Origin of the sequence: Streptomyces sp. 840.1, assembly GCF_003751445.1 — a bacterium.
In the GTDB taxonomy this organism is placed as follows: Bacteria; Actinomycetota; Actinomycetes; order Streptomycetales; family Streptomycetaceae; genus Streptomyces.
The window spans coordinates 3,752,956-3,810,626 of sequence record NZ_RJUU01000001.1; the positions used below are offsets into that span (position 1 = coordinate 3,752,956).

A 57,671-nucleotide genomic window follows, 5' to 3' on the forward strand; every position below is an offset into this window, starting at 1 on the left:
AGCGCCACCCGCATATGGCTCAGCCAGGCGTCGTGCGCGGCCCGGTCCACCCGGAACGGCACGTGCCGCATCCGCAGCCGGGGATGTCCGCGCTGGTCACTGTAGGTGCGCGGGCCACCCCAGTACTGGATCAGGAACAGCGTGAACCGCTCCTCGGCCGGGCCGAGATCCTCCTCCGGGTACATCGGCCGCAGCAGCGGGTCCCCGGCCACACCCTCGTAGAAGCGGTGGACCAGACGCCGGAAGGTCTCCTCGCCGCCGACCAGCTCGTAGAAGGTCAGCTCCTGCACCGTGTCGCGCGGGTTCTCAGTCACCTGTCCATCGTCGCAGACGCTCCGGCGGGAAACAGGGCCCCCGGGTGGGTCCGGGTGATCAAGCCGGCCGGGAACAGCGGTGCGAGGCCGGCGAGGGATGTCCCCCGCCGGCCGCGCACCGCGCCGGAGCCGTCAGCCCCGGCGGATCGTGATCGTCGTCCACGCCCCGACGTGCACCTGGTCGCCGTCCTGGAGCGGAACGGGGACATAGGGCTGGATCGGGTCCTCGGCGCCGTTGAGCGTGGTGCCGTTGGTGGAGTTCTGGTCGACCACGGCCCAGCTGCTGTCCGGCTGCTGCACCAGCACCGCGTGCTGGTGCGAGACGCCCGGGTCCTCCGGGGGCACGGACAGATCGATGTCGGGTGACTCGCCCGTGCTGTGCCGGCGGCGGCCGATGGTGATCTGGGTGCCGGTCAGCGGAAGGTGCTGCTCCGGGGAGTACGCGGGCAGGTTGAGCCCGGTGGCCTCGGGGCCGCTGCGCTGCATCATCGCCAGGAAGTAGTCACGGTCCGGAGCGACGACCGCCGCCCAGCTCGTGGACGCCGGTGCCTGGCCCGGTGCCTGGCCCGGTCCCTGGCCCGGTCCCTGGGCCTGGCCCGTGCCGGGGCCCTGGTTCTGCCCGGGGTAGGGCTGCTGCTGCATGGGCGGCTGCGGAGCCTGGGGCTGCGCGGGCGGCGACAGCAGCCAGTCGTCGTTGCCGGGCTGCGCGGTCTGCGGCTGCGGCGGGGCCGGCGGACCGGACTGCTCGAAGACCGGGGGAGCCGTCTGCTGGAACGGGGGCGCGGCACTCTGCTGCTGGAACGACGGCGGCGGGGGCGAGCCCTGCGACGAGCCCTGCTGCTGGGCGTGCTGCTGACCCTGCGGGAACCCCTGCTGACCCTGCGGAAAGCCCTGCTGACCTTGCGGGAAGCCCGGCCGGCTCTGCGGATCGGGCTGGCCCTGGGGGAACCCCGGCCGGCCCTGCGGATCCTGCTGGCCCTGCTGGAACGGCGGGGGCGGTGGCGGGCCCTGCTGGCCGTGCTGTCCTGGGAACGGCGGCAGACCGGGCCCCGGCCCGCCGGGCTGGCCGTGCTGTCCCGGGCCCGAGGAGAGCGGCTCGGCCGGCCGGTTCACCTGCGAGGGGCGCGAGCCCTGGTACTCGAACGGATCGCGGGGCTGCGGCGCTCCGGGCGGCGGCTGCTGGGCCGGGAAGCCCGGCTGCGGGCCGGGGCCGCCGGGACCCGCCGGTCCGCTCGGGCCGCCGTGCTGCGGGGCGAGCGGGGTGTACGAGGTCGCGGTGTTCGTGAGGAAGTTCCAGCGGCATTCCTCGCAGAACGGCGCCATGGCCTCCCGAGGGGTGCGGCACTGGGGGCAGATCTCGGCCTGGGCGGTCGCGTCCGGGCCGGGGCTCGGCGGGTAGCCGTAACCGGGCGCGGGCGGCGGGGGAGGCGGCGGGGGAACAGCGGCCCCGGCCACGCGATGGCCGCAGACCTCGCACCAGTCCTCGGAACCCGACTGGTGTCCGTTCGGGCAGGTCGGCATGTCGGCGCTTCCCCCTCTCCTCGTCCGGCCCAGGGGGCCGTCATTTTTCTTGCTTCGCCGCCCGGCGGACAGGTCCGGCCGGGCGGCTCATCAGTGCGGATACGTGGTCACTTCTTGACGCGGACGGTCTTCGTGGAGCGCGTTTCGAGTGTCATCTCGTCCGCTTCCGCGACCTTCGCCTTCAGTCGCACAGTACCTGTCGCCGCGTCGACGACGTCTACCACCTTCGAAAGCAGTTTCGCAGTGTCCGCGTTCCCGGACGCCGACGCCAGCTGCACCGCGCGGCCCAGTTTGGCCGTCGCGCCGTCGAAGTCTCCCGACTTGCGGGCATCGAGCCCCTGCTGGATGACTTGTGCCAGTTCCGCCTGACCCGTGTAGTGCGCGACCTGCGGATTGATCGAGGTCGAGGCCACCATGTCGTCCGTCCACACCGCCCGCACCAGACCCTGCGAAAGGGTCTGGGGCGCGCCGCCCGAGGGGTCGGGGAGGATCAGCGAGACCCGGGCCGCCAGCATCTCCTGGCCGATACCGGCCTGCGGTACCTGCACGCACACGTGGTAGTCGCGGGACTCGTCGCCCCAGGAGCCGGTGGGGTAGTCACCGGCGCGCGGACCCGCCTCGGTACGGCGGTCGGTCAGGTCCGCGACCGTCGGCGCGACCTGCTTCACGAACTTGATCTCCACGCCGACCGGGGTCCAGAGCCGCAGCGCGACGTCCGCGACCTCCTTGCCCATCGCGTTCTCCATCATCTGTGTGAAGTCCGCGGCCAGCCCCGTGGGATCGGCGACGATGTCGGCGGTGCCGAGCAGCGCGGAGGCGATCGCTGTGACTTCTTTCACTTCCCAGTCGGTGCCGACACCGCGGACGTCGCAGGTGAAACGCCCCGCACAGGCGTCGAGCGCGGCCCGCAGGTCCTCCGGTGCCTCGTGCTCGTTGCGCCCGTCGGTCAGCAGGATGCCGTGCCGGATGCTCACCTCCGCGGAGCCCAGCAGCCGGTCGGCCAGCCGGAGCCACGTCCCGATCGCCGTACCGCCGCCCGCGCTCAGCCGGCGCAGGGCCTCCTTCGCCTGGGCCCTGGTCTGCGGACCTGCCGTGGCGAGCCGCCCGTTGCCCGGGTAGACCTCCCTGGCGATGTGGGTGCCGTCGATCACGGCGAAGGAGGTGCCGTCGCGCAGGGTGTCGATGGCCGCCGCCGTCGCATCGCGGGCGTTGCGCATCTTGGTGGGCGGGTAGTCCATCGAACCCGAGCAGTCCACCATGATCACCACAGCGGCGGTCGGCGCCTGCCCCGGCAGGTGCGAGGACGAGTGGGCGGCGCCCGTCAGCGGGACCCCGCCCGTCGTGCCGCCGCCGGTCGAGGTGACGGTGATGATGCCGTTGACCTCGCGGCCGCCCTCGGGCAGATATTCGTTCTGGTACACCTCGACGGAGAACTGCGGCACGTTCGACTTGGAGAAGTTGGCCATCTGATCGGCTCCTTGAGGCTCCATGTGTCAGATGAAGACAGATTTACGGACAGAGTCATCGGAGATGCGAGGCGCGTGGGGCCGGGGCGGCGGTTCTCAAGCGCCGCTCGGGGCGGATCCTGCCCCTTGCGCCGGTACGGCGAACGGCAGCAGTGCCACTGTTACGTTGTCGTGGCCCCCGCCGTCCAGCGCGTGGCCCACCAGTACCTGGGCGCCGTGCAGCGGCCGTTCGTGCGCGTCCGCCGGCACCGCGGCGGACATCTCGGCAGCGGACTCGGCGTAGTTCCACAGGCCGTCCGTGCAGATCACCGCGACACCCGGCCGGTCCGGCTTGAACGAGGCGGTGTGCGGCTCCAGTTCGTAGGAGTCGGCGCCCAGCCAGCCCGTGATGGCGTGGGCCCGCTCGTCGGCGTACGCCTCCGCCTCGTTCATCAGGCCCGCCGCGACCATCTGCGCGGCCCAGGAATCGTCCTCTGTGAGCCGGGCCGGCGGGCTGCTCCGGTCCTCGGGCACCCAGTACACCCTGCTGTCACCGACCCAGCCGACGATCAGCAGCCCGTTGGCCATGATCGCGCCGACCAGGGTGCACGCCGGGGCGTTCTGGTGGCGGTGCGGATCGCGCTCCGCACTCTTGCCGGGCTCCTGGGCAAGCCGGTTGACCGACTCGGAGGCCGCCACGATCGCCTCGTGCATCGCCTGCTGCGGATGCGTTCCGCGTGGCAGCGACTCCAGCAGCGCCTCGTTGGCCGCGGTCGTCGCGGCGGCGGACGCCTCGTCCGGCCGGCTGGCCGACGAAACCCCGTCGCAGACGATCGCCACCACGGCCGGGGTGCCGTCGGGCAGCGCGGTCGTGGAGATCGCGAACGAGTCCTCGTTGCGGTGGTGGCGCAGCCCGCGGTCGGTGACCGCGGCCACCGAACCGAGCTCCTGCTCCATGTGATCGCGCTCGCGGGGCTGGGCGTGGCCGCAGTTCTCGCAGTAGCCGTCGAGGTCGACACGGCCGGCCCGGCAGGCCACGCACACCTTGCCGCCGGCCGCCGGGGCCGGGGCGGGCTCCGCGACGGCCCGGGGGTCGGGCGCCACGCCCTCAGGGGCAGCCGTCGGCGCCGCCAGCTCGAAGTCGCCGGAGGCGGCTGACGAGGGTGTGGCGACGGGCCCGGCGGCGGGGGCCGCGGGGGCGAGCGCCGCGGTGCCCATGGCGATCGTCGGGTGGTCCCGCGGCGGCTCGGGCACGGCCGACAGGTCGTACCCGCACGCACCGCAGAACAGATCCCCCGGCTCCAGCGGCTCCTGGCAGCCGGGGCACCTCGACAAGGCAGTCTCCTGGTCGTTCTGCGACATCTTCACACCCACGTTCGGGGGCGGAAACGGTTGGCCCGCTCCACCAGTTCGATCCTCTCGGCACCGGGCTCCGCAAGCCTGGCGAGCATCCGGTACGAACGCTCGAGCCCGAACCGCAGGCCCCGCTCGTTCAACTCACTGCCGAGCAGCGTCCCCGTCCCCGTCCCCTGTGCCCCGCCGCTCGCGGGAGGCTGCGGGGCCGCCGAACGGGGAGCGGGACTCCCGGAGAGTACCCAGTCGAGCGCCGTCCCCAGCACCTCGGTCGACAACTGCTCCCGGCGCACCGCGTCCAGCCCCAGCCCGGCCAGGCCCGAGACCTGGACCGAGGCCGCCAGCAGATCGGTGATCAGCGGCTCGTCCGGGGCCCGTCCGCGCAGCCGGGCCCGTACCGCCGCGACCCGGGCCGCCGTGAAGTGGATCGACGCCTCGGGCACCGACTCCAGCGACCTGACGGCCCCGGCCCGGTCCCCGGCGGCGATCTGCACCCGGGCCAGGCCGAACGCGGCGCTCACGAAACTGGGGTCGGTCGCCCACACCAGCCGGTAGTACTCGGCGGCGTTGTCCAGCTGGCCCAGCACCTCCGCACAGACACCCAGCGCCAGCTTCGGCGCGGGCTCCCCGGGAAACGCGTCGTAGACCGCGTCGAAGGACAGCGCCGCGTTCTCGTTGTCGCCGGTCACCAGGGAGGTGACGCCGCGGTACCAGACCACCCGCCAGTCGTCCGGGTGCTTCACCTCGAGGGTGGTCAGGGTCTCCTGCGCGCCATCCAGGTCGTTCATCTCCAGGGAGGCACGCAGCTCGCGCAGCCTGGTCTCCAGCGAGGCGGCCGGTACGGCCTGCAGAGCGGCGATCAGCTCGGCGGGCGCGGAAGCCATCAACCCGGCGAGGAAACCCGCGTTGGGGTCGTTCGCGTCGACCCGGGGGACCGGCAGCGCCAGCGACGTACCTCGCGCGTCGAGCTCGGCCGGCCGTAGCCCGCCCGTGCTGTGCGCCGCCGGACCCGCGCCGGCGATCGCGGCCGGGGACCGGGGAGCCGGGACGGCGGGCCGAGGCTGCGGGTGGCCGGGCCCGGCCCCGCTGACGTGGGTGGCCGGCGAGGACACCGGGCCGGCGCCCGCCGCGAACCCGGGAGGCGGTCCGGCGGGCAGCGCGCCCGGGACACCGCCCGGCGGGGCGACCGCGGCCGGCGTCAGGGCCGGCGCCACCGGGAGCGCCGGAGCGCCCTTGCGCCGGCCGAAGCGCCCGGACCCGCGCGTGGCCGCACTCCGCACCCCGAGGCGGGACACCTCGCCGGTCATGAGCGTGAACAACTCCGTGTCGGTGACCCGCATCTCCGCACCGAACAGCGTCGACAGCGCCGGACGCGGGCGCCCCGTCTGGAGCGACACCACCTCCCGCAACACGCCCATCAGCTGCTCCGCCATCTCGGACGCGGAGGCGAACCGCCGGGCCGGATCCGGGTCGGTGGCCCGTACCAGCAGCCGGTAGAACGACTCGTAGGAGCGGAACACCTCGATGTTGTCCGGGTCCGGCAGCGAGTCCACGAAGACGTTCGTGTAGCCCTGGAAGTCGAAGGTGAGCACCGCGAGCGTCCGCGCGACCGTGTACAGGTCGGAGGCGACCGACGGGCCGACCTCCGCGACCTCCGGCGCCTGGTAGCCCACCGTGCCGTAGATGGCCGACTCGTCGTCGTCCATCCGGCGGACCGCGCCCATGTCGATCAGCTTCAGCTGGTCCTCGGTCTGGATCGCGTTGTCGACCTTGAAGTCGCAGTACAGGAGGTTGCGGCTGTGCAGATGTCCCAGCGCCTCCAGCGCCTCGATGCCGAACGCGCACGCCTGCTCGACCGGCAGCGGGTCGCGCTTCCCGGCCGGGGTGCGCCGCTCGTTGGCGATCTCCTTGAGGGCCTTGCCGCCCACGTACTCCATCACTATGTAGCCGTCCAGCGAACCGGTGCGCTGGTCGAGGTGCTCGACGAAGTTGTAGATGCGGACGATGTTGGAGTGCTCGATCTCGGCGAGGAAGCGGCGCTCGGAGATGGCGGCCGCCATGGCGTCCTGGTCACCGGTGTCGAGCAGGCCCTTGAGCACCACCCAGCGGTCGGAGACCGCGCGGTCCACCGCCAGGTAGACCCAGCCGAGCCCGCCGTGCGCCAGACAGCCCGCGACCTCGTACTGACCGTGCACGACGTCGCCGCCCTGGAGCTTGGGCGTGAAGGAGTACGGGTGCCCGCACTTGGTGCAGAAACCCTCCGTACGCCCCGGCTGCGCACCCCTGGCCCGGCCCACCGGCGCCCCGCAGTCCGAACGCGAGCAGAACCGCTTGCGCTCGGGCACCTCCGGGTTCTCCATCACGGCGGTACGCGGATCGGGACGCGGCACGTCCGGCACGAGCACCAGCCCGGCGCCCAGCCGGTTCCGGCCGGAGACCCCGGTCGAGGAACCCGAGGAGCGCACCGAGACCGAACGGGCGGACCCGCTCGCGGACACCGCGCGCGAGAGCCGCCCCGACACCGACCGCCGCGACGTCGACGAACGCGAGGAGGAGCGCGAGGAAGCCCGCGAACTGCCGCGCGCCGAGGAGCTGCTGCTGCTGCGGCCGCCGCCGGTGATCCCGGTCGGAGGCGAGCTCAGCATTCCCGTCGGCGAGACGACCGGAGCCAGACCGCAGGTGTCGCAGTACAGCTCACCGCCGCCCATGTCCTCGTAACTGCCCTCGCACGCGGGGCGCTGGCACTGCGTACTCATGGTCATTCCCCCTGTTCGCCCCGCCGCCGCAGCGGCCATGTCCTGCTGATACTGCCTGTCCGACACATGTCCGTCCGGCTGCCGTCCGTCCCGCCCGGCGGATGCCCATCGGGCTCCGGTCGCCCCGTCAGCTGCCTTGTCACTGTCCCCGCCGGTCTTCTGGTCCCGACGCGCGCCGCTGCCCCAGCAGTTCCAGCGCCGCGTCCTGATAACGCTGCACCGCCTGCGCGGCGACCCTCAGATCGCAGGGCGCGCTCCACAGCATCCGGCGCGCCGCGTCGTAGCGCTCGATCAGGACCGGGTCCTCGGAGAGACCGTGCCGGGCCACCTTCGCCTTGTACGCGTCGAGGCGGCCGCGCAGCTCCGCCCGCACGGCCAGCGGAGCGGTGACCGCCGTCAGCTGCTCCCTGGCCCTCAGCAACTCCTCCTCGGCCTGCCGCTCCAGGGTCTCCAGGAGCGGCGAGAGCCGGTGCCACTGGGCGTGCCTGCGGTACTCCGAGGCGGCGGCGAGGCGCTCCTGGAGCGCGGTGGGCGGGCCGTTGACCGCGGGGACCTCGGACGCGGCGATCTTCGCCAGCACCTCGCCGCGCGCCGACCTGGCCTCGGCCAGGGTGCGGTCCGCCCGGGAGAGCACGTCGCGCAGCTGGACCAGCCGCTGCTCGGCGTCCTGCCGGACCGCGAGCACCGCCTCGATCTCCCGCCGCACCTCGTCCAGCGCTCGGGCCGCCCGGTCGTAGCGCGTGGTGTCGGGCCGGCCGCCGCCCGGCGCCGAACTGCCCGGCCCCGGCAGCCAGAACGCCAGCGGGTCGGAGATCACCTGGACCCGCAGCGTCGTCAGCTCCTGCGTGATCGACTCCAGATCGTCCCCCGAGGGGTGTTCGCCGGGGCGCACCCCGACCGAGTGCGCCAGCGAGCTGGTGCGGCGCAGTTCGGCGGCGAGCAGATCTATCCGGGCGGGCATCGCCGACCACACGGAGTCGGAGGCGACGACCATGTCCAGCGAGCGCGCGTACAGCTCGTTCATCCGGTTGACCAGCTCCGCCAGCGTGAACCGCTCGGAGAGCCGGGCCGGGCCGGTGATCGACGGATCGGGCCGGGCCGCGGCATGCGCCACCGTGACGCCCTCGCCGCGCAGCAGTTCGGTCAGGGCCGTCAGGTCGTCCCGGTTCGGGTGACGCCGCCGGGCCCGCACCTCGCGGGCCTGGTGCAGCACCCCGGCGTAGGCGTCGAAATACCCCCACAGCAGCGTGATCGACTGCTCGGTGACGCTCCAGCGCTCCCTGGTGACACCGGTGAGCTCGGCGCCCTCCAGGAGCCGGCGCCCGGCGTGGTCCTGAAGGGCGAGCAGCGAGGTCTCGATCGCCTCGTGCTCCGCGCCGAGCCGGGCCAGCGCACGGTCCGCCTCGTCCCGGTCCATGACCGGGCCGGGGGGCCGGGCCGCGTAGCTGGGGAAGGGGCCCGCGACGCCCATCGATCACCTCTCCGCTCTCCCTGCCGGGCGGGGCCCGGCAGGATCCGCCTGATCCGAAGGACAGGCCTTAGTTACTGCGGTACTTGGGCACCGGCGGCGCCGTGATTCCGGGCAGGCCGTCCTGCAGCCAGGTGCGGTAGGACCGCATCCAGGCGCTGTCCTTGCCGCCGGCCCGGTAGTCGACCAGCACCTGGTTGACCCGGGCCACCAGGTCGTCCGCGCCCTTCTTCGTGGCCACGCCGTAGTACTCGGTGGTGAAGGGCTTGTCGCCCTTGAGCTCCACGGCCGGGTCCTGGGCGGCCTGGCCGGCCGCGAGGGCGTTGTCCGTGACGATCGCGTCGACCTCGCCCATCTGGAGCCGCACCAGGCAGTCCAGCTGGTTGGGGACGGTGAGCAGGTCCTCGTCGGCTTCGGTGCCGTCGTGCTTGTCCTTGAAGACCGAGCCGAACGACTGCTTCTCCAGCGCCTCGTACGCCGTGGATCCCTCCGCGGTGCAGACCCGCTTGCCGGCCAGCGAGGAGTTGTAACCCGTGATCGTGGAGTCCTTGGGCGCGAGGACCTGCTGCCCGGCCTGGAAGTAGGCGGTGGAGAACGAGACCTGGTCGAGCCGGGCGCAGTTGATCGTCATCGTCCGCACGACGACATCGACCTTGTCGTTCTCCAGGGCGGCGATGCGCTGGTTGGTGGGGATCGCCCGGAAGATCACGGCGTTCGGGTCACCCAGGATGTCCTTGGCGATGGCCCGCACCAGATCGATGTCGAAGCCTTCCAGGTCTTGGGACTCCGGGTTGCGGTACCCCCACTGGAAGCTGTTCTGGTCGACGCCCGCGATCAGCTTGCCGCGCGCCTTGATGCGGTCGATGGTCCGGCCGCCGGAGACGGACGGCGCCAGGCTGGCATCCGGGTCGGTGCAGTCGTCGGCCCGCGTCTGCACGGCCCGTGCCGTGCCCGCCCCCGAGACCTCGTCGCCGAATGCGGCGCCGCCCCGGTGGGAGAGCGGCAGCAGGGTCAGTGCCGCCGTCACCGCGCACGCCGCGGCCATGGCGGTCACACCGCCCCAGCCGCGCAGCCTGCGCAGCGGGCCCGCGGGCCCCGTCCTGGGCTCGTCCTTCCCTGTCATCGCTCCCCCTGTCACCGGAACTCCGAGAGCCTGCGGTTGACCCCGACGATCGCGGCGACCGCGCCCAGTACGGCGAGGGCCGCCGCGCCTATCGGCAGCCCGCCCAGCGCACCGCGCCCGTCCTCCGCAGCCCGGGTGAACTCGTCCTGCTCATGGGCGAGCGCCTGCCTCAGCGCCTTGTCCACCCGGTTGAACGACTCACCGGTCGACCCCTTGGTCGAGTCGGCCGTCCCGATGATCTGGGTCAGCGCGGTGTCGTAGTCGCCGCTGTCGTCGGTCTTGCGGGCGGTCCGGTGGCGGCTCTGCCACTCGGTGACCCCCTTGATGGCGTCGGCCACCGGCTCGCCCCCCACGGTGTCGTGGGTGTCGTCGGCGAGCTTCGCCGCCTTGTCCAGCTCCTCGACGAGGGCCTTCATGCCCGTGCCGTAGTCCGTCTCGTACTTGTCGTTCCTGCCGTCCGCCGTGAGCACCGCACCACGGGCGACCACGGTGAGGGTCTCGTTGGCGCGCGCCTTCAGCGAGTCGATGCGCGCGTGGTTGAGCACGTCCAGGGACTGCTGCCCCCGGGTGTCGGCGTCCGACAGGTCGGAGCGGGCCACCGAATGCCCCACCGCCAGCCACAGCAGGACCACGACCGAGGCCGCGGTCGCGGCCAGCAGACCGTGGTTGAGCACCCGGTTGGTCCGGTGGAAGTTGCGCCGCTGGGCCCACAGCAGCACGATCAGCGCGATCACACCGATACCGAGCGAGAAGAACGGCCAGGTGCGCGCGGAGTCGTAGTCCTCGCCGAGCCGGCCGGTCTCCGCCGTGTACAGCCGCTCGGCGGCCGGCAGCATGTCCTTGGCCATCTTCTGGTTCGCGTACCGGAGATAGGCGCCGCCCAGCGGCAGCCCCTGCCGGTTGCTCGCGCGGGCGCGCTCGATCAGCCCGGTGTAGCGCGGGAGTTCCTCGTTGAGCGTGGTGATCTCGTGGCCGGACTCCGTCGAGGCGTCCGTGTTGGCCGCGGCCTTCACCAGCAGCCGGGAGGCCTCCTCGATGTCCGCCACGTACTGCTCGTGGACCTGGCGCGGCTCCTGCGGACCGGCCAGGAAGCCGCTCGCCGCCGCGGCGTCGGCATCGGCCAGCGAGCGGTAGATGTCCGCCGCGTCCGCGCTGAGCGGCTGGCTGCGCCGCACCACGTCGTCGGCGGAGGCCGCGCGGCCGGACACCTCGAACGCCGTCACGGCCCCGAACGCGACGACGAGCAGGGCCAGTACGGCCCCGATGATCTGGAGCCGGCCCGGTTCGGTCGTTGCGGCGGCACGCAGCCGGTCGGTGACCACCGCACGCCCACTGCGCTGCGGCGGCACGGCAGCGGGCGGCTGCTCCGGCGCGCGTCTCGGCGGCGCAGGGCGCACACTCGGCGGGTATGTCACTTGACCTCCCCCTCGGTCACTGACGGTGGCCCGCCCCCCGGCCGATCGGGGGACTGGTACCCGGCCAGAAGTATGGCCGCAGGGAGCGGCGTCCACACAATGAACGCCCTTATCCCGCACCGGTCCTGAAAGCAGACAACTGCAGTCAACAGCATTCGATCAAGACGGACGCCGCCGATCAAGACGATCGACGGCGCAATCCCCCGAAGTCGTACCGATCTCCCCGACAAGGAACACGTTCGGGACGGCCGATCGGTTCCCCGGCCGAAGAGGCGCCCCGCAGCACGAATGCTACGGGACGCCCCGGTACCCCCTGAGGTCACACCGGGTCAGGCGTACTGCGCCCGCAGCCTCGCGTGCACCCCGGGCGCCGCGCCCGTGTGGTCCAGGCCCAGCAGCCCGGCGCCCAGCACCGGGGACTCCGCCACCACCCGGACCACCGCCTTCGGGGCCCGCACCGCGAGGAGTTCGGCGATCCGGTCGTCCAGCTGCGGATGGCGGGCCGCCAGCACGCTGCCGCCCAGCACCACCGGGGCCGGCTCGTCCAGCAGGCCGAGCCGGGTGAGCGCGACCGAGGCCATCGCCACGACCTCCTCCGCCAGCCGGTCCACGAGGGAGCGCGCCACCGGGTCACCGGCGGCGGAGACCGCGAAGAGCACCGGCGTCAGCTCGTGCCGCCGCTCGAACTCGATCCGGCCCAGATGCAGCGCCTCGATCAGCGCGTACATCGAGCCGAGCCCGAAGTGAGCGGGCAGCGCACGGGCCAGCTCGGTGGGCCCGCCCCGGCCGTCCTCGGCCCGCGAGGCGCACCAGAGCGCCTCCTCGGCCAGCCCCGAACCCCCGCCCCAGTCACCGGATATCCGGCCGATCGCGGGAAACCGAGCGGTGCGCCCGTCGGGCACCATGCCGACGCAGTTGATTCCCGCGCCGCACACCACCGCCACCCCGCGCGGCTCGTCGACCCCGGCCCGCAGGATCGCGAAGGTGTCGTTGCGCACCTCCACCGTCCGGCCCCAGCCCCGGTCGCCCAGGGCCTCGGTCAACTGTTCCTCCTCGACGGGCAGATCGGCGTTGGCGAGGCAGGCCGACACATGTGCGACGTCCTCCACCCCCGTGCCGGCCGAGGCCAGCGCCTGCTCCACCGCGGAACCGAGCGCGTCCACGGCCGTGCCGATGCCGACCACGGGGGGCTGGAAGCCGCCGCCGCGGGCCGTGGACAGCACCGTGCCGTCCGCACCTATGAGTGCCACATCGGTCTTGCTGTTCCCCGCGTCGATCGCGAGGACCGAACCGTTCACGCCCACGGGAGGTGCTCCCGGTTGTGCGCGATCAGCTTGTCGGTGAGTGCTTCCGCGTACTCGAACTGGCCGATCAGGGGGTGCGCGAGCAGGGCCTTGAACACCCGGTCGCGGCCCCCGCGCAGCGCGGCCTCCAGCGCGAGGTCCTCGTACGCCGTCACATGGGCGATCAGCCCGGCGTAGAGCGGGTCGAGCGGCGCGACGGCGAGCGGTGCCGCACCCGTGCGGTCCACCGAGGCCTGCACCTCGATCACCGCGTCGTCCGGCAGGAAGGGCAGCGTGCCGTTGTTGTAGGTGTTGACCACCTGGTGGGCGGAGCCGCCGCCGCCCAGCAGCGAGGCGGCCAGGTCGACGGCAGCCTCCGAGTAGAAGGCGCCGCCGCGCTTGGCGAGCAGCGCGGGCTTCTCGTCCAGCGCCGGATCGCCGTACATGGCGAGCAGTTCCTTCTCCATCGCGGCGACCTCGACGGCCCGCGAGGGCTTGGTGCCCAGCTCGCGCACGACCTCGTCGTGCGCGTAGAAGTAGCGCAGGTAGTACGAGGGGACGACGCCGAGGCGGTCCACGATCGCCCGGGGCATGTGCAGGTCGTCCGCGATCGCGTCGCCGTGCTCGGCGAGCAGCCTCGGCAGTACGTTCTCGCCCTCGGGGCCGCCGAGGCGCACCCCGGTCTCCCAGGTCAGGTGGTTCAGCCCGACGTGGTCGAGGTGCACCTCACCGGGGGTCACGTCCAGCAGGCGGGCGAACTTGCGCTGGAAGCCGATCGCCACGTTGCACAGGCCGACGGTCTTGTGACCGGCCTGGAGCAGCGCCCGGGTCACGATGCCGACGGGGTTGGTGAAGTCGATGATCCACGCGTTCGGGTTGGTGCGCCGGACGCGCTCCGCGATGTCCAGGACGACCGGGACGGTGCGCATCGCCTTGGCGAGGCCGCCGGCGCCGGTGGTCTCCTGGCCGACGCAGCCGCACTCCAGCGGCCATGCCTCGTCCTTGGCGCGGGCGGCCTGGCCGCCCACCCGGAGCTGGAGCAGCACCGCGTCCGCGTCGGCGACGCCCGCGTCGATGTCGGTGGTGGTGACGATCCGGCCGGGGTGGCCCTGCTTGGCGAAGATCCGCCGCGCGAGGCCCCCGACGAGTTCGAGCCGGTCGGCCGCCGGGTCGACGAGCACCAGCTCCTCGACCGGCAGGGTGTCCCGCAGCCGTGCGAATCCGTCGATCAGTTCAGGTGTGTAGGTGGACCCGCCACCCACTACTGCGAGCTTCATGAATCAGCCCTTTACTCCGGTCAGTGTGACGCCCTCGACAAAGGCCTTCTGTGCGAAGAAGAAGACGACGATCACAGGGGCCATGACCAGAACGGTCGCGGCCATGGTCAGGTTCCAGTCGGTGTGGTGTGCGCCCTTGAAGGACTCCAGTCCATAACTCAGCGTCCAGGCCCCCGGGTTCTCGGAGGCGTAGATCTGCGGTCCGAAGTAGTCGTTCCAGGCGTAGAAGAACTGGAAGAGGGCGACGGCGGCGATGCCGGGCTTGGCCATCGGGATCACGACGCGCAGCAGGGTGCGGAACTCGCCGCAGCCGTCGACCTTCGCCGCGTCGAGGTACTCGTTCGGAATGGTCAGCAGGAACTGCCGCAGCAGGAAGATGGAGAACGCGTCGCCGAACGCCATCGGGATGATCAGCGGCCAGAGCGTGCCGGACATGTCCAGCTGCTTGGCCCAGAACAGGTACATCGGGATGACGACGACCTGCGGCGGCAGCATCATCATCGAGATGACGAGCATCAGCGACAGATGCCGTCCGCGGAAGCGGAACTTGGCGAGCGCGTACGCCACGGGCAGTGAGGACACCACCGTGAGGACGGTGCCCAGGCCCGCGTACAGCAGGGTGTTCCTCCACCAGGTCAGGAAGCCCGGGGTGTTGAACACGTCCTTGTAGTTGCTCCACTCGAAGGGGTGCGGCCACAGGTCACGGGTCAGTGCCTGCTGGTCGCTCATCAGCGAGGTGAGGAGGAGGAAGACGAAGGGCAGCACGAAGAAGAGCGCGGCCGCGACGCCGAGCGAGTGCACACCGATCCAGTGCAGCAGCGCCTTGCGGCGCGCCACCCGCTCGGCCGGGGTGACGGAGTCACTCACCGGGCCGCCGGCCTTCGGGGTGTCGAGAACCTGCGCCATGTCACTCACCTGCCTGGATCAGTCCGCTGCGGCGCCGCATCAGCAGTGCGGTGAACGCCATGGCGAGGACGAAGAGAACGAGCGCGACCACACAGGCGGAGCCGTAGTCGAAGCGCTGGAAGCCGAGGTTGTAGACGAGCTGCGGAAGCGTCAGTGTCGACTTGTCGGGATAGCCCGGCTCGAACTGCTGCCCGGAGCCGCCCATCACACCCGATGCGACCTTCCCGGCCACGAGTGGCTGGGTGTAGTACTGCATCGTCTGGATGATGCCGGTGACCACGGCGAACATGATGATCGGCGAGATGTTCGGCAGGGTGACGAAGCGGAACCGCTGGTAGGCGGACGCCCCGTCCAGCTCCGCGGCCTCGTACTGCTCCTTGGGGACGTCCAGGAGTGCGGCCATGAAGATCACCATCAGGTCGCCCACCCCCCAGACCGCCAGCGCGGTCAGCGCGGGCTTGGACCAGGTGGCGTCGGTGAACCAGCCGGGCGTCGGCAGCCCCAGCTCGCCCAGGATCGAGTTGACCGGTCCGGTCCCCGGGTTGAGCAGGAACACGAAGCCCAGCGTCGCGGCGACCGGCGGCGCGAGGTAGGGCAGGTAGAAGAGTGTCCGGAAGACCCCGGTGCCCGTCTTGATCCTGGTGATCAGCATGCCGATGCCGAGACCGAACACCACCCGGCAGGTCACCATGACCAGGACCAGCCAGAGCGTGTTGCGCAGCGCCGGCCAGAACAGCGGGTAGTCGTTGAAGACGAACGACCAGTTCTTCAGCCCGCTGAACTCGGGGGCCGAGAAACCGTCGTAGCTGGTGAAGGAGAAATAGAGCGTGGAGATCAGCGGGTAGGCGAAGAAGACGCAGAACCCGATCAGCCACGGCGACATGAAGGCCGCCGTCCGGAGCGCCGACCGGCGGCGCTTCGAGCGGAGTGTGTACGTGCTCATCGCGTCGGCTCTACTTCGCCTGGTCGATCGCGGCGTCGATTTCCTTGGCGGTCTTCTCCAGGCCCGCCTTGATGTCCGTCTGCTCGCCCTTCTCGACGTCGAAGCCGAGGTTCTGCAGGGACGTCAGGAACGCGCCGCCGTTCACCGAGGGCGGGGTGGTGGTGGACTTCGGGTTGGCGGCGATGTCCAGGAAGGTCTTGAAACGCGGGTCGTACTTCAGCTTCGGCGACTTCAGCGCGGCCAGCGTGGACGGCACGTTGTGGATGGCGTTGGCGAAGTTCACCACCGCGTCGGTGTCGGTGGTCATGAACTTCACCAGCTCCCAGGCGGCGTTCTGCTTGGAGGAGGTGGCGGCGATACCGGCGATCGTCCCGGTCAGGTAGCCCTTGCCGTACGTGTCGGCCTGGTCGTCCGCGACGGGCATCGGGGCCACACCGATCTCGAACTTCGGCTTCGTGTCCTCGGCCATGCCCAGACGCCATTCGCCGTCCAGCTGCATGGCCACCTGGCCGGTGTGGAACGGGTGCTTGGCGCCCCACTCGTCACCGAAGCGGGTACGGAACTTCTCCAGCTTCTGGTACCCGCCCAGCGAGTCGACCAGCTTCTTCTGACCGGTGAGCATCGCGGCGAAGGACGGGTCCTTGGCGATGTTCGACTTGCCGTCGGCGTCGAAGTACGTCGGGTCCCAGCTCCCGAGGTAGTGCTCGGTGGTCGTCTCGTAGCCGTGGTAGTTCGGCATGAAGCCGAGCTGCTCGTACGAGTCGCCCTTCGGCTTCGTCAGCTTCTTCGCGTCGGCGGCCAGCTCGGACCAGGTCTTCGGCGGGCTGGTGATCCCGGCCGCCTTGAACGCGTCCTTGTTGTAGTAGAGGCCGTAGGCGTCACCGAGCAGCGGCACCGTGCAGCGCACGCCGTCGTACTGGGTGTACTCGTTCATCGCCTTCGGGAACGTCGCGTCCGCGTCGATCCCGTCCTTCCTCAGGAACGGGTTGAGGTCGACGAAGGCCTTCGACTTGCAGAACTTGCCGACGTTGTTCGTGGTGAACGACGAGACGACGTCCGGGGCCTTCGAACCGCCCGCGCGCAGCGCCTGGTTGATCTTGTCGTCGGTCATGTTGCCGACGATCTTCACGTGGATGTTGGGGTGCGCCTTCTCGAAGGCGTCGACCGTGTCCTGAATTCCCTTGACCTCGTTCGGGGCACTCCAGCCGTGCCAGAAGTTGATGGTCGTCTCCTTGGACGCATCATCCTTGGCACCGGAGCTGCTCTGCCCGGTACAGGCGGAGGCGAACAGGGCGATCGCGGCGGTCGCGGCGAGTGCGACGGCCGGCTTCCGGCGGTTTCCGGACATGGTGGTGTCTCCCGATGAAGGGTTGGGACAGGGAAGGGGAAGGCGGGGTACTTCAGGAGGTGGCAGCAGAGAGGTGGCAGAGGGGGTGGTGAAGGGGGGTGCCGGGGGAGGAGCGGGGGTTCAGCGCGAGGTGTCGAACACTTCGTCGCGCGTGGTGGCCAGTGCGCTCTCCAGCGCGCCGCGCAGCACGGGCCGGTGCGTCACCTCGCCGGCGATCAGCCGGGGCCGGGACGCCGCGAGCTCGGCCAGTTCGGCGGCCACCCGGCCGCGCAGCGGTTCCCCGCCGCGCGAGATCAGCTCACCCGAGAGCACGACGACCTCGGGGTCGAGCACGGCGAGCATGGAGGCGAGACCGGTGGCCAGGCCGGTGGCGAACAGATCGAGCAGCCGGCCCTGCGGCCCGCCCTCGCCCCGCTCCGCGGACTCCGCCGCCCGGCCCACCAGTGCGGCCGCGATCTCGTGGTGGGTGCCCGGACCGCGCACCGCCTCGTCGTCGATGCCCAGCTCACGGGCTAGCCGGGCGAGCACCTGGGCACCGGCCAGCTCCTGGAAGCCGCCCGAGTTGGCCTTGGTGACCTGCCGGACCAGCGGCGCGCCCGGCACCGGCAGGAAGCCGACCTCGCCGGCGCCGCCGGTGAAGCCCCGGTGCAGCCGGCCGTTGATGACGAGGGCGGCGCCGAGGCCCTCCTCGTTCCACAGCAGGACGAAGTCCTCGTGGCCCCGGGCCGCGCCGAGCCGTTGTTCGGCCACCGCGACGAGGTTCACGTCGTTCTCGTACTCCACGGGCATCGGCAGGAAGGCGGCCAGCTCGTCCAGCAGGGTCGGGGAGTGCCAGCCCGGCAGGTGCGAGGCGTACCGCAGCCTGCCCGTGCCCGGGTCGAAGGCGCCCGGCGTGCCGATGACGAGCCGGTGCACGTCGGAGCGGGTCAGCCCGGCGTCCTTCACCGCCCCGTCCAGCGCGTCCGCCACCTGGCGCACCACGCTGTCGGCGCGCCGCCCCGGGGTCCGCAGCTCGAACTCCCCGACCGTCTCACCCGTCACGTCGGCGACGGCGGCGAGGATGCGCTGGGCGTTCACGTCGAGCCCGGCCACATGCGCGGCCGAGGCGTTGACGGTGTACAGCTGTGCGTTGGGGCCGGGGCGCCCGGCCGCGGTCCCGGTGGCGACGACCAGGCCGGCCGCCTCCAGCCGGGCGAGCAGCTGGGAGGCGGTGGGCTTGGACAGGCCCGTCAGCTTCCCGATCCTGGTCCGCGAGAGGGGTCCGTGCTCCAGCAGCAGGTCGAGGGCGGCCCGGTCGTTCATGGCCCGCAGAACGCGGGGGGTACCCGGCGTGGTTCCGGCCATGATCACTGCACCTGCCCTCTGTTAGGAAAGTTTCCTATTCGGTGAGAGGACCGTAGGGCGCACGTCACCTGGGCGTCAATGGTCTGCACCGCTGTGGCAACCAAAGCGTTACCTGGGCGGTGGCGGGCGACGCCCCCGGCGGTCCGGTGCCCCACCGGCACCCCGCCGGGGTGCATTCCCAACAGGGCAGCCGGTGAACCGATTTGGCCCGTATCCATCGCACGCGGGCCACCCGGCCGGGGAACGGCGGGGGGCGCCCCGCAGAACTCGCGGGGCGCCCCTGACCGTGCGGCGTGCGGCCGCCCGCTACTTGGAGATGTTCGGGGGCTGCACGATCGGGGTAGCCGCCAGCGACTGCGGCGAGGTGGCCGAGGCGTACGCCGAGGGGGCGGCCATCCCGGCCGTCGGGTCGGCGGCCGAGGCCTCGGCCGCCTGCGCCGGGATCTCGCCGATCATCCGGATGCCCGCCTCGTCGAAGGCGCGCTTGATCCGCCAGCGCAGCTCGCGCTCCACGCCCAGGGCCTGGCCCGGCATCGTCTTGGCGGTGACCCGGACCGTCATCGAGTCCAGCAGCACCGTGTCCAGGCCCAGGATCTCCACCGGACCCCACAGACGCTCGGTCCACGGGTCCTCCTTGGCCATCTGCTGGGCGGCCTCGGTGATGACCGTACCGACCTGTTCCAGGTCCTCGGTGGGGCGCACCATCACATCGACGCCCGCGGTGGACCAGCCCTGGCTGAGGTTGCCGATCCGCTTCACCTCGCCGTTGCGGACGTACCAGATCGCACCGTTGTCGCCGCGCAGCTTGGTCACCCGCAGGCCGACCTCGATGACCTCGCCGGAGGCGACGCCCGCGTCGATGGTGTCGCCGACGCCGTACTGGTCCTCCAGGATCATGAAGACGCCGGAGAGGAAGTCGGTGACCAGGTTGCGGGCACCGAAGCCGAGCGCCACCCCGGCGACCCCGGCGGAGGCCAGCAGCGGGGCCAGGTTGATCTGGAAGGCGCCCAGGATCATCAGGGCGGCGGTGCCGAGGATCAGGAACGAGGCCACCGAACGGAGTACCGAGCCGATCGCCTCCGAGCGCTGGCGGCGGCGCTCCGCGTTGACCAGCAGACCGCCCAGCGCCGTGCCCTCCACCGCCTGGGCGCTGCGGTTCATACGTTCGATGAGCTTGGTCAGAGCACGGCGGATCGCTATGCGCAACACGATCGCGATGGCGGCGATGAGCACGATCCGCAGACCGGTGTTCAGCCAGGTGGACCAGTTCTGCTCCACCCAGCCCGCGGCGTTGCCTGCCTGCTTGGCGGCTTCGTCCAGCGAGCCCCCGGGCTCGGGAGACTGTGCTGCGGCCAACAGGGCGGACAGGGGCACGGCGAAACCTCCAGGTGGGCGAGCGCTGACCAACCACACTAACGGGGCATCGGGCGTGCTCCGTTGCCGTGATCCGGGGGAGAGACGCGTCTCACCCGGGGATATGGAGCAGGTAAGGGACCCGGCCGGCAGTACCGCGTGTGGCCGATCGCACATCGGGCGCGGCGGTGGGCGGCAGGGCCCCGAAGCGCCTGTTCCGGTGCGTTCGTGTCGTACGGACGGTGCGGGCGGAGGAAAAACCCTTCCGGCCCGTTACCCGGCCGTGGTGGCGCTTTGACCAGGCAGGAGGGGAGACTGAGATCGGATCGTCCCGGCGCGAGCCACGCGCCGCCGGCGTACAAGGAGGCATCAACCGTGCCGCATGTCCTGGTTCTCAACGCGTCGTACGAGCCGCTCGGCGTCGTACCGCTCCGCCGCGCGCTCGTCCTCGTCCTGGAGAACAAGGCCATCTGCCTCGAGGAATCCGGCGCCTTCATGCACAGTGCCACCCGTGCCGTCCCGGCCCCCAGCGTCGTCCGCCTGAAGCGGTTCGTGCGCGTCCCCTACCGGGGGCCCGTCCCGCTGACCCGCCGGGCACTCTTCGCCAGGGACGGCGGGCGCTGCATGTACTGCGGCGCCGCCGCGACCAGCGTCGACCACGTCATCCCGCGCAGCCGGGGCGGACAGCACGCCTGGGAGAACGTGGTGGCGGCCTGCCGCCGCTGCAACCACGTCAAGGCCGACCGGCATCTGCCCGAGCTCGGCTGGCGGCTCCACCAGCCGCCCGCCCCGCCGACCGGGCTCGCCTGGCGGATCATCGGCACGGGCCACCGCGATCCGCGCTGGCTGCCCTATCTGCAGCCGTTCGGGGCGGACGACGCGATGGCCCGGATCGATGGCATCTCCGCCTGAGCGCCCTGCCCGACCTGTCGGCAACCCACCCCATGGCAGCCCTGCGACACCACCTAACGAAGCCCCACTAGGTGAACCGCAGCTCCGCGGGGTGCGCCATGCGCCGCAGCAGCGGCAGTGACGTCGCGGCGGCCAGCAGGCAGGCGGCGTACACCCCCACGGGCACCAGGAGCGGGAGCATCGACGGGAAGCTGTCCGGGGTGACGACGACGGCGTACGCGAGGTGCACCGTCATGCCGCCGACGCCCGCCAGCAGTGTCGCAGGGGCCAGCGGGAGCGCGGTCTCCAGCAAGAGGGCCCTGGTCAGCACCGCTCGCGGCACCCCGGCCGCGGCCTGGGCGGCCAGCCCCCTGCGGCGGGTGGCGAGGGACTCCGCGGCGCCCACGGCCAGCCCGCAGAGGCCGACGAACAGGGCGACCAGGACGGCGGCCCCGGTCAGGTCGAGACCGGTGGTGTAGAAGTCGAGGTCAGCGCTTGAGTAGCCGCCCCGCTCGCGCAGCGCGGCGAGTATGACCTCCCGGACTCCCACGAAGCCCGTGCCGACGACGGTCACCAGGAGCAGTGCGGCGTGGGCACGCGCTGCGGCCCACGGGTCCTCCCGCAGCCGGCTCGCGGCGATCAGCACCGCGGGGCTCCTCGCACCGGCCGTCAGGCGGCGGCCCATGAAGGCGGCCGAGGCCCCGGCTGCCCAGAGCGCGCCCGCCGAGAAGAGGAGCACCAGGAGGAGCACCAGCGGCGCGAACGTGTCGCCGCCGGAGCTGCCGTCCGAGCGCCGGAGGACGGCGGCCGCCGCGGCCACCCCGATGGCCGGGAGCGCGAACGCGAGGGACGTCCGCCGGTCCGGCCGGTGCCCCGTCCGGCGCAGCCGGCCGAGCGGTTCCGCGATCACCTTGCGCAGCGCGAACCCGCTCACCAGCGCGGCGACCGCCGGCACGGCAACCACGACCACCACGAAGCCCGCCCAGGCCCCGGGCGGCGGCGTACGGCCGGAGCCGGCGAGAACCGCGGCGAACACGGCGAAGCCGGCGACCGCGCCCACCAGGCACGCGGGAGCGGTCTCCAGGGCGGCGATGCGCCGCACCTGCCGGGGCGACGCCCCGGCGAGCCGCAGCGCCGCCATCCGCCGGTCCCGGTGGACGGCGCCGAGCCGGGCGCACTGGCCCAGGAAGCCGAAGACGGGGATGAGCAGGAGCAGGAGCGTGGCCACCACGCCGGTTCGCTGGCCGGGCTGGTTCAGCAGGCCGTGTCCGAACGCGATGGACGCCTGCCCCGAGACCGCGGACACCGTGACCGCCGCGAGTGCCAGGCCCGTGGCGAGCAGCGCGCCGGCCGCGGTGAGCGCGATCCGCCACCACTCGCGGCGGTCCGAACCGCGGGTCAGGGTCCAGGCGATGCGTGCGTCAGTCCTCATGGCGGGCCGCCTCCTGGATGGTGAACCGCGTCGCGGACGAGTGGACGGCCCCGTCGCGCAGCCACACCTCCCGGTCCGCGTACGCGGCGATCTGCGCGTCGTGCGTGATGAGCAGGACCGCGGTGCCGGACTCGCGGGAGGCGTGCACCAGAGCGGTCATCACCTGTTCGCCGGAGAGGGAGTCGAGGGCGCCGGTCGGCTCGTCCGCGAAGACGGCCTTCGGCCCGGTGATCAACGCCCGTGCCAGGGCGATCCGCTGGCTCTGCCCGCCGCTCAGCTCGCCGGGCCGCAGCTCGGCCTGGCCGCGTACGCCGAAGCGTTCCAGCCAGGAGTCCGCCTGCCGCCGCGCCTCGGCGCGGCCGGCTCCCGCGAGCAGGAGCGGCAGGGCCACGTTGTCGAGCGCGGTGAGTTCGGGGATCAGCTGCCCGAACTGGAACACCACGCCGAAGTCGGTACGCCGCAGCTCGCTGAGGCGCGCCTCGGACAGCTCGCCGAGGTGCTCCCCGGCGTAGGTGACCGTGCCTGCGTCGGGGCGGACGATGCCCGCGAGGCAGTGCAGCAGCGTGGACTTGCCGCTGCCGCTGGTACCGGTGACGGCGAGGATCTCACCGGCGTGGAGTTCGACCGAGGCGCCGCGCAGCGCCTCCGTGCGTCCGTACCGTTTCGTCAGGCCGGTGGCGGTGATCAGTGGGGCCGACGACGTGGGCCGGTCGGCTCGGGTACTCATGTCGGCTGGACCTCCGCGGTCAGAGTGGCGAGACGGGTCGCCGTGGTGGCCATCCACCGGACATCGGCGTCCAGGTGGTTCAGGGCGTAGTCGGCCGAGAGCACCGTGCTGAGGCCGGCCCCGGGGGTGGTCTTGAGCTTGGTCAGTTCGTGCATCCGCGCCATGTGGGCGGCGCGCTGGGCCTGGAGGTAGCCGGCCGCGTCAGCGGTGCGGTCACCACCGGCGGCCGCCGCGACGAGGATCGAGGTGACGACCTTGGCGAAGATCTCGTTCGTCACGAAGGGCGCGGGCGGCGCGGTCTCGCCCGCCCACCGGGCGAGTTCGCGTGCGCCTTCGTCCGTGGAGCGGTAGAGGGTGCGCTCGGGACCGCCGTCGGAATCGGTGCCCTCGACCGCCGCCAGTTCGTCCCGCACCAGGCGTTGCAGGGTCGTGTAGACCTGGCCGTACGCCAGGGGGCGGGCCTGCGGGAAGAGTTCGTCGTACCGCCGTTTCAGTTCGTAACCGTGGTTGGAACCCCCGGCAAGCAGCCCGAGGAGTACGTGACGGATGCTCATGGCGGCGACTATATACTCAATATATGTACTGAGTGAATAGTGGGACACGAGGCACCTCGGGAGGTGCTGCGGAGGGGGGTGTGCGGCGTGGACTCCCGGCCGCTCAGGGGGAGTTGCCCAGGGCGCGGCGCCCTGCGGGCGGAGCTACTCGGCCACGGCGTACGCCTGGACCGACCAGAGCGAGTAGCCGTACTCGGTGGCCCGTCCGTCGCCCTGGACCCGGATGAACCGGGTGTCCTTCTCGTCCATCCGGACCGCCTCGTGCCCGCCGCGGCCGTTGCGGACGGTGGCCGCGGTGCGCCAGGTGCGGCCGTCCGCCGAGACCTGTACGCGGTAGCCGGAGGCGTACGCGTCCTGCCAGTCCAGGACCACCTGTCCGACCCGGGCCGGGGCGGACAGCTCGGCCTGCCACCAGGCGTCGTCCTCGGCCGGGGACGACCAGCGGGTCTCCGGGGCGCCGTCCGACGCGGCGGCGGCGGGGAAGTCCGGGGTCTCGTCGCCCGAGGAGGAGGCGGTGGCCGTGCGCAGCAGATCGGGGCCCGCGGTGCGCGGGAAGGCCCGGACGGTCAGGGTGGTCTCCTCGGCGCCGAAGGAGAACGGCACCTCGTACTCGCCCGCCGGGGTGTCCGCGGGCACGGTGATCTCCACGGGCACGTCCGTGCGGGAGCCGCGCTGGACGGTCGTCTGCTTGGGAAGCCGCACCTTGATGCCCTTGGGGGCCTTCGCCTTGAGCGCGCCCTTCACCTCGGCCGGACGGCCGGGCGAGAGCCGCGCCTCGACCCGCTGCGGCCTGCCGCCGATCTCCGCGTCCGTCTCGCCGTGCGCGAGGTCGAGGCGGGCGGCGGGCTCGTCGCCGAACCACGGCACCAGCGAGCGCACCCGGGGTGCCGTCCCGGCGGACGGGGCCGCGCCCGCGAGCGGAGGGATGATCAGGGGCGGTGCGCCGGTGACCGACGGGGTGGCGGTCGGCCAGCTGATCCGGACCGCGTCGGCCCGCAGGCCCCGGCCCCCGGTCTGGGTCCAGCCGCTCGACGAGAGCGGGCCAAGGCTGTGCCAGCCCTCGCCGGGTACGTGCGCCTGGACCGTCGCGTCCGCCGGGGTGGCGCCGCCGCCCGGCACGGCCGTCGCGGTGACGGCCTCCAGCGGACGGACCCGGTCCAGACGGACCGTGTAACTGCCCTGCGCCTCGGTCACCGTGCCGTTGTCGCGGTCCGTCCCGGTCCAGGCGTCGGCCTCCTTGCGCGCCCGGTCCAGGAACGGGCCGAGTACCCCCTTGCCGACCGTCGCGCCGCTCGCCTTCACGGACCTGCTCACCGGCTCCAGGGCCAGCGACGCCCGCCAGGCGGCCGGCCCGTCCTCGCGGGCCTGGGCCTGGAGCAGATCGACGGCCAGCTCACCGGCCCTGCCGTACCGGGACAGCTGCTCGGTCCACGGCCGCACCTCGTCGTCGAGCCGCCCGTCGGCCAGTCCGGCCAGCCGCTGCGGGGTCTCGCGCATCACGGTGAACGCGGCACGCAGCCGGGTCGCCGCCTTGTCGCGCGCCCCGGCGTCCGTACCGCCGCGAGCCTTCCAGAACGCGGCGAGCAGCGGCTTCAGGTACGCCGACTCGTCGCCGCCCAGCACGGAGGCCGCGCTGTTCCCGGCCAGCGCGCGCAGCGCGTCCCGGCTGCCGGGGTCCGCGCCCGCGAGGTCGTCGATGGCCGCCTGCCAGGACTCCTGCGGCTGGTACCCCTTCGGGTTCCAGGCGAAGTCGGCGGCGGTGAACAGCGGGATCCGGGAGGCGGACGGCTGCTCCATGGCGTTGGCCAGCAGCGCCGCCGAGCCGATGGCGACCGCCGGGTCGCGGCCGGTGTACGGACCGAGGAAGATCCGGTCCTGCGCGTAGTCGTTGACCGGGTAGTTGTCCATCGTGACCAGCGGATGGCGGAACGTGGCGCGCGCACCGGCCAGTTCGCCGCCGGTGATGGTCCTGGGCACCACGCCGACGCCGGTCCAGGCGACCTGCACCCGGTCGTCGAGCTCCCTGGCGAGCGCCGTGCGGTAGTCGGTCGCCCCGTCCTGGTAGAACTCCGTCGGCATCATCGACAGCGGCTGCGAGCCCGGATGGCGGTCCGCGAGGTGCTGGGCGACCGCGCTCACGACGCGGGCCTGCGCCCTGGCCGCCGCCTCGGGACCGTCACCGAAGGCGTCGGCGTCGGCCGAGCAGTGCCATTCGCTGTAGCTGACGTCCTGGAACTGCACCTGGAAGGCCCGCACCCCCAGGGCCCACATCGCGTCGACCTTCCTGGTCAGCGCCTTCACATCGCGGTCCGACGAGAGGCACATCGACTGGCCGGGCGCCACGGCCCAGCCGAGCGTCACGTGTTCGGCCCCGGCCCGCTCGGCCAGCGCGCGGAAGTCGGCGCGCCGGTCGGCGGGGTACGGGTCGCGCCAGCGGGCCTGCCGGTAGGGGTCGTCGCCCGCCGCGTAGAGGTACCGGTTCTGCTTCGTGCGCCCCATGAAGCCGAGCTGGGACAGGCGTTCGGCCTGGGTCCAGGGCTGCCCGTAGAAGCCCTCGGTCATCCCGCGCACGGCACTGGAGGGCCAGTCGCGGACGGTGGCCCCGGCGACGGTGCCGCCCCGGATCAGCTGACGCAGGGTCTGCACCGCGTGGAACAGCCCGTCTTCGCCCAGGCCGTCCACGGCGACGGTGTCGCGGCCGGCGGCGTGGCCGGCCGCGATCCGGTAGCCGCCGGCGGGCAGATCGCCCCGGTCGGGGGCGCGCAGTGTGCGCAGTGCGTCCAGGGCCCCGTTGCCGCCGAACCTGATGACGGGGCCCCGCCCCGGCAGACTCTCGTGGACGGTCCGCACACCCGCGTCGCGCAGGACCTGGCGGAGCGCGGCGACGGCGTACGGGTCGGCCTGCGCATCGGCCACGAGCGTGACCTCGCCGGACAGGGGCACCGAGGAGCCGGAGGCCTTGATGCTCTGCGGCCGGGGCCACACGGCGGGCAGCGCGCCCTCGTCCGCGCGGTCGGGGGTGTCGGCGACGGATGTTCCGGGCGTTCCGGGCGGTACGGGAGCGGCGAAGGCGGCCGGGGCTCCGGTGGAGAGGAGTCCGCCGAGCACGGCCACCGCGACCGCCGCGGCCTGCTTCCTGCCCCTGAGCCGCATGCCCGTTCTCCCCTCGCTCCCACTGGTGGGCTCCGAGCCCACCACCCGCGCGCGAGGGTGTCAATGTGCGTGGTCGTTGTGGTGCAAATGCCCGGTGTGAAGGATGGGGCGGGGCGCGTGTGGCTGACGTCGCGTCACGCGAAAGACGGCGCCGAATGGCCGAAAACGACGGACGTCTTGCGGAGAACCGGCCTCCGGGGAACGGATTGTGACCCAGAGCACGTTGAACTCGTTGTCGTAACGCCTACGTCTGCGGACGCGTCCGCTGGGTAGGTCTGCTGTGTCCTGCTCTCCACGGCCAGGAGGCCACCATGCCCGCTGCCGCGCAGCTCCTGCTCTCCGCCCTGACCAAACAGGTGCCGGGACCCGCTCCGATGATCAGTGCGTGCCCCGCCACCGCCCCCGGCCCGCTCACCAGCGAGGCGCCGCTCGCCGACGCCATACCCCTGACCAGCGAGCCCCCGCTCGCCGACGCCACGCCCCTGACCAGTGAGCCCCCGCTCGCCGTCCTCGCCCCGCTGACCAGCGAACCGGCTTCGTCCGGCAGCGCTTGGGGCATGGAGTCCCCAGGAGTCTGAATGGGCCTGTCCCGGCTCGCCGCACTGCACGGCGTCGCCACCTCGTACTCCCCGTCCGCCGACGTCACGGTGGCCGTCCCCGACGGCACGGTCGTCGCGGTGCTCGCCGCGCTCGGTGTCGACGCGGCCACGCCCGAGGCGGTCCAGGAGGCGCTCGCCGCCGCCGAGTCCGCGGCCGGCTCCCGGCTGCTCCCGCCCACGATCGTGGTGTGGACCGGGGAGCCGCTGCCCCCGGCGCTGACCGCGCTGCCCCCGGGCACGGAGCTGACCGTCCGGCCCGAGGAGCCCGGCCCCGTCCGCCCGGCCCGGATGCGGACCCCCGCCGGGGATACGGTTCCGGCCGTTTCCCGCGCGCCCCGCCGAACGGGCGACGCGGCGCCCGGTGCGCCCGCGCCCGGCTGGTGGACCGAACCCCCGCCCGGGGTGCACCGGCTGACCGCCCTCGCGCCGGAGCGGCCCGCCGAGTCCTGCACGCTGATCGTCGCCCCGGCCCGCGTCCCGCAGCCGCCGCCCCGCAGCCACGGCTTCCTCGTACAGCTCTACTCGCTGCTCTCCGCCCGCTCCTGGGGCATGGGCGACCTCGGTGACCTCGCCGACCTCGCGTCCTGGTCCGGGCGTTGCCTCGGGACCGGCTTCGTCCAGGTGAACCCGCTGCACGCGGCGGTCCTGGGCACCCCCACCGACCCCTCGCCCTACCGCCCCTCCTCGCGGCGCTTCCCCGACCCCGTGCACCTGCGCGTCGAGTCGGTCCCGGAGTACGGGCACGCCTCCGACCGGGCCGCGCTCGACGAGCTGCGCCGCCGGGCCGCAGAGCTCAGCGACGGTGTGCTCAGCAAGGGCGCCCTGATCGACCGCGACGCCGTCTGGGAGCTCAAGCGCCAGGCCCTCGCCATCCTCGTCGACGTCCCCCTCACCCCCGGCCGCCGCGCCGACTACTGCGACTTCCTCGCCCGGCAGGGACCGGCCCTGGAGGACCACGCCCTGTGGTGCGCCCTGGCCGAGGTGCACGGCTCCGACTGGCACACCTGGCCGGCCGGCCTGCGCGACCCCCGCTCCCGGGAGACCGCCCGCGCCCGCGGCGAACTGCTCGACCGGGTCGACTTCCACTGCCGGCTCGCCTGGCTGACCGACACTCAGCTCGCCGAGGCCCAGCGCGCCGCCCGGGACGCCGGGATGGCCGTCGGGATCGTCCACGACCTCGCCGTCGGCGTGCACCCCGGCGGCGCCGACACCTGGGCCCAGCAGGACGCCTTCGCGCACGGCATGTCCGTCGGCGCGCCCCCGGACGCGTTCAACGCGCGCGGCCAGGACTGGGGGCTGCCGCCCTGGCGCCCCGACGCGCTGGCCGCCTCCGGCTACGCCCCGTTCCGGGGCCTGCTGCGCGGGATCCTCGGCCGGGCCGGCGCCCTGCGCATCGACCACGTGATGGGCCTGTTCCGGCTCTGGTGGGTGCCCGAGGGGCGTCCGCCGACCGAGGGCACCTACGTCAGCCAGGACGCCGAGGCGATGCTCGCCGTCCTCGTCCTGGAGGCCCACCGGGCGGGCGCCGTCGTCATGGGCGAGGACCTCGGCACCGTCGAACCCGGCGTCCGCGAGGCGCTCGCCCGACGGGGCGTCCTCGGCACCTCCGTCCTCTGGTTCGAACGGGACTGGTCGGGCACCGGCCGCCCGCTGGCCCCCGAGGAGTGGCGCGAGGACTGCCTGGCCACCGCCACCACCCACGACCTGCCCTCCACCGCCGCCCGGCTGACCGGCGACCATGTGACGCTGCGCCACCGCCTCGGCCTGCTCACCCGCCCCCTGGAGCAGGAGCGCACCGAGGACGGCGCCGACACCGCGGAGTGGCTCGGCCTGCTCTCCCGGCTCGGCCTGCTCCCCGAGGGCGGCGGTGACGAGGAGGCGGCCGTCCGCGCCGTCCACCGCTTCCTGCTGCGCACCCCGGCCCGGATGGCCGGGGTCTGGCTGCCCGACACGATCGGCGACCGCCGCCCGCAGAACCTGCCGGGCACCTGGGACGAGTACCCCAACTGGCGGCTGCCCATCGCCGATGCCGAGGGGCAGCCCGTCACCCTGGAGGAGCTGGCCGCCTCGCCCCGGCTGCACCGGCTGATGGAGGTGCTCAGCCCCCGTCAGGAGCCGCCTGGGACCCGTACGGCACCCCCGGGCGCGCGGCCCCGGTAGCCGTTCGCTACGTTTGCACCGTGGACAAGAAGAACGCTATGCGCGCCGGTGCCGTCGCCGCCGGAACGACGCTGATGATGCTGCTCATGACGTCCCCCGCGCTCGCGCTCACCCGCGACGACGGCGACGACCCGGGTCCCGGCCTGAGCGTGATCGACACGATCGGCCTGTTCGTGCTGGCCCCGCTGGTGCTGTTCGGGATCATCGCCGGCCTGGTCATGGTCCTCGACAAGTCCAAGAAGCAGGCCTGACACCAGGACTGAGCGGGCACACCGGGCCCGCTCGGCACCCATAGCTCCGCCCCAGGGCGTCCCGACGTGCGCAAGCGCGCCGGGGCGCCCTGTCGCGCGTCCGTGAGCCGTTCACTTCCGTCATCGTTAAGTTCTGCTTCAGGGAGTCATCGAAAGTATTCGATGGACCTGAATGCTCTGCCGGTGTGACGGTGGCCCCGTGACCGACGTCAAAGAGGTTCCCCCGAAAGCGGCAGGCCCGGCAGGAGCAGCCCGGTGGGCCTCCGGGACCGGGCTGCTGCTCGCCCTCGTCGCGACCGTCGTCTGGTCCGGCAGCTTCGTCTCCGCGCGCGCCCTGCACCACACCGTCCCGCCCGTCCAGGCGGCCTTCTGGCGCTGGATCGTCGCCGTCGCCGCGGTCGCACCCCTCGCGGCGCGGGAGACCTGGCGGCAGCGCGCGCTGATCCGCCGGCACCTGGGCTTCGTCACCCTCGCCGCGCTGCTCGGGATCACCGTCTACAACACCCTGGTCAACCAGGCGGGCATGTCCACATCGGCCGGCCAGATGGGCATGATCATGGCCGCGTCGCCGGTGGTGATGGCGGTGTACGAACGCCTCGGCGGCCGGCGGCTCGGCGGGCGGCGCATCGCCGGAATGGCCATCGCCTGCACCGGAGTTCTGCTGCTGGTCGGCAACGGCTCCCTGGCCCTGCACTTCGCCCCCGGCGACCTGTGGATGTTCGCCGCGATGCTCAGCTTCGCCTCGTACAGCGCGCTGCTGCGCCGCCGTCCGGCGGAGATCGGCCAACTGGCCTTCCTGCTCGCCACGTTCGTGCTGGGCGCGCTGATGCTGGCGCCGGCCTTCGCGGTCAGCGTCGCCGTCCAGGGCGGCTTCGAGCCGACGGCCGGCACCGTCGGGCCGCTGCTGTACGTCGGTGTCCTCTCGTCGGCGCTCGCGTTCTTCGCCTGGAACCGGGCCGTCGCGCTGATCGGCGCGACGCGCACCGGAATCGTCTACTACCTCCAGCCGGTCTGCGTGGCCGGGCTCTCCTTCGCCCTGCTGGGCGAGTCGACGGGGCCGGTCCAGATCCTCTGCCTGGTCCTGATCCTGGGCGGAGTGGCGCTGGGGGCGGGCCGGGTCCGGGAGCGGCCGGCGGCTAATGTGCGGACATGACCGAGTGGGACATCAAGAAGCTCCGGATCCTGCGGGTGCTGAGCGAACGCGGGACCGTCACGGCGACGGCCGAGGCGCTGCTGATGACCCCCTCCGCGGTGTCCCAGCAGCTGTCGAACCTGGGCCGGCAGCTCGGGGTGCCGCTGCTGGAGGCACAGGGCAGGCGGGTCCGGCTCACCGACGCCGCGTACCTCGTACTGCGCCACGCCGAGGTGGTGTTCGCCCAGCTGGAGCGCGCCGAGGCCGAGCTGACCGGATATCTGCGGGGAGAGGCGGGGGAGGTGCGGGTCGGCGCGTTCTCGACCGCGGTGCCCGCCCTCGTCGTACCGGCCGTCCAGCTGCTGGGCGCCGACGGCCGCCCCGGGCCCGGGGTGCGGGTGCGGGAGGCGGAGGCCGCAGAGGCGTACGAGCTCCTCGCGGCCGGTGACGTCGACCTCGCGCTCTCCCTCGCCGCGCACGCCCCCACGGCACGCGACACCCGGTTCGCCCTGCTGCCGCTGCTCGCGGACCCGCTCGACGTCGCCCTCCCCATCGGGCACCGGCTCGCCGGCGCCCCCGGACTCCGGCTGGCCGACCTCGCCGCCGAGCCGTGGATCTTCGGCGGCTCGGGCCCGTGGTCGGAGATCACCACCGCCGCCTGCGAGGCCGCCGGGTTCGTCCCGGAGCAGGCCCACAGCGCCTCCGGGTGGACCGCGATCCTGGCCATGGTGGAGGCCGGCATGGGCGTCGCGCTGATCCCCCGCATGGCGTCGGCGGAGCGCCGCAAGGGGGTGGCCCTGCGCGTCCTGGACGCCGATCTGCCCCGGCGCCACGTGGTGGCGGCGGTGCGGCAGGGGGCCGAGACCGGTCCGGCGGTGGCCCGGGTACTGGCCGCGCTCAAGGAGGTCAGCGCCGCGCGCGAAGCATCGTTCAGCTGAGCTGAATGAAATGTGCGAAAACTTTCGATGGACCTGATCGATGGGTCTGTTGGACAGTGGGTACATGACCTTCGACGCGAGCGAGACCCCCGCCCTGGACAACGACCCCCACGCCAATGACGCGGCCCCCTACGGCGGTGGTGACCCGTACGCCGACTACCTCACCACCGACCTGCCCTTCACCGAGCTCGTCGACCTCGCGGACCGGCGCCTCGGCGCGGGCGTGATCGCCGCCAATGACGAGTTCTTCGCCCAGCGCGAGAACCTCCTGCTCAGGGAGCGCGCGGTCTTCGACCCCGAGCACTTCGGCCACAAGGGCAAGATCATGGACGGCTGGGAGACCCGCCGCCGCCGCGGCGCGGACGCGGCCCACCCCTTCCCCGCCCCCGGCGAGCACGACTGGGCCCTGATCCGGCTCGGCGCCCCCGGCATCATCCGCGGCCTCGTCATCGACACCGCCCACTTCCGGGGCAACTACCCGCAGCGCGTCTCGGTCCAGGCGACATCGGTACCCGGCTCGCCCAGCCCCGAAGCCCTCCTCGCGGACGACGTCAAGTGGGACGAGATCGTCCCGCCGACCCCCGTACGCGGCCACGCCGCCAACGGCTTCGAGATCACCGGCGACCGCCGTTACACCCACATCCGCCTCTGCCAGCACCCCGACGGCGGCATCGCCCGCCTGCGCGTGCACGGCGAGGTCGTCCCCGACCCGTCCTGGCTCGCGGCGCTCGGCACCTTCGACCTGATCTCGGTCCTGAACGGCGGCAGCTACGAGGACGCCTCCGACCGCTTCTACTCCTCGCCGACCCAGATCATCCTGCCCGGCACCTCCCGCAAGATGGACGACGGCTGGGAGAACCGCCGCCGCCGGGTCCGCGACACCAACGACTGGGTGCGCTTCCGGCTGCCCGCCCAGGGCGCCGTCCGCGCGGTCGAGATCGACACCGCCTACCTCAAGGGCAACGCGGCCGGCTGGATCGCCCTCCAGGGCCGCAACGGCGAGACGGGCGAGTGGTTCGAGATCATCCCCCGCACCCGCCTCCAGCCCGACACCCTGCACCGCTTCCCGCTCCGCGCCCAGGCCGTGGTCACCCACGTCCGGCTCGACGCCTTCCCCGACGGCGGCGTCGCGCGGATGCGCCTGCACGGCTCGCTGACCGAGTCCGGAGCGGCCGCCCTGGCCGCCCGCTACGAGGAGTCGGGCGCGTAACACCGCTCCGGCAGAACATGCTCCCGCCCGGCGGACGGCTGCGCTTCTGCGCCTGCCCGCCGGGCGGTTTCCATGTGGTGCGCGAGGGTCAGGCGGTCGCCGCCGCCGCGTCCGCCGCACGGGCCCGCAGCGCCCGCTCCACACCCGAACGGGACTCCGACATCAGTCGGCGCAGGGCCGCGCTCGGCTCCGCCGAGGCCAGCCAGGCGTCCGTGGCGTCCAGGGTCTCCTGCGAGACCTGGAGCGCCGGGTACAGACCGATGGCGACCTGCTGGGCCATCTCGTGGCTGCGCGAGTCCCACACGTCCTTCACCGCGGCGAAGAACCGCTCCGTGTAAGGCGCCAGCAGCTCGTGCTGGTCGGTCTGGACGAACCCGCCGATGACCGCCTCCTGGAGCGAGTTCGGCAGCTTGTCGGACTCGACGACCGAGGCCCATGCCTCCGCCTTCGCCTCCTCGGAGGGACGCGCCGCACGCGCCGCAGCCGCGTGGCGCTCGCCCGCCGCCGTCCGGTCGCGCTCGTACTCGGCGGCGATCTCGTCCTCGTCCAGCAGCCCCGTGGCGGCCATCCGCTGCACGAAGGCCCAGCGCAGCTCGGTGTCGACGGCCAGGCCCTCGATCGCCTCGCTGCCGTCGAGCAGCGACCGCAGCAGGTCGAGCTGCTGCGGGTTGCGCGCCGTGGCCGCGAACGCACGCGCCCAGGCCAGCTGGTGGTCACTGCCCGGCTCCGCCGCGCGCAGGTGCGCGAGCGTCGCCTCGGTCCACTGCGTAAGGCCCGCCTCGCGCCACTCGGGCGCCGAGTACAGGTCCAGCGCCATCTTCACCTGGCGGTGCAGCGACTGGACGACGCCGATGTCCGACTCCTTGCCGACCCCGGACAGGACGAGCGAGAGGTAGTCCCGGGTGGCCAGCTCGCCGTCGCGCGTCATGTCCCAGGCGGAGGCCCAGCACAGGGCGCGCGGGAGCGACTCGGCGAAGTCGCCCAGGTGCTCCGTGACGACCCGCAGCGACTCCTCGTCGAGACGGACCTTCGCGTACGACAGGTCGTCGTCGTTGAGCAGCACCACGGCGGGACGCGCGGTCCCGGCCGGGAACGGCACGACGGTGCGCTCGCCGTCGACGTCCAGCTCGATCCGGTCCGTACGGACCAGCTTGCCGCTCTCGTCGAGGTCGTAGCAGCCGATCGCGATCCGGTGCGGCCGCAGCGTCGGCTCGCCCTTCGCCCCGGCGGGCAGCGCGGGCGCCTCCTGGAGCACGGCGAACGAGGTGACCCTGCCCTCGCCGTCCGTCTCGATCTCCGGGCGCAGGATGTTGATGCCGGCCGTCTCCAGCCATGCCTTCGACCAGGTCTTCAGATCGCGGCCGGAGGTCTCCTCCAGCGCGCCCAGCAGGTCGGAGAGCCGGGTGTTGCCGAAGGCGTGCGCCTTGAAGTAGGCCTGGACACCCTTGAAGAACTCGTCCATGCCGACGTACGCCACCAGCTGCTTCAGGACCGAGGCGCCCTTGGCGTACGTGATGCCGTCGAAGTTGACCAGGACGTCGTCCAGGTCACTGATGTCGGCCATGATCGGGTGCGTCGAGGGCAGCTGGTCCTGCCGGTACGCCCACGTCTTCATGGAGTTGGCGAACGTGGTCCAGGAGTGCGGCCACTGCGAGCCCTCGGCGTACGACAGGCAGGCGATCGAGGTGTAGGTGGCGAACGACTCGTTCAGCCACAGGTCGTTCCACCACTCCATGGTCACGAGGTCGCCGAACCACATGTGGGCCAGCTCGTGCAGGATCGTCTCGGCCCGCGTCTCGTACGCCGCGTCCGTCACCTTGGAACGGAACACGTACTGGTCACGGATGGTGACCGCGCCCGCGTTCTCCATCGCGCCCGCGTTGAACTCCGGGACGAACAGCTGGTCGTACTTGGCGAAGGGGTACGCGTAGTCGAACTTCTCCTGGAACCACTCGAAGCCCAGCCGGGTCACGTCGAAGATCGCGTCCGCGTCGAGGTACTCGGCGAGCGACGGGCGGCAGTAGATGCCCAGCGGGACGGACTGGCCGTCCTTCTCGTAGCTGCTGTGCACCGAGTGGTACGGGCCGGCGATCAGCGCGGTGATGTACGTGGAGATGCGCGGCGTCGGCTCGAAGGACCAGACGTCGTCCGCGGGCTCCGGCGTCGGAGAGTTGGAGATGACGGTCCAGCCGGAGGGGGCCTTCACGGTGAACCGGAAGGTCGCCTTCAGATCGGGCTGCTCGAAGCTCGCGAAGACGCGGCGCGCGTCCGGCACCTCGAACTGGGTGTAGAGGTACGCCTGCTGGTCGACCGGGTCGACGAACCGGTGGAGGCCCTCGCCCGTGTTGGTGTACGAGCAGTCCGCGACGACCTTCAACTCGTTGGAGCCCGCCGCCAGGTGCGGCAGGGTGATGCGCGAATCGCGGAACACCGCCGCGACGTCCAGGGTCTTGCCGTTCAGCTCGACCTCGTGCACGGCCGGGGCTACCAGATCGATGAAGGTCTGCGCCCCCGCCTCGGCGGAGTCGAAGCGCACGGTGGTGACGGACCGGTAGGTCCCGCCCTCCTGCGCTCCGGAGAGGTCGAGATCGATCTCGTACGCGTCCACGGTCAGCAGGCGCGCCCGCTCCTGTGCCTCTTCGCGGGTCAGATTCGTGCCAGGCACGCGGTCATCTCCTTGATGTGTGATGTTTCCGGTCATCCTTCCACGTGACCCGTACCCAACGCGATGTCCGTTTTCCGCCGGACCGTGCAGGTGGGGCGGGCCACTCTCGTCGTATGACGAGCTACGAGGCACGCGCGATCGACGGGGCCGCGCTCAGGGAACTCCGGGAGACCGACGACGCGGGACGCCCCTGCGTCCCGTACACCGCCACGGACGCGGGCAGCCCGCTGCGCTGCTGCCTGCGGGGCAACGAGACGGGGGAGCGGATCGCCCTCGTCTCCTACGCGCCGCTGCGCCGCTGGGCGGCGGCGGCCTGGGCGAGGCCCGGGGCGTACGACGAGCAGGGCCCCGTCTTCATCCACGCCGAGGAGTGCGAGGGCCCGGACACCGGCCGCCCCGGCTACCCGTTCTCGCGGGCGGGGGCGCTGCGCACCGTGCGGCGGTACGACGGGGACGGGCACATCGTGGGCGGCCGGCTGCTGGAGATCCCGGCGGACGAGGAGCGGGGCTTCGACGAGGCCATCGCGGAGGCCTTCGCGGACCCGGAGGTGGCGCTGGTGCACGTGCGGGCCGTGGAGTACGGCTGCTGGCACTTCGAGGTCCGCCGCCCGGATTCAAGCCCCTGCGGCGATTGAGGAGCGGGGGTCCGGGGACGGAGCCCCCGGACCCCCGCGGAGGCTGAGCGCGCTCAGCCCTTCAGCTCCGCCGCGACCAGCTCCGCGATCTGCACCGCGTTCAGCGCCGCGCCCTTGCGCAGGTTGTCGTTGGAGACGAACAGCGCGAGACCGTGCTCCACGGTCTCGTCGGCCCGGATCCGCCCGACGAAGGACGCGTCCTGCCCGGCGGCCTGCAGCGGGGTGGGGATCTCCGAGATCTCGACGCCCGGGGCGGCCCCGAGCAGCTCGTAGGCGCGCTCGACGCCGATCGGCCGCGCGAAGCGGGCGTTGACCTGGAGCGAGTGGCCGGAGAAGACCGGGACCCGGACACAGGTGCCGGACACCTTCAGCTCCGGGATCTCCAGGATCTTGCGGGACTCGTTGCGGAGCTTCTGCTCCTCGTCCGTCTCGAAGGAGCCGTCGTCGACGATGGCGCCGGCCAGCGGCAGCACGTTGAAGGCGATCGGACGCTTGTAGATGTCCGGCTCGGGGAAGTCGACGGCGCCGCCGTCGTGGGTGAGCTTGTCGGCGTCGGCGACGACCTTGGAGACCTGGCCGTGCAGCTCGGCCACGCCCGCCAGCCCGGAGCCGGACACGGCCTGGTACGTGGCGACGGTCAGCGCTTCCAGGCCGGCCTCGTCGTGCAGCGGGCGCAGCACCGGCATGGCGGCCATCGTGGTGCAGTTCGGGTTGGCGATGATGCCCTTGGGGCGGTCCGCGATCGCGTGCGGGTTGACCTCGGAGACGACCAGCGGGACCTGGGGGTCCTTGCGCCAGGCGGAGGAGTTGTCGATCACGACGGCGCCCTGTGCGGCGACCTTCTCGGCGAGCGCCTTCGAGGTCGCGCCACCGGCCGAGAACAGCACGATGTCCAGGCCGGTGTAGTCGGCGGTGGAGGCGTCCTCGACGGTGATGCTGCGGCCCTCCCACTCGATCGTGGAGCCCGCGGAGCGCGGGGAGGCGAACAGCCGCAGCTCGTCGGCCGGGAACTTCCGCTCGGCCAGGATCCTGCGCATGACTGTGCCGACCTGACCGGTGGCGCCGACGATTCCGACCTTCACAGGAACTCCTTCAAGCGTACGAACGGCACGGTTGCCGCTCCATGATGCGTATGTCCACGGCTTCCTTGTCCAATCCATTGTCCGGGGGGCGGACAGGGTGCGCACAGCGCAGTGGGGCGGGCGCCCGGTGAGCGCCCGCCCCACTGTCGTACGGATCACATGTGGTTACGGCGTGACCTTCTCGATCACGACGCTGCCGGTGCCCGCGGCGGTGCCCCGCGCGTTCACCAGCTGGACCTCACCGAAGAACTGCCGGCCCTCGGGAGCCGCTCCGGCGACCGCGACCTCGGCGCTGACCTGTGCCGACGCGCCGGCGGCCAGGTTCACGGCCTTCGACTCGTCGACGTTGATCGCGCCGAGCGACGGCGAGTAGTACACGTCGCGGTAGTCGTACTCGGTCGTGCCGGCCGGGACGTCGTAGCCCTGGATGACGACCTGGTACGTGCCCGCGGCGGGCTTCACCAGACTGACGGCCTCCTCGGAGCCGGCCGTGGTGGAGGCACCCACCTGGGCTGCGCCCTTGTAGACGTACAGGTCGAGGTCGGCGTTGGCGTCCGAGGTGTTCCCGATGGCGACGTCGAGCTTCTCGACGCCCTCACCGATGGTGACCTCCTTGACGTACTCGCCGCCCGTGGAGATCGACGGACGCTCGACGTCGGCCGAGCCCAGCGAGCCGCCCTTGAGCTTGCCCTCCAGGGTCCCCGCGTTGTTGGTGACGGTCCAGTCCACCTTGGCCGGGGTGCCGATCTTCGCCTCGGGGATGGTCTGCACCGCCGGGTCGAAGGTGGCGCCGAGCAGCGAGACATCCAGCTTGTACGGGTTGTCCAGCAGCGGCGACGTACGCCGGGCCTCGACCTCGATCTCCCAGACACCGGCCTGCGGGTCGGCGTACGAGCGCACGTCGGGGCGGCAGGTGTTGGCCGGGTTGTCGTAGTTCGGGTAGCAGAACGGCGTCCCGCTGTCCTCCACCGCGACCCCGTACGGGTGGATGGAGATGAAGCGGGTCTGGCTGCCCGAGCGCAGGGCGCTCATCGCGACCTCAAGGGTCTTGGCGCCCTCCGGCACGTTCACGAAGTACGACGTGGTGCCGTTGCGCTGCACCGAGCCGGACGCCTTGTACGCGTAGCCGGGCTTCACCAGGTCCTTGGCGACGACGACCGTGGCCAGGATCTGCTGGTCGACACCGGAGGTCTTCGCGTCGTCGACCTGGAGGATCGCGCTGTGCACGCCCGCGCTGCCCGGCTTCGCCTGGACCTTGACCGTCACCGGCTTGCCGAGGGGCAGCGAGACGGTCTTGGGACCGGTCAGCGAGAAGGTGCCGTCGTTGTACTTCCAGGACAGCTTGTGCTCGACCTTCTTGTCCGGGCCCGTGGTGCGGGTGACCGTGACGTCGTACGACTTCTTCTGGCCGGCCTTGAGGCCGCCCTCGCGGTCGTACAGGCCGGTGCCGAAGCCCGGGGTCTTCAGCGCGAAGTCGATCGCGGTGTCGACGGGGGCCTTGACCGTGTACTCGTGCGCCGGGGCGCCCTGCTTCTTGATCTGCTTCCAGGCGTCGACGATGTTGATCAGACCGGCACCCTGGGCGTGCGCGGGCACTCCCTTGATCTGGGTGGCGGTGCTGGTCAGCGCGGTGCGCAGGTCGGCCGGGGGCAGCTCGATGTGCTTCTGCTTCGCGGCGGACAGCAGCAGCGCGGTCGCGCCGGCGGCCTGCGGTGAGGCCATCGACGTGCCCTGGAGCATGGAGTAGCCGGCCGGGAGGGAGTAGCCCGACTCCTTGACCGGCGAACCGGGCAGCCAGGTCTGCGTCGAGTTGATCGACGCGCCGGGCGCCGTCAGCGTCGGCGTGAAGCCGCCGTCCTCGCGCGGACCGCGCGAGGAGAAGGGCAGCATGTCGTACTTCCTGGTGACGTTGGAGCCGTAGTTCGCGGCCCAGGTCTCCTTGGAGATGGAGGCGCCGACCGAGATGACGTGGTCGGCGAGGCCGGGGTCACCGATGGTGTTGACGCCCGGACCGTCGTTGCCTGCCGAGATGACCAGCTGGACGCCGTAGATGTCGATGAGCCGCTTGTACAGCTCCGAGCGGGCGTTGTTGCCGTCGTTGAGCGGCGGCAGGCCGCCGATCGACATGTTGACGACGTCGACGCCCCGGTTCACGACGAGGTCGATCATGCCCTCGGTGAGCGCGATGTTGGTGCAGCCGCCGGACCAGGTGCAGGCACGCGAGGAGACGATCTTCGCTCCCGGCGCGGCACCGTTCATCTTGCCGCCGAACAGGCCGTTCGCGGCGGTGATGCCCGCGACGTGCGTGCCGTGCTCGGACTCGATGACGCCGATGGAGACGTAGTCGGAGGTGTCGCCGGCGGCGTTGTAGACGACGCCCTTGCGGTTCTCCACGACGAACGGGATGCGCTCGACGACGTCGGTGCGCGGGTCGTCCTTGCCGAAGTAGGAGACCTGGTGCTTCTCCTTGTAGGGCTTCATGGCGGTGTCGTCGCGGAAGTCCGCGTTGTTGTTCAGGTCGACCCGGGTGGCGCCGGTGACCGGGTCGTACAGCACGGCCCACACGTCGGTGGTGTCGCCGTCGCGGTTCAGGTCGCCCGCCATGTCGCCGCCCTTGGTGGCGGCCTCGGCGAACAGGCTGATCCTGTACGAGCCCTCGGGCGCAGAGTAGGTGCGGCCCTTGTACGTGAACGTCGGGCCGGACACGGCGTCCGTCATCCGCAGCCAGGTGCCGTCGTCGTCACTGACCGGGTCGGTGGCCGTCACCCAGTCGGTGATCTTGCGCTCACCGGTGCTGGTCTTCTGGAGCGCGGGGTGACCGAGGTCGACACCCGCGTCCAGGACGCCGATGGTGACGCCTCGGCCGTCGGCCTTCGGGTTCTGCTTGACGAAGTCGACCGCACCCGTCTCGAACGAGGGGTTGTACGGGTTCTTCGCCGGGGTCTTCCTGCCCGGCGCCGCGTAGCTGCCCGTCGACTTCGCCTTGGCCTTGCTGCCGGTCGCCCGGTCGGCCGCGGGGGTCGGGTCGTCCAGCATGATCTCCTGCTTGAGATCGATGCCGTGGACGGAGGTCAGCTTCGACGCCGCCTTGATGGTGGCCTCGGCGCTCGCGGTCGGCACGGTCGCCCGTACGTAGCCGAGCCTGTCGTACGCACGCCCCAGCACGGAGCCCTTGACGGCGCCCAGTTGCTTGCTGACCTGCTCGGTCGCACCGGGTGCGGTGGCGACCATCATCGTGACGTTCTTCTCGCCCTTGGCCCGCGCCTGGGCGAGCACATCGGCGTCGGCCGTGCCGAGCTTGTCCGCCGAGGCGTCGCCGGTGGCGGCCTTGACGGGGGCGTTGGCCGGGTCGTCGGCGGCGAAGACGGGGGCGACGCCGGTGGCGGCCAGTGCGGCCACCAGGCCGGCGGCGGCCGCGACTCGGGCCACGCGTCTCGCTCCGGGTATGTAACCGGGGGATTCGGAGGTCATCAGCATCCCTGTATGTGAAAGAGAGAGTCCGGAAATCGGTACCGGATGACCGCTCACCCTTTCGTAAATGACAGGGGTTTGTGGAGAGTTGGGGTGGGTGAGTTGTGTACATGGCGGAATTCCGCCACTGGTGCCGATGCGTCACCCGGGACGAAAAGGTGGATACGTGACTGCTGGGGCGCTCACCTGGGCAGAACCATCACGTACGCGGCCGGCTCCCGCGCGGCCGCCGCCATCAGCGCCGTCCGCACCACGACCGCCTGCTGTTCCAGCGCGTCGCGCAGCTTGCGCGGGGAGAGGTGGACGACGGTGACGCCCAGCCGCTCCAGCTGCTCGCGCCGGGTGGCGTACGCGGACCACTCCGCCTCGTGCTCCTCCTGCCGGCGGTCGTCGTCGAGCCGGCTGTGGCGCGGGGCTCTGGTGTCCAGTTCGAGCGCGACCGCCGCCTCGGGCCAGTAGGCGTCGACCCCGCCCAGGTGCGGTCCGCCGGGCAGCCGCAGGTCCACGTTCCACAGTGGTTCCGGCAGCCCGTGCGCGCGCACCAGGTCGTACAGCCGGTCCTCCGCCAGCGCCCGGCCCTCGGCCAGCAGCGAGTCCACCGCGTCCGCCACCTGGGGGCGGCCCAGGACCTTGGCCCGGTTCAGCTCACCGACCACGACGGCCGGTTCGCAGTGGCCGTCGCGGACCGCCTCGGTGAGCAGCCGGCGCACGGCGAAGGCGTCGGTGAGCCCGGTGACGGCGTCGGCCAGCGCGCGGGCCACCGGCGCCACCGGCAGCCCGTCCAGCACCTCGGCCTCCGGCAGCTCGGGCGTCCGCACCAGGTGCGCGTACCGGACCGACCGCAGCCGGCGGACCCGCGGCACCAGTACGTCGATCCGGTCCAGCGAGACGGCGGGCGGCGCGGCGGCGAAGCCGTGCAGCGCGAGTGCGGCCAGCCCGGTGACCATCGCCTCGCCGTACGCGGGGTCGGCGCCGCCGGTCCGCGCCGGAGTCGTCCGCCGCCCCGAGACGGGCGGGCGTCCCGCGTGCAGCAGGGCGGACCGCAGCCGCTCCCGGCCGCTGAGCGGTCCCGGGTGCAGCACATAGACACCGGGCAGCGGCTGCTGCCACGGACCACCGGGCCGGCACTGGCCGGCGGCCTGTGCGGCGGAGACGCCCCGGGCCTTCAACTGGGCGGCGGAAAATACGCGTTGCCGTACATCGGAGGTGATGCGGAGGTGGCAGGGAGGGAGCGGGGTGTTCTGGGTCATGCTCCGGGGTATCCCGCGCGCAGCCGGGCCCGTAACCCCTGTTACAAGTCCGTCGACATACCAGGACAACGCCGTCCTAAAGTACGGATGTTCGACTGCCGAAAAGGCCCGTCCCGCCGGGGATTGTGAACGCTCCGGGGGGAGCGCACCGGCGCCGCCGAGCGCCTGGCGCGCACGTCGCGTCCGGCCCGCACCCGGCGGGCCCCGGCCCGTGCGGCGTTCCAGGACGGAGCCCTCGCCGGGGTGCCGGGCACCCCGGCGAGGGCCTCATGCAGGGCGGACCGGCTCAGACGGCTCCGCCGTCGCACGCCTGCGCACGCAGACCCCGGTCGAGGTCGTCGCGGGCCTCCAGCACCAGCCGCCGCAGCGCGGGCGCCGCGTCCGCGTGCGCGGAGAGCCACGCGTCCGCCGCCGCCAGCGTGGACGCGTCGCCCTGGAGCGCCGGGAACAGGCCCTTGACCACGGCCATCCCGATCTGGATCGACCGCTCGGCCCACACCCGCTCGATCGCCTCGAAGTACTTGGCGCCGTACGGCTCCAGCAACTCCCGCTGGGAGGACTGCGCGAAGCCCAGGATGGTGGCCTCCACCAGCGCGTTGGACAGCGTGTCCGACTCCACGACGCCCGCCCAGGCCTGCGCCTTGACCGCGGCCGAAGGACGCGAGGCCAGGCAGCGCACCTGGTGGCGCTTGCCGGACGCGGTGTCGTCGCGGGCCAGCTCGGCGCCGATCACCGACTCGTCGGCCAGACCGTGCGAGGCCAGCGGGGACAGGAACGCCCACCGCAGTTCCTGGTCGACGTCGAGCCCGTCGATCCGGGCCGTGCCGTCGAGCAGCCCCGACAGCAGCTGGAAGTCCGCGTCCGAGGCGGCGACCGCCGCGAAGAACCGGGCCCAGGCCAGCTGGTGCTCGCTGCCCGGAGCCGCGAGCCGCAGCTCGCGCAGCGCGCCCTCGGCGAGCGCCCTGCCGCCCTCCTCGCGCCAGTCCGGCGCCGCGTAGTGCACCAGGGCGGTCCGGGTCCAGGCGTGCAGCATCTGCAGGACGCCGATGTCCGTCTCGCGGCCGGAGAAGTCCAGCACCAGCGAGACGAAGTCGCGGGCCGGCATCAGCGCGTCCCGGGTCAGGTTCCACAGCGCGGACCAGCACAGCGCCCGTGCGAGCGGGTCCGTGATGTCACCGAGGTGCGAACGCAGCGTGGTCAGCGACACCTCGTCGAAGCGGACCTTGCAGTACGTCAGGTCGTCATCGTTGACCAGGACCAGCTCGGGCCGCTCGGCCCCGGCCAGCTCCCCGATCACCGTGCGCGGCCCCGCCACGTCCGCCTCGGCCCGTGCGTAACGCACCAGGGCGCCTTCCGCGTCGCGCCGGTACAGGCCGACCGCGACCCGGTGCGGGCGCAGCTCCGGGTGCGATTCGGCCGCCTCCTGGAGGACCGCGAGTTCGGTGATCCGGTCCGCCGCGTCGTACGTCACCAGCGGGGTCAGCGAGTTGACGCCCGCCGTCTGCAGCCAGGAGCGGGACCAGCCGGTCATGTCCCGCCCGGAGGTCTCGGCCAGCACCGACAGCAGGTCGCCCAGCTGGGTGTTGCCGTACGCGTGCTTCTTGAAGTAGCGCCGGGCACCCTCCAGGAACGCGTCCCGTCCCACGTACGCCACCAGCTGCTTGAGCACCGAGGCGCCCTTGGCGTAGGTGATGCCGTCGAAGTTGAGCTTGGCGTCCTCCAGGTCACGGATGTCGGCCGTGATCGGGTGGGTGGACGGCAGCTGGTCGGCGCGGTAGGCCCAGGACTTGCGGTTGTTGGCGAAGGTGATCCAGCCGTCCTCGAACCGGGTCGACTCCACCATGGCGAAGACGCCCATGAAGTCCGCGAACGACTCCTTGAGCCACAGGTCGTCCCACCACTGCATGGTGACGAGGTCCCCGAACCACATGTGCGCCATCTCGTGCAGGATGACGTTGGCCCGGCCCTCGTACGACGCCCGCGTCACCTTCCCGCGGAAGATGTACTCCTCGCGGAACGTGACACAGCCCGGGTTCTCCATCGCGCCGAGGTTGTACTCGGGCACGAACGCCTGGTCGTACTTCCCGAACGGGTACGGGTAGTCGAAGTTGTCGTGGAAGAAGTCCAGGCCCTGCTTGGTGATCAGGAAGACGTCGTCGGCGTCGAAGTGCCGGGCGAGCCCCTTGCGGCACAGCGCGCCGAGCGGGATCTCCAGCTTCGTGCCGTCGTCGAAGGTACGGCTGTAGGAGTCGGTCACGTAGTGGTACGGACCGGCCACGACCGCCGTGATGTACGTGGAGATCGGCTTCGTCTCGGCGAACCGCCAGACCCCGCCGTCCCGGGACTCCTCGGCCCCGTTGCTCCACACCGTCCACGCCTCGGGCGCCGTCACCCGGAAGCGGAAGGGAGCCTTCAGGTCGGGCTGCTCGAAGTTGGCGAAGACCCGCCGCGAGTCCGCCGGCTCGTACTGCGTGTAGAGGTAGACCTCGCCGTCCTCCGGGTCGACGAAGCGGTGCATGCCCTCACCGGTGCGGCTGTACGCGCACTGCGCGTCCACCACCAGGACGTGCTCGCCCTCCGCCAGATCCGCCAGCGTCACCCGCGTCCCGTCGAAGACGGCCGCCGGGTCCAGCACCGTGCCGTCCAGCGTCACCGCGTTCACGGCCGGGGCGATCAGATCGGCGAAGGTCGACGCACCGGCGCGCGCCGTGCGGAACCGGATCGTGGTCACCGAGCGGAACGTCCGGGGGCCGGAGTCCGGGCCGCCGTCCCCGCCGGGCTCACCGATGGCGGAGCGGACGTCGAGCTCGACGTCGTAACCGTCGACGGTCATCAGCTCGGCCCGCTCGCGGGCCTCGTCGCGGGACAGGTTTTCACCGGGCACGATCACACTCCTTTGTGTCACGTTCGAATACTTTGATCCTCCCACGCCGCTTCCCGGCCGGGCGTGCGGGAATGGCCGGAGCGTCCCGGGGCGTTCTCGCGCACAGATGGAGATCGGTCCGCCTGAGGAGAGACATGTCTGAGAACAGCACGGCAACCCGCAAGATCCCCGCCGATTTCTGGTTCGACCCGCTCTGCCCCTGGGCCTGGATGACCTCCCGCTGGATGCTGGAGGTGGAGAAGGTCCGCGACGTCGAGGTCCGCTGGCACGTGATGAGCCTGGCCGTACTCAACGAGGACCGGCTGGACGAGCTGCCCGACGAGTACCGCGACCTCCTGGAGAACAAGGCCTGGGGCCCGGTCCGGGTGGTGATCGCCGCTCGGCAGAAGCACGGCGACGACATCGTCGGCCCGCTCTACACCGCGCTCGGCACCCGCTTCCACAACCGGGGCGAGGGGCCGACCCGCGAGGCGATCGTGGGCGCTCTGGAGGACGTCGGCCTGCCCGCCGAGCTCGCTGACCACGCGGACTCCGACGAGTACGACACGGAGCTGCGCGCCTCCCACAAGAAGGGCATCGACATGGTCGGCCAAGACGTCGGCACGCCCGTCATCGCCGTGCCCGGCGCGGACGGCGAGCAGATCGCCTTCTTCGGCCCCGTCGTGACCCCCGCCCCGAAGGGCGAGGACGCGGCGAAGCTGTGGGACGGCACCCTGCTCGTCGCCTCGATCCCCGGCTTCTACGAGATCAAGCGGACCCGGACCGCCGGGCCCGACTTCTCCTGAGCCCGAGGTGCGGGCCCCGTGCGACACGGGGCCCGCAACCGGCGGCCTCAGCCGTACAGCGCGTCCAGCCCAGGCAGCCGCTCCGCCAGCTCCTCCTCGTCGTCGAAGTCGAAGTCCCACGCGGGGTCCAGGTCCGGGAGATCGACGGTGAACGCCCCGCGGGGCAGCTGCTCGCCCGTCACCCGCCGGTAGGCGTCCCACGCGACCCCGAGCATCCGCTCGCACTCCAGCTCCTCGTACTCGGCCGAGGCCTCCTTGACCACCGGCAGCTCCGCCAGCGCGTCCGGATCCGCGACCACCCGCTCGAACACCTCCCGGCCCTGCGTCATGAGCCAGCCCCGGAAGTAGTCGAACCCGTCGTCCGAGCAGCCGCCGTTCACCAGGTACGCGGCCGCCCACAGCGGCGCCCGGTAGGAGGCCGCCATCAGGTCCCACAGCAACTGCTGCGCCGCGACGATCTCGTGTGCCGGCCGCCCGGTGAGCAGATCCGAGATCCGGTCGGCCACGCCATCCGCGTCCGCCGGGTCCCTGACCAGGGCGCGGGCGTCGTCGATCAGCTTCCAGAAGTCCTTGGAGTCCATGATGGGAAGCATGACGGAGGGGTCTGACACCACCGGGCCCCGAACGGCCCGCCGCCACCGGGCCGCCCGGCCCGGGAGACGGAGTACCGCATGAGAACACGGCCCGCACGCCCCTGCGAAGCCGGGGCACTGACCGAACTCGCCCTGCGCTCCAAGGCGTACTGGGGATACGACGAGGCGTTCATCGCCGCCTGCCGTGCCGAACTCACCATGACTCCGGACGACATCGGCCCCCGCCGGACCGTGGTCGCCGAGGAGGACGGCCGCATCCTCGGCTTCACCACCCTGGAGGGCGAGCCGCCCGCCGGGGTGCTCGGCATGATGTTCGCCGAGCCGGAGGTGGTCGGGCGCGGGGTGGGCCGGCTGCTCTTCGGGCACGTCGTCACCGAGGCCCGCAGGCTCGGGTTCGCCCGGTTCACGATCGACGCCGACCCGAACGCCGAACCGTTCTACCGGGCCATGGGCGCGGTCCGCATCGGCGCGACGCCGTCCGGATCGATCCCGGGCCGCGAACTGCCGCTGCTGGAGTTCACACTCGCGTCACGCCGAACTCTTGCCGGGGGCTCGAACTCTCGTTCATGATCGGCGGCATGCCAGCCGACGTCCGTACCGACGTGACACCGGACCCGGATCCCGTACCGGGCCCGCGCCTGCCGCGACAGGTCCGGATCGGATATGGGCTCGGCTCGCTGTGCACCGGCACGTTCGCCACCGTGCCCGGACTGATCCTGCTCTACTACCTCACCGACGTCCTGGCCGTGCCCGCCGCCGTCGCGGGCGCCGCCGTGTTCCTGCCCAAGGCCTGGGACGTCCTGATCAATCCGCTCGTCGGCGCCCTGTCCGACCGCAGCCGGCTGCGCGGCGGACCGCGCCGGCCGTTCCTGCTGACCGGCGCCTGCACCCTGCCGCCGCTCTTCGCGCTGATCTTCGCCGCACCGCCGCTGCGCGGCGCGGCCGCCGCCGGGTACGTCGCCGCCCTGTTCCTGCTGGCCGCGACCGCCTACGCCGTCTTCCAGGTGCCGTACGTGACGATGCCCGCCGAGATGACCGAGGACCCGGGCGAACGCCGCCGGGTGCTCGGCTGGCGGGTCACCTTCCTCGGCGTCGCCATCCTGCTGTCCGGCGCACTCGCCCCGGCCATCGCGCACGCCGACGGCGACACCCCGGAGAGCTACCGGCTGATGGGCCTCGCGGTCGCCGCGCTGCTCGCCGCCGGCATGTTCGGTGCCTGGTTCACCACCCGCCGGGCCCCGGCCGTCGCCCGCAGCGAGGCCGAACCCTCGCTGCGGGCCCAGCTCGCCGCCGTCCGCGCCAGCGGACCGTTCCGCCACCTCGCCGCCATGTGGACGCTCCAGGCCCTGGCGATCGGGGTGATGCTCGCGGGCGTCCAGTACTTCGCCACGTACACCCTCGGCTCACCCGGTGCCGTCACCCCGCTCTTCGCCTGCCTGATCGGCCCGCTCGTGCTGTTCATGCCCCTGTGGAACCGGCTGGCCCGGCTGCGCGGCACGAAGTACGCCCAGGGGTGCGCCTCGGCGCTCTACCTCGCCGGAGCGGTCGCGCTCGCCTTCACCCGGCAGGGCGGACCGGCCCTCGGCTATGCGGCCACCGCCGTCATCGGCATCGCCTACGCCGGGCTCCAGCTGCTGCCGCTCACCATGCTGGCGGACACCATCGCCGACGATGCGGCGCGCACCGGGAAGCGGCGCGCCGCGACGTTCACCGGGCTCTGGACCGCCGCCGAGACCCTGGCCTTCGCGCTGGGCGCCGGGCTGTTCGCGCTCGTCCTGGCCGCGACCGGGTTCCGCTCCTCCGACGCGGGCCACCGGGTGGAGCAGCCCGGCGCGGCGCTGGACGGGATCGCCCTGGGCATGAGCGTGCTGCCCGCCGTCCTGGCCGCCGCGAGCCTGTGGATGCTGCACCGCTACCGAGACCCACTCCAGGAAGAGCCCGCCCATGCCGACTGACCCCGCACCCGCCGTCCCCGCCACTGACGTACTGGCCGAACTCGCCGCCCTGCGCGGCGCCGACGCCCCCACCCGGGGCGGCCGGACCTTCGCCTACGTCTACGACGCGGGGCTGGCGGGCCTCGACGAGCTGGCGGCCGCCGCGTACTCGGCGTACGCGACCGTCAACGGCCTGGACCCCACGGTCTTCCCGAGCGTCGCCCGGCTGGAGAACGACGTGGTGGGCGCGGCGGCCGCGCTGCTGGGCGGGACCGGCGCGCAGGGCACGTTCACCAGCGGCGGCACGGAGTCGATCCTGCTGGCGGTGAAGACCGCCCGCGACCACGCGAAGGCCGAACGCGGAGTGAGTGAACCCCAGTTGGTGCTGGCGTCCACCGCCCACGCCGCCTTCCACAAGGCGGCCGCCTACCTGGGCCTGGAACCGGTCGTGGTGCCCGTGGACCGTTCCACCTACCGGGCCGACGCCGCCGCCATGGCCGCCGCGATCACCCCGCGCACCGCCCTCGTCGTCGCCTCGGCACCCTCGTACGCCCACGGGGTCCTCGACCCGGTCCCCGAGATCGCCTCGGCCGCCGCCGCGCGGGGTGTGCTGTGCCACGTGGACGCCTGCATCGGCGGCTGGCTGCTGCCCCATCTGCGGCGCGCGGGACAGGAGATACCGCCGTTCGACCTCTCCGTACCCGGCGTCACCTCGCTCTCCGTCGACCTGCACAAATACGGCTACGCCGACAAGGGCGCCTCCGTGGTGCTCTACCGGGACGCGGAACTCCGCCGCCACCAGTACTTCGCCCACGCGGGCTGGCCCGGCTACCCGGTCGTCAACCCGACCGTCCAGGGAACCAAGTCGGCGGGGCTGCTGGCGCAGGCGTGGGCGGTCCTGCGGTACGTCGGCGACGACGGCTACACCGCCCTGGCCGCCCGGGTCGCCGAGGCCTCGGGCCGGCTGCTCGCGGGGCTGCGCGCGACGGCGGACGTCCGGGTGCTCGGCGACCCCTCGGCGGGACTCGTCGCCTTCACGGTCCTGGCCGGGCCGGACGGCGCCCCGGACCTGAGCCTGCTGCTGCACCTCGCGGACGAGATGCGCGGGCGCGGCTGGTACCTCCAGCCGCAGCTCTCCTTCGACGGACTGCCGCCCAACCTCCACCTCACCCTGACCCCCGCAACGGTCGGCCAGGTGGACGCCCTGCTCCGCGACCTGGACACGGCGCTGCACGCCGCCCGCGCCCTGCCCCCGGTCACGGTGGACCCGGCCCTGGCCGAACTGGCCGCCGGCCTCGACCCGTCGAAGCTCGGCCCGGACGAGATCGAGGCGGTACTCGCCTTCGCGGGCCTCACCGGCGAGGGCGGCCTGCCCACCCGCATGGCCCCGGTCCTGATCCTCCTGGACGCCCTGCCGGGACCGCTGAAGGAACGGCTGCTCGCGGAGTTCGTGGGGTCGGTGTTCCGGATCTGAGGGGCGGCGAGCGGGCGGGGGGCGGCCCAGGAGGGCGCTCCTCGCCCCGGCCCCTCTTCCGGACCCCGGCTCAGGCGTAGAAGTCCCGCTGCCACCGGTGCTTCGCCAGCACGGCGAGCTGGTCCGGGGTGAGCGGGTGGCCGTCGCTCAGGGCGGTGTTGCGCTCCACGTTGCGGACGCTGCGCATCCCGGGGATGACGGTGGAGACCGTGGGCGAGCTCAGTACGAACCGCAGCGCGTGCTCCGCGACGGCGTCCGGTTCGATGCCCAGGTCCGCGACGATCGCCGCCACCCGGCGCTCGACCTGGGCCGGGCGGTCGTCGCGGAAGTAGCGGTTGCGCCAGTCGCCCTCGGGGAACGTCGTGTCCGCGGTGATCCGGCCGGTCAGCCCGCCCTCGTCCAGGGCCACCCGGACGACGACCCCGACACCGTGCTCCTCGCAGGCGGGCAGCAGTTCGTCGGCCGGTGACTGGTCGAACACGTTGTAGATGACCTGCACGCTGTCCACCGCGCCGCTGCGGACCAGCGCGAGCGCGCTCCCGGGCCGGTGGTCGTTGACGGAGACGCCGAACAGGCGGATCTTCCCCTCGCGCTTCAGCTCGGTGACCGTCTCCAGCCAGTCCCCGCGCCCCACCCACTCGTCGTGCCAGACGTGGAACTGGAGCACGTCGAAGTGGTCCAGGCCGGACGCGCGCAGACTGGTCTCCAGGCTCGCGCGGATGTACTCGCCCGGGAAGGCCTCTGCCGGGTCCGTGCCGTCGGCCGGGGGCCAGACGCCGTTCTTCGGCGGCACCTTGGTCGCGACCAGTACCTCGTCCCCGGCCCGCTCCCGCACCATCTGACCGACGATGCGCTCGCTCTCGCCGTAGCCGCGTGCCGTGTCGATGAAGTTCACCCCGAGGTCGACGGCCCGGTGGAGGGCGCGCAGGGATTCGTCCTCCGTCGCGCCCACCCAGCTGGACTCGCCGATGCCCCAGGCGCCGTAGCCGATCTCGGACACGGACATTCCGCTGCGGCCCAGCTCGCGGTAGCGCACAGCCATCCTCCAGGTGATCGTCCGGGGCCGGTGCGGGGCCGTGGCTCCTCACCGGCAATCGAAGCTGACGATAGGCGACCCGTGCGCCGGGGGCAGCTGGGTTTCGGTGCGCCCGGCGGGGGAGCGGTGCCCAGGGCCTACGGGGTGACCAGGCTCTGGACCGTGACCGGGTCGCCCACGCTCACCGCGCCCTCGCAGACCACCGCGTTCTTCACGCCGAAGCTGACCCGGTTCCCGTACTCCGCCTCGCGGCGGTACGTCGCCAGGGTCCGGACCGGCTCCGGACCCCGGCGCAGGCCGGTGACCTGGTCGACGAGCGGGACGCTGCACCGCGTCGCCCGTACCGAGTGGGCCAGTTCGACGGAGCCCAGGGTCATCCGGCGCACCCGGTCCTCGAAGTGCGGTTCGTCCTTGCCGGTCAGCACGATGTTGGGGCGGAAGCGGTCCATCGGGACGGCTGCCGCGTCGCCCCGGGCGGAGATACGGGAGTTGAGGTCGTCCAGGGAGGCCGTCGAGGTCACCAGTACCGCGTGCGCGTCCGCGAAGTTGACCTTGCCGGGGGTCTCGCCCCAGCCGTCCCGGTCGAAGCCGGGGGCCGCCCGCACCAGGCGGGACTTGGCGCCGAGCACGTCGGAGAACCACTCCGCGACCGCGTCCCCCTGATCGACGGCCGCGCCGAGGGGGCGGTCGAACATGCTGACGTCGCGGCGCGGGCCGTCCCGGTCGACGTCCAGGAGCAGCGGCTCGACGCCCTCGGCCGAGAGTGCCAGCGCCGCCCCGGACCGCAGGACGGCGACCTTGATGGCGGCCATCGCCGGGTGGGTGCGCTGGCTCCGGAAGGCGCCTTCGCCGGCGTCCACCACCATGAAGGTCCGGTCGTGTTCGAGGCCGGCCCCGAGGACCCGCGCGGAGTCGGTGGCGGTCCCCGCGCAGCCCTTGACCGGGTAGTACACCAGCTCTCGCACGGTGATCGTCATGATGTCCTCTCCGGGGAAAACGCTGGGGCCGCCATCATCCCATTCGCTCGGCATGAGGTAAGTTCCCTTTGGGAACTTAAGTGGTACGGAGAGGGGACATGCCATGACGCAGGCGCTGTGGGCCGAGGTCGACGACTACTTCAACGCTCTGCTGGTGGGTTCGGACGAGGCCCTGGACGCGGCCGTGGAGGCCAGCGAGAAGGCCGGGCTGCCGGCGATCCAGGTCGCGGCCAACCAGGGCAAGCTGCTGAACCTGCTGGCCCGGCTCCAGGGGGCGCGCACCGTGCTGGAGATCGGCACCCTGGGCGGGTACAGCACCATCTGGCTGGCCCGCGCGCTCCCCGAGGGCGGGAGGGTCGTCACGCTCGAAGCCGATCCGGAGTGCGCCGAGGTGGCGCGCCGGAACATCGAGCGCGCCGGGCTCGCGGATGTCGTGGAGATCCGGGTCGGCCTGGCCCTCGACACGCTGCCGGCCCTCGCGGAGCAGGGGTACGGGCCGTTCGACGTCGTGTTCATCGACGCCGACAAGCCGAGCAACCCCGACTACCTGGCCTGGTCCCTGAAGCTGACCCGGCCCGGGAGCCTGATCGTCGCGGACAACGTCGTGCGCGACGGAGAGGTGGCCGACGAGGCCAGCGAGGACCCGAAGGTGCGGGGCGTGCGCCGGTTCACCGAACTCGTCGCCGCCGAGCCGACCCTGACCGCGACCGCGCTCCAGACCGTCGGCACCAAGGGCTACGACGGCCTGCTGATGGCCCTGGTCACGGAGTAGCCGCCGACCGCCGCCCGCGCCGCGCGGGCATGGAAGGGCCCCCGCGAGTCATGTCCTCGCGGGGGCCCTTCGTTCATCCGCCTGCCCGGTGAAGGTTGAGAAGACGATCACGAGGCAGGGCGTTCACGGCGCTCCTGGGGTCAGGGGGCGAGCAGCAGTACGTCCGCGCGCTCCTTCGCGGCCGCGTACCGCTTCGCCACGTCCTGCCAGTTGACGACGCGCCACATCGCCTCGATGAAGTCGACCTTCTGGTTCTTGTACTGCAGGTAGAAGGCGTGCTCCCAGGCGTCGAAGACGAGGACCGGGACCGAGCCCTGGCCCACGTTGCCCTGGTGGTCGTAGACCTGCTCGACGATCAGCTTGCCGCTGACCGGCTCGTACGCGAGGACGCCCCAGCCGGAGCCCTGCGTGGTGGCCGCGGCCTTCGTCAGCTGGGACTTGAAGCCCGCGAAGGAGCCGAAGGACTCGGTGATCGCGTCCGCGAGGCCGCCGACACCGTCGGCGGCCAGCGGCTCGCCGCCGCCGTCACCGGTCATGTTGTGCCAGTAGATCGAGTGCAGGATGTGGCCGGAGAGGTGGAACGCGAGGTTCTTCTGGAGCCCGTTGATCGCTCCCCAGGCCTCCTTGTCGCGCGCTTCCTCCAGCTGCTCCAGGGTGTCGTTCGCGCCCTTGACGTACGCGGCGTGGTGCTTGTCGTGGTGGAGCTCGATGATCTGCGGATTGATGACCGGTTCGAGCGCCGCGTAGTCGTAGGGGAGTTCCGGGAGCGTGTACGTGGCCATGGTTTGTAGCCTCCAGCTGCTGTCCTGTTGTTATTGCAACCTATATGCAAGAGCAGGCTAACAGCAGGAGCGTGTGGAGTTGATCAGTCCTTCGGACCAGGTCTCCGGTCCGAGAGGGGTCAGGTCTCCGGCCGGAGAGGGGTCGGGTCTGCGGCCGGAGAGGGGTCGGGTCTGCGTCCGGACCGGGCCGGGTCTCCGTTCCGGTCCGGCGGGTCCGTCCGGACGGGTGCCGGGTCCCTCCGGCTGAGCGGGCGGGGCTGCACGGCGGCTCCGGGGTACGGTATGGGGCATTTCGCCCTACCATTCTGCCTAAGGTGATGTTTGCGCACCCGCACCCCGCGTTCCGCAATCGACCGACGGAGGGCCGAGTCCTTGACCGGCGAACTGGGCAGGCTGGAGGCGCTGCGGCTGGCCGGGCTGACGGCGGCGGCCGACCCCGGCATGGACCGGTTCGCAGGGCTGGTCGCCCGGTTCCTGCGCGTCCCAGTGGCGCTCGTGTCGCTGCTGGAGACGGACCGGCAGGTCTTCCCGGGCATGGTCGGTCTCCAGGAGCCCTGGGCGGGGCGGCGGCAGACCCCGCTGACCCACTCCTTCTGCCAGCACGTCGTCGCCAGCGGCGAGCCCCTGATCCTCGGCGACTCGCGGCAGTACCCGCTCACCTGTACCAGCCTGGCCATCCCCGACCTTCAGGTGATCGCCTACGCGGGTATGCCGCTGACCGACGCCGACGGGCAGGTACTGGGGTCGCTGTGCGCCATCGACCACCGGCCCCGTGAGTGGACCGAGGCCGAGCTGCGCGACCTCGACGACCTCACCGCCGCGTGCTCCGTGGAGCTGCGGCTGCGCATCGCCAGCGAACAGATCCGGCGTGATCGCGACCTTGCCGACCTGCTGCTGCGTGCCTCGGTCGAACTGGCCCACGGGCATGACCTGACCGACATCGTGCGCCGGCTGCGCGGGCTGTTCGAGGGCCCGGACCAGCCGAAGTTCGTGGGGCTGCTTCTCGCCGAGGGCCGGGGGCTGCGACGGGTGATCGACCCGGAGTGCGTGGAGCCGGTGGAGAGCAGGCTCCACCGCTTCGAGGAAGGCCGCGGATTTCCCAGCCTGCGGGCGATGGCGGAGCAGCGGACCGTCTTCGTCCCCGACCGGGCCGCCCTGCTCGCCGACTACGGTCCCGAGGCCGTCGCCGGGTACGACTCGCTGTCGCTCGAATCCGCCCTGTGCGTGCCGCTGGCCAACGAGCGGGGGGTGCTGCTGTGGTGCTGGGCCGACTCCCACGTCCTCGGCGTGACCGAGCGCGCGGTCCTCACGGCCGTCGCCGGGTACGCCGGGCAGGCGGTGGAGCGCACTCTGTTCGTCGAGAACCGGCTCAGCGCCGCCGAGCAGCTCCAGGCCGCCATGCTCACCGAGCTTCCCGCCGTGCCCGGACTGGAGATCGCCGCCCTGTATCTGCCCGCCGCCGACCAGGACATGGTGGGCGGCGACTGGTACGACGCCTACCGGCTTCCGGCCTCCCCGGACGGCGGACCGGGTGGGCTGATGCTGTCCATCGGAGACGTCATCGGGCACGACATGGCCGCCGCCGCCGTGATGGGCCAGGTCCGCAGCATGCTCCGCCAGGCCACCCTGGGGCACCCCGGCCACTCGCCCGCCGCCGCGCTGGCGGCCGTCGACCACAGCTTCGCCGTACTGCCGCTGGGGCCGGGCGGCACCGCCGTGCACGCCCGTCTGGACCCGGGCGCCGGTCACTGGCGGCTGACCTGGTCCAACGCCGGGCACCCGCCGCCGCTGCTACGCCTGCCCGACGGCCGCGTGGAGACCCTGCGGGAACACGATCTGCTCCTGCTCGGCTCGCTGAGCGGCCACGGCCGCCACGACCACACGTACGAGCTGCCCCCGGGCAGTGTGCTCGTCCTGTACACCGACGGACTGGTGGAGCGTCGGGACAGCGACATCGACGCACGGGTCGAGCAGGCGGCGCTCGCCGTGGCCCGGCACGGTGAGCGCCCGCTGTCCCTGCTGCTGCAGACGCTGTCCCGGGAGACGCAGGACACCCCTCATCGGGACGACGTGGCGGTCCTGGCCGTCCGTATCACCAACTGACCCCGCCGGCAGGGCGGGGCGGCTGGGCCGGCCGCTCAGCCGGCCGTGCCCGCCGACCGCCGCTGGCGTACGGCGCCGATGACGATCAGGACCACCGTCAGCGCGCCCGTCGCCAGCAGCTGGTCGCGGGTGTCGGGCTGGCGGAGCATCAGGACGAAGATGCCCACCATGGCCAGCAGCGCCACCACCGTCAGGACCGGGAACAGCCACATCCGGACCACCAGCTTCTGCGGCTCCTCGCGCTCCAGCCGGGCGCGCAGGATCAGCTGGGAGACGGCGATGAAGATCCAGACGACCAGGATCACCGCACCGGTCATGTTGAGCAGCCAGGGGAACACGTCGTCGGGCCGCCAGTAGCTCAGCAGCACGCACAGGAAGCCGAACACGGAGGAGACCAGTACCGCGCGGCGCGGCACACCGGACGAGATCCGGCCCAGCCGCTTCGGGCCCTGGCCCCGGGCCACCAGCGAACAGGCCATGCGCGAGGCGCCGTAGATGTTCGCGTTCATCGCGGAGAGCAGCGCGATCAGGATGACCACGTTCATGATCTCCGCGGCGCCGCTGATGCCGAGGTGGTCCAGGGCCGCGTAGAAGGGGCCGACCGATACGACCTTCGGGTCGTCCCACGGGACCAGCGTGACGATGACCGCCATCGAGCCGACGTAGAACAGCGCGATCCGCCACATCGCCGTCCGCACGGCCTTCGCGACACCCCGCACCGGGTTCTCGGACTCGGCCGCCGCGATCGTGACCGTCTCCAGACCGCCGTACGCGAACACGGAGGCGAGCAGCCCGATGACCAGCCCCTCGGAGCCGTTCGGCATGAAGCCGCCCTCGCCGCTGAGGTTGGCGGTGCCGGGCGCGTCCGTGTCCGGGAGCACGCCCAGGATCGCCAGCACGCCCAGCACCAGGAACAGCGTGATCGCGACGACCTTGAGCGCGGCGAACCAGAACTCGAACTCACCGAACTTCGTCACCGAGGCGAGGTTCGTCCCCAGGAACACCACCATGAACAGCGCCACCCAGGCCCACTCCGGCGTCCCGGGCAGCCAGCCGGTGACGATCTTCGCCGCACCGATCCCCTCGAGGCCGACGGCGACGCAGAGCAGCACCCAGAACGCCCAGCCCGCCGTGAACCCGGCCCAGGGGCCGATCGCCCGCTCGGCGTGCACGGAGAAGGAGCCGGACGCCGGATTGGCGGCCGACATCTCGCCGAGCATCCGCATCACGAGCATGACCAGCAGCCCGGAGCAGGCGTAGGCGATGACGATCGAGGGGCCGGCCGCGGCGATTCCGGCGCCGGAACCGACGAACAGCCCGGCGCCGATGACCCCGCCGAGGGCGATCATCGACAGGTGGCGCTGCTTGAGCCCGTGGGTGAGGGCCGAGTCGGTCCCGTGGCCGGAGGTGACCGCAGGGGTGCCGGCGGGGGGAGGCACGGTGGTCCGAGGCATGGACGAGCTCTGTTCGGTCGGTGAGACGGGGGGACGTGTCCCAGTCTGGACGCGCGCACCGTTCATGCGGAACGGATGTCCGCTATACGGTCACCGTGCTCACACACGATGCGCACCGCGCTGCCGGGGGCGGCCCGGTGCCGAACTTCCTTCAGGGGTTCGCCGTTTAGAGGGAGTCGACAGTCGACTCCCGCCGCACCTCCCCGCCGAGGGGCGGTTGATCCGCCGCGACCTCCGTGATGAGCATCACGCGCAGGGGTGATTGTGTGTCGTGCTTTGTGCGAATCCCACCAAGCCTTCAACCGCCCCTTTGTGGGCCGCTGACGGTGATCCAGTGTCGCTCCGTCGGATAGCGTCAGGCTCAGCCCTCCACCCACCTGCCCTCACCCGCGGAGTCCCGATGAGTACTGCTGCCGCCGCCCCCGTCCGCACCGGAGCGGTCCTCGCCGACCTGCTGCCCGCCGCCCGGCACCGCTACGCCGTGGACACCGCCCTGGTGCTCGGCGGCGCCGCGCTCACCGGCATAGCCGCCCAGATCGCCGTGCCGGTCCCCGGTTCGCCGGTCCCGGTCACCGGCCAGACCTTCGCCGCGCTCCTGGTCGGCACCGCGCTCGGCGCCCGCCGCGGCTTCCTCGCGCTCGCCGTGTACGCGCTCGTCGGCATGGCGGGCATGCCGTGGTTCTCGGCCGGCAGCTCCGGCCCCGGCGGCGCCTCCTTCGGCTACGTGCTCGGCATGCTGCTCGCCGCGACCGTGGTCGGCGCCCTGGCCCGCCGGGGCGGCGACCGCTCGGCGCTGCGCACGGCGGGCACCATGGTGCTCGGCTCGGCCATCATCTACTCGGTCGGCGTGCCCTACCTGGCGCTGTCCACCGGCATGT

44 protein-coding genes (2 of these 44 only partly in view) are annotated in these 57,671 nt (G+C 72.3%); 15 read left to right on the forward strand and 29 right to left on the reverse strand.

Annotated elements, in window-relative coordinates; all coding sequences use genetic code 11:
• From EDD93_RS17100 to EDD93_RS17170, 15 genes are all read right to left on the reverse strand, one after another.
• Nucleotides 1-314: the 5' portion of a globin gene (locus EDD93_RS17100; RefSeq protein WP_073738979.1), read on the reverse strand. 91 nt of this gene lie to the left of the window's left edge; 314 of the gene's 405 nt are visible here — the first part of the coding sequence; the start codon lies at nt 312-314; its stop codon lies beyond the left edge, outside the window.
• Between the two features lie 132 nt (nt 315-446).
• Complete coding sequence (locus EDD93_RS17105; protein ID WP_123525960.1) at nt 447-1,835, reverse strand: FHA domain-containing protein; 1,389 nt, start codon at nt 1,833-1,835, stop codon at nt 447-449.
• Between the two features lie 107 nt (nt 1,836-1,942).
• Nucleotides 1,943-3,301, reverse strand: a complete 1,359-nt coding sequence (locus EDD93_RS17110) for a VWA domain-containing protein (protein ID WP_123525961.1) — start codon at nt 3,299-3,301, stop codon at nt 1,943-1,945.
• Between the two features lie 96 nt (nt 3,302-3,397).
• Complete coding sequence (locus tag EDD93_RS17115) at nt 3,398-4,642, reverse strand: PP2C family serine/threonine-protein phosphatase (RefSeq protein ID WP_185092348.1); 1,245 nt, start codon at nt 4,640-4,642, stop codon at nt 3,398-3,400.
• A gap of 2 nt (nt 4,643-4,644) precedes the next feature.
• Nucleotides 4,645-7,389, reverse strand: a complete 2,745-nt coding sequence (locus tag EDD93_RS17120; protein WP_123527825.1) for a serine/threonine-protein kinase — start codon at nt 7,387-7,389, stop codon at nt 4,645-4,647.
• Between the two features lie 139 nt (nt 7,390-7,528).
• Complete coding sequence (locus tag EDD93_RS17125; RefSeq protein ID WP_123525962.1) at nt 7,529-8,860, reverse strand: hypothetical protein; 1,332 nt, start codon at nt 8,858-8,860, stop codon at nt 7,529-7,531.
• A gap of 67 nt (nt 8,861-8,927) precedes the next feature.
• A complete protein-coding gene (locus EDD93_RS17130; protein ID WP_185092349.1) occupies nt 8,928-9,980 on the reverse strand; it encodes a glutamate ABC transporter substrate-binding protein in 1,053 nt (350 codons plus the stop codon).
• 11 nt (nt 9,981-9,991) lie between these two features.
• Nucleotides 9,992-11,329: a hypothetical protein gene (locus tag EDD93_RS17135; RefSeq protein WP_123525963.1), complete on the reverse strand. Its 1,338-nt coding sequence runs from the start codon at nt 11,327-11,329 to the stop codon at nt 9,992-9,994.
• Between the two features lie 395 nt (nt 11,330-11,724).
• On the reverse strand, nt 11,725-12,699 hold the full coding sequence (locus tag EDD93_RS17140; RefSeq protein WP_123525964.1) for an N-acetylglucosamine kinase: 975 nt from the start codon (nt 12,697-12,699) through the stop codon (nt 11,725-11,727).
• A complete protein-coding gene (locus EDD93_RS17145; protein WP_123525965.1) occupies nt 12,690-13,955 on the reverse strand; it encodes a 6-phospho-beta-glucosidase in 1,266 nt (421 codons plus the stop codon). Before EDD93_RS17145 ends, EDD93_RS17140 begins: the two co-directional genes overlap by 10 nt.
• A 3-nt stretch (nt 13,956-13,958) precedes the next feature.
• Complete coding sequence (locus EDD93_RS17150) at nt 13,959-14,861, reverse strand: carbohydrate ABC transporter permease (protein ID WP_123525966.1); 903 nt, start codon at nt 14,859-14,861, stop codon at nt 13,959-13,961.
• Between the two features lies 1 nt (nt 14,862).
• Nucleotides 14,863-15,804, reverse strand: coding sequence for a carbohydrate ABC transporter permease (locus EDD93_RS17155; protein WP_123525967.1), 942 nt, complete (start codon nt 15,802-15,804; stop codon nt 14,863-14,865).
• Nucleotides 15,805-15,814: 10 nt separating this feature from the next.
• Entirely contained in the window at nt 15,815-17,152 is a 1,338-nt protein-coding gene (locus tag EDD93_RS17160) for an ABC transporter substrate-binding protein (RefSeq protein ID WP_123525968.1), read from the reverse strand.
• Between the two features lie 120 nt (nt 17,153-17,272).
• Complete coding sequence (locus EDD93_RS17165) at nt 17,273-18,496, reverse strand: ROK family transcriptional regulator (protein WP_123527828.1); 1,224 nt, start codon at nt 18,494-18,496, stop codon at nt 17,273-17,275.
• Between the two features lie 306 nt (nt 18,497-18,802).
• Nucleotides 18,803-19,870 (reverse strand): mechanosensitive ion channel family protein, encoded by a 1,068-nt coding sequence (locus EDD93_RS17170; RefSeq protein WP_123525969.1) that lies wholly within the window; start codon nt 19,868-19,870, stop codon nt 18,803-18,805.
• Nucleotides 19,871-20,224: 354 nt separating this feature from the next.
• On the opposite strand from EDD93_RS17170, the gene EDD93_RS17175 reads away from it, so the two are divergent.
• Nucleotides 20,225-20,761, forward strand: a complete 537-nt coding sequence (locus EDD93_RS17175) for an HNH endonuclease (RefSeq protein WP_123471109.1) — start codon at nt 20,225-20,227, stop codon at nt 20,759-20,761.
• A gap of 67 nt (nt 20,762-20,828) precedes the next feature.
• On the opposite strand, the gene EDD93_RS17180 is transcribed toward EDD93_RS17175, so the two are convergent.
• The 4 genes from EDD93_RS17180 to EDD93_RS17195 all read right to left on the reverse strand — a co-directional run bounded on the left by EDD93_RS17180 (nt 20,829) and on the right by EDD93_RS17195 (nt 26,606).
• Nucleotides 20,829-22,172, reverse strand: a complete 1,344-nt coding sequence (locus EDD93_RS17180; protein WP_123525970.1) for an FtsX-like permease family protein — start codon at nt 22,170-22,172, stop codon at nt 20,829-20,831.
• Nucleotides 22,162-22,899, reverse strand: a complete 738-nt coding sequence (locus EDD93_RS17185; RefSeq protein WP_123525971.1) for an ABC transporter ATP-binding protein — start codon at nt 22,897-22,899, stop codon at nt 22,162-22,164. The genes EDD93_RS17180 and EDD93_RS17185 overlap by 11 nt, the downstream gene beginning before the upstream one ends.
• A complete protein-coding gene (locus EDD93_RS17190) occupies nt 22,896-23,453 on the reverse strand; it encodes a PadR family transcriptional regulator (RefSeq protein ID WP_123525972.1) in 558 nt (185 codons plus the stop codon). Before EDD93_RS17190 ends, EDD93_RS17185 begins: the two co-directional genes overlap by 4 nt.
• Before the next feature lie 144 nt (nt 23,454-23,597).
• A complete protein-coding gene (locus EDD93_RS17195) occupies nt 23,598-26,606 on the reverse strand; it encodes a beta-N-acetylglucosaminidase domain-containing protein (protein ID WP_123525973.1) in 3,009 nt (1,002 codons plus the stop codon).
• Nucleotides 26,607-26,917: 311 nt separating this feature from the next.
• On the opposite strand from EDD93_RS17195, the gene EDD93_RS17200 reads away from it, so the two are divergent.
• The 6 genes from EDD93_RS17200 to alc all read left to right on the forward strand — a co-directional run bounded on the left by EDD93_RS17200 (nt 26,918) and on the right by alc (nt 32,896).
• Nucleotides 26,918-27,184, forward strand: coding sequence for a hypothetical protein (locus EDD93_RS17200; RefSeq protein WP_123525974.1), 267 nt, complete (start codon nt 26,918-26,920; stop codon nt 27,182-27,184).
• Complete coding sequence (gene malQ / locus EDD93_RS17205; RefSeq protein WP_123525975.1) at nt 27,185-29,365, forward strand: 4-alpha-glucanotransferase; 2,181 nt, start codon at nt 27,185-27,187, stop codon at nt 29,363-29,365.
• A gap of 20 nt (nt 29,366-29,385) precedes the next feature.
• Nucleotides 29,386-29,616 (forward strand): hypothetical protein, encoded by a 231-nt coding sequence (locus EDD93_RS17210; RefSeq protein WP_123525976.1) that lies wholly within the window; start codon nt 29,386-29,388, stop codon nt 29,614-29,616.
• Nucleotides 29,617-29,815: 199 nt separating this feature from the next.
• Nucleotides 29,816-30,769 (forward strand): DMT family transporter, encoded by a 954-nt coding sequence (locus tag EDD93_RS17215; protein ID WP_398903949.1) that lies wholly within the window; start codon nt 29,816-29,818, stop codon nt 30,767-30,769.
• A complete protein-coding gene (locus EDD93_RS17220) occupies nt 30,766-31,686 on the forward strand; it encodes a LysR substrate-binding domain-containing protein (protein ID WP_123525978.1) in 921 nt (306 codons plus the stop codon). Before EDD93_RS17215 ends, EDD93_RS17220 begins: the two co-directional genes overlap by 4 nt.
• Before the next feature lie 64 nt (nt 31,687-31,750).
• Complete coding sequence (alc, locus tag EDD93_RS17225; protein WP_123527829.1) at nt 31,751-32,896, forward strand: allantoicase; 1,146 nt, start codon at nt 31,751-31,753, stop codon at nt 32,894-32,896.
• Between the two features lie 88 nt (nt 32,897-32,984).
• Here alc and pepN (EDD93_RS17230) read toward each other — a convergent pair whose 3' ends face one another.
• On the reverse strand, nt 32,985-35,561 hold the full coding sequence (gene pepN, locus EDD93_RS17230) for an aminopeptidase N (RefSeq protein WP_123525979.1): 2,577 nt from the start codon (nt 35,559-35,561) through the stop codon (nt 32,985-32,987).
• Nucleotides 35,562-35,674: 113 nt separating this feature from the next.
• Between pepN (EDD93_RS17230) and EDD93_RS17235 the strand changes: the two genes are divergently transcribed.
• Complete coding sequence (locus EDD93_RS17235) at nt 35,675-36,196, forward strand: DUF1203 domain-containing protein (protein WP_123525980.1); 522 nt, start codon at nt 35,675-35,677, stop codon at nt 36,194-36,196.
• Between the two features lie 53 nt (nt 36,197-36,249).
• Here the strand turns inward: EDD93_RS17235 and EDD93_RS17240 are convergent, their stop codons facing one another.
• The 4 genes from EDD93_RS17240 to pepN (EDD93_RS17255) all read right to left on the reverse strand — a co-directional run bounded on the left by EDD93_RS17240 (nt 36,250) and on the right by pepN (EDD93_RS17255) (nt 44,883).
• Nucleotides 36,250-37,278 carry an aspartate-semialdehyde dehydrogenase gene (locus EDD93_RS17240; protein ID WP_123525981.1) on the reverse strand — a complete coding sequence of 343 codons (1,029 nt, stop codon included), beginning with the start codon at nt 37,276-37,278 and terminating at the stop codon, nt 36,250-36,252.
• 165 nt (nt 37,279-37,443) lie between these two features.
• Nucleotides 37,444-40,755, reverse strand: coding sequence for a S8 family serine peptidase (locus EDD93_RS17245; protein WP_185092350.1), 3,312 nt, complete (start codon nt 40,753-40,755; stop codon nt 37,444-37,446).
• Nucleotides 40,756-40,931: 176 nt separating this feature from the next.
• Nucleotides 40,932-41,999, reverse strand: a complete 1,068-nt coding sequence (locus EDD93_RS17250; protein WP_123525982.1) for a hypothetical protein — start codon at nt 41,997-41,999, stop codon at nt 40,932-40,934.
• A gap of 286 nt (nt 42,000-42,285) precedes the next feature.
• On the reverse strand, nt 42,286-44,883 hold the full coding sequence (gene pepN / locus EDD93_RS17255) for an aminopeptidase N (RefSeq protein ID WP_123527831.1): 2,598 nt from the start codon (nt 44,881-44,883) through the stop codon (nt 42,286-42,288).
• Between the two features lie 134 nt (nt 44,884-45,017).
• On the opposite strand from pepN (EDD93_RS17255), the gene EDD93_RS17260 reads away from it, so the two are divergent.
• Nucleotides 45,018-45,668 (forward strand): DsbA family protein, encoded by a 651-nt coding sequence (locus EDD93_RS17260; protein ID WP_123525983.1) that lies wholly within the window; start codon nt 45,018-45,020, stop codon nt 45,666-45,668.
• 47 nt (nt 45,669-45,715) lie between these two features.
• Here the strand turns inward: EDD93_RS17260 and EDD93_RS17265 are convergent, their stop codons facing one another.
• The gene (locus EDD93_RS17265; RefSeq protein WP_123527832.1) at nt 45,716-46,249 is read right to left on the reverse strand and encodes a DUF4240 domain-containing protein; all 534 of its coding nucleotides are present in this window, start codon (nt 46,247-46,249) and stop codon (nt 45,716-45,718) included.
• Nucleotides 46,250-46,339: 90 nt separating this feature from the next.
• Between EDD93_RS17265 and EDD93_RS17270 the strand changes: the two genes are divergently transcribed.
• Genes EDD93_RS17270 through EDD93_RS17280 form a run of 3 tightly spaced genes read left to right on the forward strand, consistent with a single transcriptional unit; the run spans nt 46,340 to nt 49,669 of the window.
• Nucleotides 46,340-46,831 (forward strand): GNAT family N-acetyltransferase, encoded by a 492-nt coding sequence (locus EDD93_RS17270; RefSeq protein WP_123525984.1) that lies wholly within the window; start codon nt 46,340-46,342, stop codon nt 46,829-46,831.
• Between the two features lie 8 nt (nt 46,832-46,839).
• Nucleotides 46,840-48,216 carry an MFS transporter gene (locus EDD93_RS17275; RefSeq protein WP_260255764.1) on the forward strand — a complete coding sequence of 459 codons (1,377 nt, stop codon included), beginning with the start codon at nt 46,840-46,842 and terminating at the stop codon, nt 48,214-48,216.
• Nucleotides 48,206-49,669: an aminotransferase class V-fold PLP-dependent enzyme gene (locus EDD93_RS17280; protein WP_123525986.1), complete on the forward strand. Its 1,464-nt coding sequence runs from the start codon at nt 48,206-48,208 to the stop codon at nt 49,667-49,669. Before EDD93_RS17275 ends, EDD93_RS17280 begins: the two co-directional genes overlap by 11 nt.
• 70 nt (nt 49,670-49,739) lie before the next feature.
• Here EDD93_RS17280 and EDD93_RS17285 read toward each other — a convergent pair whose 3' ends face one another.
• Nucleotides 49,740-50,705, reverse strand: coding sequence for an aldo/keto reductase (locus EDD93_RS17285; RefSeq protein WP_123525987.1), 966 nt, complete (start codon nt 50,703-50,705; stop codon nt 49,740-49,742).
• A gap of 137 nt (nt 50,706-50,842) precedes the next feature.
• Nucleotides 50,843-51,682 carry an MOSC domain-containing protein gene (locus EDD93_RS17290; RefSeq protein WP_123525988.1) on the reverse strand — a complete coding sequence of 280 codons (840 nt, stop codon included), beginning with the start codon at nt 51,680-51,682 and terminating at the stop codon, nt 50,843-50,845.
• A 103-nt stretch (nt 51,683-51,785) separates the two neighbouring features.
• Between EDD93_RS17290 and EDD93_RS17295 the strand changes: the two genes are divergently transcribed.
• Nucleotides 51,786-52,454: an O-methyltransferase gene (locus EDD93_RS17295; protein WP_123525989.1), complete on the forward strand. Its 669-nt coding sequence runs from the start codon at nt 51,786-51,788 to the stop codon at nt 52,452-52,454.
• A gap of 140 nt (nt 52,455-52,594) precedes the next feature.
• Here the strand turns inward: EDD93_RS17295 and EDD93_RS17300 are convergent, their stop codons facing one another.
• Nucleotides 52,595-53,236 carry a superoxide dismutase gene (locus EDD93_RS17300; protein WP_073739012.1) on the reverse strand — a complete coding sequence of 214 codons (642 nt, stop codon included), beginning with the start codon at nt 53,234-53,236 and terminating at the stop codon, nt 52,595-52,597.
• 441 nt (nt 53,237-53,677) lie between these two features.
• On the opposite strand from EDD93_RS17300, the gene EDD93_RS17305 reads away from it, so the two are divergent.
• The gene (locus tag EDD93_RS17305; protein ID WP_123527833.1) at nt 53,678-55,339 is read left to right on the forward strand and encodes a GAF domain-containing SpoIIE family protein phosphatase; all 1,662 of its coding nucleotides are present in this window, start codon (nt 53,678-53,680) and stop codon (nt 55,337-55,339) included.
• 35 nt (nt 55,340-55,374) lie between these two features.
• Here the strand turns inward: EDD93_RS17305 and EDD93_RS17310 are convergent, their stop codons facing one another.
• Nucleotides 55,375-56,793: an amino acid permease gene (locus EDD93_RS17310; protein WP_123525990.1), complete on the reverse strand. Its 1,419-nt coding sequence runs from the start codon at nt 56,791-56,793 to the stop codon at nt 55,375-55,377.
• A 400-nt stretch (nt 56,794-57,193) separates the two neighbouring features.
• Here EDD93_RS17310 and EDD93_RS17315 point away from each other — a divergent pair, with 400 nt between their 5' ends.
• Nucleotides 57,194-57,671, forward strand: partial view of a biotin transporter BioY gene (locus tag EDD93_RS17315; protein WP_123525991.1) — the 5' portion only. Its footprint extends 119 nt past the window's final position; only the first 478 of its 597 coding nucleotides appear in the window; its start codon is at nt 57,194-57,196; its stop codon lies beyond the right edge, outside the window.

What these genes read in the sequence shown, in the direction of transcription:
- EDD93_RS17105 (WP_123525960.1), bottom strand. Translation starts at nt 1,835, where the DNA reads ATGCCGACCTGCCCGAACGGACACCAGTCGGGTTCCGAGGACTGGTGC.
- EDD93_RS17110 (WP_123525961.1), bottom strand. Translation starts at nt 3,301, where the DNA reads ATGGCCAACTTCTCCAAGTCGAACGTGCCGCAGTTCTCCGTCGAGGTG.
- EDD93_RS17115 (WP_185092348.1), bottom strand. Translation starts at nt 4,642, where the DNA reads ATGTCGCAGAACGACCAGGAGACTGCCTTGTCGAGGTGCCCCGGCTGC.
- EDD93_RS17120 (WP_123527825.1), bottom strand. Translation starts at nt 7,389, where the DNA reads ATGAGTACGCAGTGCCAGCGCCCCGCGTGCGAGGGCAGTTACGAGGAC.
- EDD93_RS17125 (WP_123525962.1), bottom strand. Translation starts at nt 8,860, where the DNA reads ATGGGCGTCGCGGGCCCCTTCCCCAGCTACGCGGCCCGGCCCCCCGGC.
- EDD93_RS17130 (WP_185092349.1), bottom strand. Translation starts at nt 9,980, where the DNA reads ATGACAGGGAAGGACGAGCCCAGGACGGGGCCCGCGGGCCCGCTGCGC.
- EDD93_RS17145 (WP_123525965.1), bottom strand. Translation starts at nt 13,955, where the DNA reads ATGAAGCTCGCAGTAGTGGGTGGCGGGTCCACCTACACACCTGAACTG.
- EDD93_RS17150 (WP_123525966.1), bottom strand. Translation starts at nt 14,861, where the DNA reads ATGGCGCAGGTTCTCGACACCCCGAAGGCCGGCGGCCCGGTGAGTGAC.
- EDD93_RS17155 (WP_123525967.1), bottom strand. Translation starts at nt 15,804, where the DNA reads ATGAGCACGTACACACTCCGCTCGAAGCGCCGCCGGTCGGCGCTCCGG.
- EDD93_RS17160 (WP_123525968.1), bottom strand. Translation starts at nt 17,152, where the DNA reads ATGTCCGGAAACCGCCGGAAGCCGGCCGTCGCACTCGCCGCGACCGCC.
- EDD93_RS17165 (WP_123527828.1), bottom strand. Translation starts at nt 18,496, where the DNA reads ATGGCCGGAACCACGCCGGGTACCCCCCGCGTTCTGCGGGCCATGAAC.
- EDD93_RS17180 (WP_123525970.1), bottom strand. Translation starts at nt 22,172, where the DNA reads ATGAGGACTGACGCACGCATCGCCTGGACCCTGACCCGCGGTTCGGAC.
- EDD93_RS17185 (WP_123525971.1), bottom strand. Translation starts at nt 22,899, where the DNA reads ATGAGTACCCGAGCCGACCGGCCCACGTCGTCGGCCCCACTGATCACC.
- EDD93_RS17190 (WP_123525972.1), bottom strand. Translation starts at nt 23,453, where the DNA reads ATGAGCATCCGTCACGTACTCCTCGGGCTGCTTGCCGGGGGTTCCAAC.
- EDD93_RS17195 (WP_123525973.1), bottom strand. Translation starts at nt 26,606, where the DNA reads ATGCGGCTCAGGGGCAGGAAGCAGGCCGCGGCGGTCGCGGTGGCCGTG.
- EDD93_RS17200 (WP_123525974.1), top strand. Translation starts at nt 26,918, where the DNA reads ATGCCCGCTGCCGCGCAGCTCCTGCTCTCCGCCCTGACCAAACAGGTG.
- malQ (WP_123525975.1), top strand. Translation starts at nt 27,185, where the DNA reads ATGGGCCTGTCCCGGCTCGCCGCACTGCACGGCGTCGCCACCTCGTAC.
- EDD93_RS17220 (WP_123525978.1), top strand. Translation starts at nt 30,766, where the DNA reads ATGACCGAGTGGGACATCAAGAAGCTCCGGATCCTGCGGGTGCTGAGC.
- alc (WP_123527829.1), top strand. Translation starts at nt 31,751, where the DNA reads ATGACCTTCGACGCGAGCGAGACCCCCGCCCTGGACAACGACCCCCAC.
- EDD93_RS17235 (WP_123525980.1), top strand. Translation starts at nt 35,675, where the DNA reads ATGACGAGCTACGAGGCACGCGCGATCGACGGGGCCGCGCTCAGGGAA.
- EDD93_RS17245 (WP_185092350.1), bottom strand. Translation starts at nt 40,755, where the DNA reads ATGCTGATGACCTCCGAATCCCCCGGTTACATACCCGGAGCGAGACGC.
- EDD93_RS17250 (WP_123525982.1), bottom strand. Translation starts at nt 41,999, where the DNA reads ATGACCCAGAACACCCCGCTCCCTCCCTGCCACCTCCGCATCACCTCC.
- EDD93_RS17260 (WP_123525983.1), top strand. Translation starts at nt 45,018, where the DNA reads ATGTCTGAGAACAGCACGGCAACCCGCAAGATCCCCGCCGATTTCTGG.
- EDD93_RS17265 (WP_123527832.1), bottom strand. Translation starts at nt 46,249, where the DNA reads ATGGACTCCAAGGACTTCTGGAAGCTGATCGACGACGCCCGCGCCCTG.
- EDD93_RS17270 (WP_123525984.1), top strand. Translation starts at nt 46,340, where the DNA reads ATGAGAACACGGCCCGCACGCCCCTGCGAAGCCGGGGCACTGACCGAA.
- EDD93_RS17275 (WP_260255764.1), top strand. Translation starts at nt 46,840, where the DNA reads ATGCCAGCCGACGTCCGTACCGACGTGACACCGGACCCGGATCCCGTA.
- EDD93_RS17280 (WP_123525986.1), top strand. Translation starts at nt 48,206, where the DNA reads ATGCCGACTGACCCCGCACCCGCCGTCCCCGCCACTGACGTACTGGCC.
- EDD93_RS17290 (WP_123525988.1), bottom strand. Translation starts at nt 51,682, where the DNA reads ATGACGATCACCGTGCGAGAGCTGGTGTACTACCCGGTCAAGGGCTGC.
- EDD93_RS17295 (WP_123525989.1), top strand. Translation starts at nt 51,786, where the DNA reads ATGACGCAGGCGCTGTGGGCCGAGGTCGACGACTACTTCAACGCTCTG.
- EDD93_RS17300 (WP_073739012.1), bottom strand. Translation starts at nt 53,236, where the DNA reads ATGGCCACGTACACGCTCCCGGAACTCCCCTACGACTACGCGGCGCTC.
- EDD93_RS17305 (WP_123527833.1), top strand. Translation starts at nt 53,678, where the DNA reads ATGGACCGGTTCGCAGGGCTGGTCGCCCGGTTCCTGCGCGTCCCAGTG.
- EDD93_RS17310 (WP_123525990.1), bottom strand. Translation starts at nt 56,793, where the DNA reads ATGCCTCGGACCACCGTGCCTCCCCCCGCCGGCACCCCTGCGGTCACC.